The organism is Streptomyces sp. DH10 (genome assembly GCF_029813805.1).
Classification (GTDB): Bacteria; Actinomycetota; Actinomycetes; order Streptomycetales; family Streptomycetaceae; genus Streptomyces; species Streptomyces coeruleofuscus.
Map to the genome: position 1 here is coordinate 1 of NZ_JARVKU010000033.1, position 57,138 is coordinate 57,138.

The following is a 57,138-nucleotide window of genomic DNA, read 5'->3' on the forward strand; positions in this document are numbered from 1 at the left end:
ATCAAACTCTCCGTGAATGTTTACCGGTAATCCGGTCGACACCACGAGAGCGGAACAGTCAGGCGGAATAAGCCCGACCGTTCACAGCGTCCTCGCTGTGTTTTTTCAAAGGAACCTCGCCCCAGCTTATGCTGGAGACGGGGTATCAACATATCTGGCGTTGACTTTTGGCACGCTGTTGAGTTCTCAAGGAACGGTCGCTTCCTTTGTACTCACCCTCTCGGGCTTTCCTCCGGGCGCTTCCCTTCGTTGTCCCCAACTCTACCAGGGTTTTTCCGTCTCCCTGACCACCGTCCTGCAGGCATGCAGAAAGTGACCCCGAGATAGGATCTGACAAGTTGGGTGCCGCCAGGCGAGGACACGAGGTTGCGTCGCTCAGCCCCAGGCAGGAGTACGACTGTACACGCGGCCGCGGAACGGGTGCAAATCGATTTACGGTATGGTCTAGACCACTCTGCAGTGCTCACGCGGAACCGGCACTTCAGGTGACATACCCTGCTGAGCAGTGTGCCGTCCCGGTACCGACAGGGACGGCCCATATCGATCTCCACCCCTGGGAGGCTTCCCATGACCACCGTGACGTCCCCACTCGCAGGACGCGCCATCGGACTGGCAGCCGTGCCGGATCCGGTCTTCTCCGGGGCCATGGTCGGCCCGGGCACAGCGATCGACCCCGTACGTGAGCCTTCCGAGGCCGTCTCGCCCGTGGACGGCGTCATCGTCTCCCTGCACCCGCACGCGTTCGTCGTCGTCGACGAGAACGGACACGGCGTGCTCACCCACCTCGGCATCGACACCGTGCAGCTCAATGGCGAGGGTTTCGAGCTGCTCGTGAACAAGGGTGACACCGTCAGGCGCGGTCAGGGCATCGTGCGCTGGAACCCGGCTGCCGTGGAGGCCGCCGGCAAGTCCGCGGTCTGCCCGGTCGTGGCGCTGGAGGCCACGGCCGAAGCGCTCTCCGATCTTCGTGACGACGGCGATGTGAAGGCCGGTGACAGTCTCTTCCTCTGGAAGTGACGTCAGGGCCGTCGTACGGCGGCCAGCAGGAGAACCAACACGGCGGCTGGATCCGCCGCACTATCGGAGACGGGTGAGATGGACACAACGCTGCGAGGCGTCGGCGTGAGCCACGGTGTGGCTATCGGCGAGGTTCGGCACATGGGAACGGCGGTGCTGGAGCCGCCTGCGAAGCAGATCCCTGCGGAGGAGGCGGAGCGTGAACAGGGGCGCGCCCGCAAGGCCGTGGAGGCTGTGGCGGCCGACCTGATGGCACGGGGCAACCTGGCGGGAGGTGAAGCCCAGGCGGTGCTCGAGGCGCAGGCCATGATGGCCCAGGACCCCGAGCTGATAGCAGATGTGGAGCGGCGGATCGCTGTCGGCAGCACGGCCGAACGCGGGGTGTACGACGCGTTCGCCGCGTACCGCGAGCTGCTCGCGGGTGCCGGTGAGTACCTCGCCGGTCGCGTGGCCGACCTCGACGACGTGCGGAACCGTATCGTCGCCCGTCTGCTGGGGGTGCCGATGCCGGGTGTGCCCGACAGCGACGAGCCCTATGTTCTGGTCGCCCGTGACCTCGCGCCTGCCGACACCGCGCTGCTGGACCCGACTCTGGTGCTCGGCTTCGTCACCGAGGAGGGCGGCCCGACCAGCCACAGCGCGATCCTGGCACGGGCGCTCGGGGTGCCGGCCGTGGTCGCGCTGCCGGGTGCCGGTGAGCTCGCCGAAGGCACGATGATCGCCGTCGACGGCAGCACCGGCGAGATCTTCGTGGACCCGAGCGATGAGAAGAAGGCTCAGCTCGAGGCCGCGGCCGCCGAGCGCAGGGCGGCGCTGGCGGCCTCGACGGGTCCGGGTGCCACCGCGGACGGTCACAAGGTGCCGCTGCTCGCGAACGTAGGCGGCCCTGCGGATGTGGCGGCAGCGGTCGAGGCCGGTGCCGAGGGTGTCGGTCTCTTCCGTACGGAGTTCCTCTTCCTGGACGACAGCAAGCAGGCCCCGTCCGAGGAGAAGCAGGTCGCGGCGTACCGGCAGGTGCTTGAGGCGTTCCCCGAGGGACGCGTCGTGGTGCGGGTGCTGGACGCCGGCGCGGACAAGCCGCTCGACTTCCTGACGCCGGCCGACGAGCCGAACCCGGCGCTCGGCGTGCGCGGTCTGCGGACGCTGCTGGATCACCCGGAGGTCTTGCGCACCCAGCTGACGGCGCTGGCCAAGGCCGCGGAAGGGCTGCCGGTCTACCTCGAGGTCATGGCCCCGATGGTCGCGGACCGCACCGACGCCCGGGCCTTCGCGGACGCGTGCCGGGAAGCCGGGCTGCGGGCGAAGTTCGGTGCGATGGTCGAGATCCCGTCGGCGGCGCTGCGGGCGCGCTCGATTCTCCAGGAGGTCGAGTTCCTGTCGCTGGGGACGAACGACCTGGCTCAGTACACCTTCGCCGCCGACCGGCAGGTGGGTGCGGTCTCCCGTCTGCAGGACCCGTGGCAGCCCGCGCTGCTCGACCTGGTGGCGCTGTCCGCCGAGGCGGCGAAGGCCGAGGGCAAGAGCTGTGGCGTCTGTGGTGAGGCCGCGTCCGACCCGCTGCTGGCGTGTGTGCTGGCTGGTCTGGGCGTCACCTCTCTTTCGATGGGCGCGGCGTCGATCCCCTATGTCCGGGCCGCGCTGGCGAAGTACACGCTGGCGCAGTGTGAGCGGGCCGCTGCGGCGGCTCGGGCCTCGGACACCGCCGAGGACGCGCGCAGTGCGGCGCAGGCGGTGTTGTCGGGCGAGTGAGCCGGGCATGGCCTGCCGATGGCTGCCCGGGCGGGGCGCTCCACTGACGTGGGGCGCCCCGCCCGCTTTTCAGTGGTGGTGTCCCTGTGCGGGATTTTCGTCTCCCAGATCGGGCGGCTCGCAGTAATCGACGTTGGATTCGGGGGAGATCAGGTCGCCGGACTCGACGTCGGTGCAGTAGGCGTCGAAGACCTCGCCCGCGGTGAGGGGGTCGAGTCCGTAGGCGCGCAGGCGCCAGCCGTAGACGCGGTCGGGGCTGCCCGGGGCGCTGGCGCGGATGACGAGTCCTCCGGGGCTTTCGGTGGCCAGGCCGAGGGCCAGGACTGTGGTGAACTCGAGGGCTTCGGCCTCGTCCAGTTCGACGGGGCCGCCGGTGTCGGCGACGTGGAAGGCGGCGACGAGGGTCTCGGGTGGTCCGGTGACGCTGCATACGAGATGCCGGTTGCCGGACGGAGCCGTGTCGAGGATGCGGACGAGAAGGTCCGAGGCCCGGGCGAAGGCGGCGCGACCGATGTCCTCGCCGCATGAGGTGCAGGCGCCCAGACGAGCGAGCAGTGTGGCCGCGTACTCCCAGGTGGCCTGTCGCACGGCCTCGTCGACGAGGGCCGGGAGGAGGTCGGCCAGAGGCTGGCCCTCGTACGGAAGGGTCGGGCCTGTGACCGCGAGTCGTGCCGTGAAGCGTGTGCGGCTCGACGGGTTGTCGGGGTCGAGGCCCTTTTGTGTGCAGAACTCGGCGTACTCCTCGGGATCGAAGAGGGCCACCGTGGTGTGGCTGCCTTGTAGCGCCCGCGTCCTGAGGAGGCCTTCCACGTGCTTGAGGTAGGCCGCGTGGTCGTCGAAGGTGAAGCTGCGGTAGCGCCGCATGGCCCGGAAGTCGTGCTCGTCGGTGAGCAGGCCGAAGGTGCCGGCGATTTCGCGGTGAAGGACCCGTCGCATGGTCCGGCTGTCGGTGTGCGTCATTGTTCCCCCTGTGCACGGTCGATCAATGCTCACTCACAGTAATCGGCGGCACTGACAACGGGGGCTGGGCAGGGGGTTCGCACCCTCGGACTCACCGTCGTCTCCGGTGAGTCCGAGGGTGGTGCCGGTCAGGCGCGTTTGCGGGCCAGGTCCTCGTAGAAGCTCAGCAGGTCGAGGTTGTCGATGGAGCCCGGGTTGACCGCCTTCTCCAGCGGGGTGCCCTGGAGGAGGCGTTTCACCGGGACCTCGATGCGTTTGCCGGTCAGGGTGTGGGGGACGCCGGGTACTTCGATGATCTCGTCGGGGACGTGGCGCGGTGACAGCTGTTCGCGGATGGTCTGCTTGATGCGGTTCAGCAGGGTCTCGTCGAGGACGGCCCCGGGGGCCAGGTGCACGAAGAGGGGCATCCAGTAGCCGCCGTCGGGCTGTTCGATGCCGATGACGAGGGATTCCCTGATCTCGGGGAGGCGTTCCACGGCCTCGTAGATGTCGGCGGATCCCATGCGCACGCCCTGGCGGTTGAGCGTGGAGTCGGAGCGGCCGTGGATGACGACGGATCCACGGGAGGTGACGGTGATCCAGTCGCCGTGCCGCCATACGCCGGGGTACGTGTCGAAATAGCTGTCGTGGTAGCGGCTGCCGTCGGGGTCGTTCCAGAAGTGGATGGGCATCGACGGCATGGGGTTGGTGACCACGAGCTCGCCGACCTCGTCGACCAGGGGGGTGCCGTCCGGGTCCCAGGACTGGAGGTCGGTGCCGAGGCAGGGGGCCTGGAGTTCGCCGACGTGGACCGGGAGGGTCGGTACGGCCCCGGCGAAGCAGGAGCACACGTCCGTGCCGCCGCTGACGGAGGCGATCCACAGGTTGTCGCGCACCTCGTCGTGGAGCCAGCGGAAGCCGTCGGGGGGCAGGGGCGAGCCCGTGGTGGCGACGCACTGGACGGAGGAGAGGTCGAAGTCGCGGGACGGGTGTACGCCCGCCTTGCGGCAGGCCATGACGTAGGCGGCCGACGTTCCGTAGAGGGTGGCCGCGGTGCGTTCGGCGATGCGCCACTGTGCGCCGGTGTCCGGGTAGCCGGGGCTGCCGTCGTAGAGGACGATCGTGGTGCCGGTGAGCAGGCCGGAGACGAGGAAGTTCCACATCATCCAGCCGGTCGACGTGTACCAGAAGAAGCGGTCCTCGGGGCCCAGGTCGCAGTGCAGGCCGAGTTGCTTGAGGTGCTCGACCAGGATGCCGCCCTGGGACTGGACGATGGCCTTGGGCAGGCCGGTCGTGCCGGAGGAGTAGAGCACCCACAGGGGGTGGTCGAAGGGCACCTGCTCGAAGACGGGGTCCGTGTCGGCGGCGGTGAGGGCCGACCAGTCCAGGGCGCCCTCGGGTGCCTCGGTGCCGAGGAGGGGGATGTGGACGACGGCGCGCAGGGTGGGCAGTTCGCGCCGTAGTTCGGCGACGACCTCGCGCCGGTCGTGCTCCTTGCCGCCGTAGCGGTAGCCGTCGACCGTGAACAGCAGGACGGGTTCGACCTGCTGGAAGCGGTCGAGGACGCTGCGGGCGCCGAAATCGGGCGCGCAGGACGTCCAGACGGCGCCCACGGCGGCTGTGGCGAGGAGGGCGATTACGGCCTGCGGGACGTTGGGGAGATAGCCGCTGACTCGGTCTCCGGGGCGGACGCCGAGGGCGCGCAGTTCGGCCGCCAGGGAGCCGACCTGGCGGCGTAGCTCGGCCCAGGTGACGGGGCTCGGTTCGTGCGTCTCGTCGACGTACAGGAGGGCCGGTTCGTCAGCGCGGGTGCCGGCCGCGCGGAGGGCGTGTTCGGCGTAGTTGAGGGTCGCCCCGGGGAACCACTGGGCGCCCGGCATCGAACGGTCGCCGAGCACGCGCGCGTAGGGCGTCGAGAAGCGGACGTCGAACCACTCCGTGACGGCTTTCCAGAAGGTGTCCAGCTCGTCGACGGACCAGCGCTGGAGGGCCGCGTAACCGCCCTCGGCGGGGGCGCCGTGGTGCTCGGCTGCCCAGGCCTGGAACCTCGTGATCCGTGCCCGGGCGATGCGCTCGGGGTCTGGCTGCCATAGCGGCTGAGGACTAGCGGTCGACATGGTCGGCTCCCGGACTGTGCGCGTCGTGTGCGTCCTCCGCGCACGGGCTGGGGTGTGCGCGTGACGCGGCTGGCACGGACAATGCCATGTGATCGACTTCGACACCAGGGTGCGCCCCACATAGTCCGTGTCGTGAAGATGTGGTCGTGGCACGGGTGAACGGCAGTTGAACGACACGCCCGTTTGGGGCGGTCAATGGCAGGGTGAGCAGCATGAACGGTCGTGACCTGGTGCGTTCGGTGAAAGCGGTGGGTTCGGTGGGCGCGGCGCAGGGTGTGCGTACCGTACGAGCAGCGTGGCGCAGGCGACGGGCCGACGCCACCGGGCTGCCGGCCCGAGGGGCGGAGCGTGCGCGGGTGCCCGGGGCCGTGCAGGAGGTGGAGCCGGGGCCGGGGGGCGGTGTCGTCCGGTTCAGCCGGTCGGAGCTACGCATTCTGGTCGCCGTGAACGGAGCCGTCTTCTGGGGCTGGGACGGGGCGGAGCCCGAGCCGTCGTACGCGCTGGCGGGCCGGTGTCCGGAAGCCGATCCCCGGGCGGTGCTGGAGCCGGACAAGGACGGCGGCTGGCGGGTGGTGGCCGAGCGGGTGACGGTCGTCGTGTCGCGGCATGGCGCGGTGGAGGTGCGCACCCCCGGTGGCGTGACTCTGCGCCGTGATCTGCCGCCGCGGTGGTGGGAGCCGGTCGGCGGCGGCCCGGCGCGGTGGATGCAGCGGTCGGAGGTGGCCGCCGACGCGCGGTTCTTCGGGCTCGGTGGTCGTGCTTCGGGTCCTCGGTTGCCGGATGGGAGGTACCGCCTGTGGAACACCGACCCCGGTTACGCCTTCGCGCCCGGTGACGACCCGCTGTACATCACGATGCCGGTGCAGATGGTGGTGTCCGACGGCGGTACGCATCTGGTGTTCCACGACAGTTCGTGGGACGGCACGGTGACGCTCCTGGAGGGCGAGGAGGGTGAGGGTTCCGGGCACGACCGGGCCGGGACGAGCGAGTTGCGGATGGACGGCGGTCCCCTGCGGTGCTGGGTGATGGTGGGCACCCCCGCGCGCGTGCTGCTCGCCTGGGCTTCGCTCACCGGCGCGCCCGCCCTGCCGCCCGCGTGGGCGCTCGGGCATCACCACGCGCGGTGGGGGTTCGGCAGCGAGCAGGAGGTGCGGCGGATCGTCGCGGGTTACCTGGAGCACGGTCTGCCGCTCGACGCCGTGCACCTGGACATCGACCATCTCGACGAGCATCAGGTGTTCACCGTCGACCAGGACCGCTTCCCGAAGCTGCCCGTTCTGGCCGAGGAACTCCGGCGGGACGGCATCCGGCTGGTGTCGATCGTCGATCCGGGCGTGAAGGCCCTGCCCGGCAATGCCGTGTACGACGGTGGGACGGCCGGGGACGCCTTCGTGAGGGACGCCTCGGGGCAGGTCGTGCAGGGTGTCGTGTGGCCCGGGGAGGCGGTGTTTCCCGATTTCACGCACGCGCACGTGCGTGACTGGTGGGGCGGCCTCTATGAGGAGCGGCTCGCGCAGGGGTTCTCGGGGTTCTGGCACGACATGAACGAGCCCACGTCATTCGCCGCCTTCGGGGAGTCGACGCTGCCGCGTTCGGCGCGGCACTCCTTGGAGGGGCGGGGCGGTGACCACCGTGAGGCGCACAACGTGTACGCGCTGTGCATGGCCAGGGCGGGCTTCGAGGGGTTGCGGAGACTCGCGCCCGAGGAGAGGCCGTTCCTGTTCTCCCGCTCCGGGTGGGCCGGCATGCAGCGCTACGGCGGGACCTGGTCGGGGGACGTCGCCACCGGCTGGCCGGGACTGCGGGCTTCCCTGGCACTGGTGATGGGGCTCGGGCTGTGCGGCGTTCCGTACTCGGGGCCGGACATCGGAGGCTTCGACGGGGATCCCTCCCCCGAGCTGTATCTGCGGTGGTTCCAGCTGGGCGCGTACCTGCCGCTGTTCCGTACGCACGCGAGTCTGCGGGCGGGGCGCAGGGAGCCGTGGGAGTTCGGTGCCGAGGTGCTGGAGCACGCGCGCGTGGCGCTCGTCGAACGCCGTCGGCTGCTGCCGTACTTCGTGACGCTGGCGCATCTGGCGCGGCGTACGGGAGCGCCCTATGTGCGGCCTCTGTGGTGGGCGGCGCCGGAGGAGCGGGCGCTGCGTGACTGCGGGGACGCCTTTCTGCTGGGCGACAGCCTGCTGGTGGCGCCGGTGCTCGACCCGGGCGCCGACCGGCGGGCCGTGCAGCTGCCGCGTGGGCGCTGGTACGACACGGTGACGGAGCAGGCGTACGAGGGGCCGGCGCAGGTGCTCGTCGACGCGCCTGTGTCGCGGATCCCGGTGTTCGCACGCGCGGGTGCGGTGCTCCCCGTGCGCGGGGAGGACGGCGGGCTGGAGCTGGAGGTGTGGGCGCCCGCCCGGGGACGGACCGGGGGCGGACTGGTCGTGCCGGACGGGGGCGAGGGGTGGGACGAGCCGGAGATCGAGCGCTACACCGCTCGGTGGATGGGCTCGCGTGTGGTCGTCGAGCGGGAGGGTGAGGACGGCGGGGGCGAGCCGTCCCACCCGGTGCGCGTCCGCGGGGCCGGGGAGCGCTGAGCTCAGATGTAGCGGCCCTCGAACCAGGCCCGTACGGCCACGGTGTGCAGGGGGAAGGCGAGTTCCTCCGCCCTGCGCAGGAGGTGCCAGCCCTCCGTCTCGTCCGTGGTGGCGGAGGGCGGCAGGCCCTCGACAGGGCGTTCCGGGAGGAGACCGAACAGCAGCAGGTGTCCGTCGGGCGAGCTCATGGCGTCGACGAGACGTACGTCGCGGCCGGCCGCGTCGATGCCGGTTTCCTCCTTGAGTTCGCGTACGACGGCGTGCCGCCAGTCCTCCCGGTCGTCGATGTAGCCGCCGGGCAGGGCCGTGCCCCCGCGCGCGGGAGCGACGGTTCGGGTGATGACGACCAGGGCGGTGCCCTTGGTGTCGTACACGGGCTGGAGGGCCACCGCGACCGGGAGCGGATTGCGGTAGGCCACGCTGCCGCACGCCGGGCAGGTGCGGGGCCAGCCGGAGACGCCCTCTCCGTAGGGCGCGCCGCAGCTCGAACAGTGGGAGTTCGGCGCGGGGTTGGAACTGGAGTGCTGAGTTTCGGACACGCGGCGGACTGTAGCCGATCACGGAGAGGGCGTCTCGGCCGGGTGAGACGCAGATCGGCTGTGCGCAGCCGTCGATGCGTTCGCCGACGAAGTTGTAGGTCCCACCGGGGAGGGATGCCCAAATCCGGAGGGCCGTGGCAGACTTCTGACGTTCCGTCAGATCCGGTCTGCGGGGAGGCAGTGTGTCGCGTACACGAACGCCTGTGGTGGCGGGGTGGTTCGCCGGGGAGGGGGACGGTTTCCGGCTGCTCGGCACGCGTTGCGCGGCGTGCGCCGCGGTCTTCTTCCCCCGTGAGGACCATCACTGCCGCAACCCGGTTTGCGGGGGCGGGGAGTTGGCGGAGATCCCGCTGTCGCGGCGTGGCCGCGTCTGGTCGTACACGGACAGCCGGTATCGGCCGCCGTCACCCTATGTGAGCGATCCGGAACTCTCGTGGGAGCCGTACGCGTTGATCGCTGTGGAGCTGGAGGCCGAGCGGATCGTGGTGCTGGGACAAGCGGCTCCCGGGGTCACCGTCGAGGATCTGACGGTGGGCATGGAGGTGGAGGTCGTGCCCGGCGTGCTCCATGAGGACGCGGAAACGACCTGGACGACGTGGCACTGGCGGCCGACGGGGGTGAAGGCGTGATGGGCGAGGTGGCGGTGCTGGGCGTGGGCATGCACCCCTGGGGCAAGTGGGGTCGGAACTTCGTCGAGTACGGCGTCGCGGCCGCCCGCGCGGCGCTCACCGACGCCGGGCTGGACTGGCGGGACATCGGCTCGGTCGTCGGCGCGGACACGGTCCGTGGCGGCTATCCCGGATATGTCGCCGGAGCGACGTTCGCGAAAGCACTGGGATGGCAAGGGGCCCGGGTCACGAGCGTGTACGCGGCGTGCGCGTCCGGGGCCCAGGCCGTGGACGCCGCGCGGGCCCAGATCCTCTCCGGGCTCGCCGATGTGGTGCTCGTGGTGGGAGCCGACGCCGCTCCCAAGGGATTCTTCCGTCCTGCGGGCGGGGACCGGGCCGGCGATCCCGACTGGCTGCGGTTCCGGGTCCTCGGGGCGACCAACCCCGTGTACTTCGGGCTCTACGCCCGCAGGCGCATGGCCGTGCACGGCGACACCCCGGACGACTTCGCACGGGTGAAGGTGAAGAACGCGGCGATGGGAGCGCTGAACCCCAACGCGCGCTACCGGAAGCGGGTCACCGCCGAGGAGGTCGCCGCCTCCGCCGTCGTCGCCGATCCGCTGCGGCTGCTGGACATCTGCGCGACCTCCGACGGCGGCGCGGCGCTGGTGCTCTCCAGTCTGGAGTTCGCGCGGCGGCACGGGCATGCGGATCCGGTGCGGATCCGGGCCGTGTCGACGGTGACGCCGCGATACCCGAACACGGTTCTGGACCTGCCGGACATCGCCACGGACTCCGCGGTGGCGGTCGATCCGCCCGCTGAGACGTTCCGGGTGTCCATCGCCCGAGCGGCCTACGAGGAGGCGGGAGCCGGGCCGGAGGACCTGTCGCTGGCCGAGGTCTACGACCTGTCCACGGCGCTCGAGTTGCAGTGGTACGAGGACCTGGGGCTGTGCGGTGAGGGCGAGGGCGTGAAGCTGCTGCGGGACGGGGCTACGGCCCTGGGCGGGCGAATACCGGTGAACGCCAGTGGTGGGCTGGCCTCCTTCGGCGAGGCGGTTCCCGCGCAGGCGATAGCCCAGGTGTGTGAGCTGGCCTGGCAGCTGCGGGGCGAGGCAGGTGACCGGCAGGTCGCGGAAGCCCGCGTGGGCATCAGTGCGAACCAGGGGTTGTTCGGGCATGGGTCGGCTGTGATCGCGGTGCGCTGAGCCGAGGTGTCGGACGCGGCAGGGAGCCGTGCCGGACATGGCACGAGACGGTGCCAGGACAGGTACGGATCCGTGGCGGCGCGGGCGCGGTCGGCCTCTGCATACGCTGTGTGACCGCTTAGGAATCCTGCGTGAACGTCTCATGAACTGCGCTTGGGCATGCGCCCGCGGAGTTCATCATGCTCCCGTGCACTCCTGGACGGACACTCTCCGCTTCGCCTTCCAACCGGTGGTCAATCTTACGACCGGCACGGTCGCTGGACTGGAGATACTCGCCCGCCCGGAGACCGGCGACATCCTGGCGGAGGCCCGCCGGGACCCCGAGCTCGACAGCCGGCTGGCGGTGTCGGCGGTCCGGGCGGCGGTGCGCAAGGAGACCCTGCTGCCGCTGTTCGTCAACGTGTTCGCCGGCACCCTCGCCGACCTCGGCGGGCTGCCTTCGCTGCACGACGCCGTGCGCGAGGCGGGGCGGCTTCCGTGGGAGGTGACGATCGACGTCTGCCCGCCGTACACACACGTGCCGCAGCGGGCCCTGCTGGAGGCGGTGTCCAGGCTGCGCGGGCAGGGCTTCCGGATCTGCGCGGACGGTGTCGGGGACGGGGACGTGCCCTTGCGGCTCCTCTCGGACGTCACGCCAGACCTGGTGAAGCTGGACGCGTCGCTGCTGGCGCGGCCGGCGGTGGTGCGGTCGATGCGGACGCTGTGCGACGAGTTGGGGGCCCTCCTGGCCGTCGAGGGCGTGGAAACCGAGGGGCAGTGCGCGGCGGCGGTGGCGGCCGGGGCACAGCTGGCGCAGGGCGAACTGTTCGCCCCGCCCGCCCGGCTGCCCGCCGCGGACGTCTACGTGCCGCCCCGCTCCCCCGGTGATGTGGCCGTGCCGCGGTCCGGGCCGTCGGTACGGGAGTTCGTGCGACCCGCCGCGCTGCTGCCCGCCACGGCGTCCGCGGGGCAGGTGCGGGCGCTGCTGACCGGGTCACCGGACGTGTCCGGGGTGCTGCTCGTGGACACCGCCGGAGTGCCGGTCCGGTCGGTGCACCGGTCCCGCTTCCTGCTGTCGATGTCGGGGCGCTACGGGCACGCCCTGTACGCCGACCGGCCCGCGGCCAAGCTCGGTGACCCACCGCGGACGGTGGGCGTCGACGCCACCGCCTGGGAGGTGCTGGACGTCGTGGCGGTCGGCGGACGGGACCGTACGTCGGACGATGTCGCCGTCGTGGACGAGTACGGGCGGTGCGTGGGCGTCGTACGGCTCGCGGATCTCGTGCGCGCACTGGCCGAGACGCGGGTGGAGGAGGCGGCGGGACTCAATCCGCTGACGCGTCTGCCCGGCTCGGACGCGATCACCGTTGAGGTTGACCGGCGGATCGCGTCCGGGCGGGTGTTCGCCCTGAGCTGGCTGGACGTCGACCACTTCAAGCAGGTCAACGACGGGGCCGGGTTCGCGGCGGGCGACGAGCTGATCCGGGCGGTGGGGCGTGCGTTGCAGCAGGCCGCGACGGACGGCACCCGCGTCGGCCATATCGGGGGCGACGACTTCCTGGTGCTCGCCGAACCGGAGGGCCTCGATCCGCTGGCCGCCTCCGTGCTGGACGCCCCGTGGTCGGCGGGCGGTCGGCCGGTCACCCTGTCGCTCGCCACGGTGGTATGCGCGCCGGGCAGCGTGAGCGACCACCGGCAGGCGGCGGCCTTCCTGGCGCCACTCAAGAAGGCGGCGAAGGCGTTGCACGGAGCCAGTTGGGTGCTGGGCCGAGCGGGCATGCCCGGGCACGAGACCCGCCGCGGGGCCGAGGCGACGCCGGCCCCGGCGCCGTGTGGGGTGGTGGCGGAGCCGGGTGGGGGATGAGAGCGACGTACAGGGCTCCTGGGGCGGGCTGAGACCGTCCGGGGGGTGGGCGGGCAGGGGCAGCGTCCATACGGGCGCCGACGGGGCTTGTGGCGCTGTCGGAGGCGGGCGCCCGGGCACCGCTGCAGGCCGGCCCGGCAGGCCCTGTACGGGGCCAGGACCGGGGCGCCACCCGTCCGGTTGAGAGACCGCCAGGTCAGGTGGATGCTGGTGGCTAACAAGCGAGGAGTCAGATGCGCTGGGCGCTCGCCCACGGCGGAGTCCAGCGGAGGCCGGACGACACCACCAGCAAGGCTCGCGCGGCTCACCGAGGCCCGCGCAGGCCCCGACCAGATCTGAACAACGACCCGACCGGGCGCCGCCAGGGCCGTGCAACCGGCCACCCGGCCCGGCAGACCCGGCCGACGTCACATGGCCGTCAACCGTTGCGGTCGGCGACCTTGACGCCCCCTGGGTGCCGGTGAACACTTCCGGTGTCAGTCGACATCGCCGTACATACTCGGCGTATCCGGCACTGCGGCGCGCGGGCGCGCCTGCGCCAAGGTCCTTTCCCTCACGGGCGATTCGGCTGCGACGGCACGCTCGTCACGGATGCCGGGCGGGGCGCGGGATCTCCTGCCTCCGGCTGAAGTAGCCATGGGAAACGCACCCTGCACGTGAGGACCGGGGCGGATCGTCCCCGGGCCTGGCCTAGGAGCCGCCATGAGCAACGTAGACATCTTCTTCGGCGAGATGATCGGTACGGCGATCCTGATCCTGTTCGGCGCCGGTGTGTGCGCCGCCGTCACCCTCAGGTTCTCCAAAGCCCGGGCCGCCGGGTGGGTGGTGATCGCGTTCGGCTGGGGCTTCGGCGTGCTGGCCGGCGCGTACACCGCCGCTCCCCTCTCCGGAGGGCACCTGAACCCGGCCGTCACCTTCGGCATCGCCGTCGACACCGGCGTGTGGGACAAGGTCTGGATCTACGTGCTGGGGCAGATGGCAGGCGCCATGATCGGTGCCGTCCTGGCCTACCTCGTGTACTTCGCCCAGTTCCAGGCCAACGTGCGGCAGACGGGCACCACGGAGGGCACGCTGGACGAACCGGTTCCGACGCTGGGCATCTTCTCCACGATCCCCGAGATCCGGAACCCGGTGGCCAACCTGGTCACGGAGATCCTCGCCACCATCGCCCTCGTGCTGCCCCTCCTCGCCCTGGTCGGTAACAACAGGCACGTCGAGGGCATCGGCATCGGGCTGGTCCCAGGCGCCGAGGGCATCTACGGGTCCGGCATCGCGATCCTCCTGGTGGCGCTCCTGGTCGTCGGCATCGGCCTGTCCCTGGGTGGCCCCACGGGCTATGCCATCAACCCGGCGCGTGACCTCGGCCCGCGCATCATCCACTCCGTCCTGCCGATTCCGAACAAGGGAGCGTCCGACTGGGGCTACTCGTGGATCCCGGTCGTCGGACCGCTGATCGGCGGAGTGCTGGGTGGCCTCATCTACAACGCAGCCTTCTGAACCAGCCCAAGGGGTAGCCATGACGGACAACTCCGAGAAGTACGTCGCCGCAATCGACCAGGGCACCACCTCCAGCCGCTGCATCGTCTTCAACCAGGACGGCGCCATCGTCGCCGTGGACCAGCGCGAGCACCGTCAGATCTTCCCGAAGCCCGGGTGGGTGGAGCACGACGCCACCGAGATCTGGTCCAAGGTGCAGGCCGTGGTCGCCGGGGCACTCGCCAAGGCCGGACTACGCGCCGACCAGCTGAGCGCGATGGGAATCACCAACCAGCGCGAGACGACCCTCCTGTGGGATCGCGCGACGGGGAAGCCGGTGCACAACGCCATCGTGTGGCAGGACACGCGGACGGCGGCGCTGTGCAACCAGCTGGGCGGCTCGGAAGGGCAGGACCGTTTCCGCGAGCAGACGGGTCTGCCGCTGGCCACCTACTTCTCCGGACCGAAGGCGGCCTGGCTGCTCGACAACGTGCCCGATCTCCGGGCCAGGGCCGAACGCGGTGAGATCGCCTTCGGCACGATGGACTCCTGGCTGATCTGGAATCTCACCGGCGGCACGGACGGCGGGCAGCACGTCACCGACGTGACCAACGCCGGGCGCACCATGCTGATGAACCTGGAGACCCTCCAGTGGGACTCCTCGATCCTCTCAGCGATGAACATCCCCGAGGCGATGCTGCCCGAGATCAAGTCCTCCGCCGAGGTGTACGGCACCGCCCTCGGCCAGCTCGCCGGCGTACCCGTCGCCTCCGCGCTGGGCGACCAGCAGGCGGCCGTGTTCGGCCAGGCCTGCTACGACGTCGGCACGGCGAAGAACACGTACGGCACGGGAAGCTTCCTGCTGCTCAACACCGGCAACCGCCCGGTGTCGTCGAAGAGCGGTCTGCTGACGACCATGGGGTACAAGATCGGGACCGAGGCGCCGGTCTACTGCCTGGAGGGGTCGATAGCCATAACGGGCGCGCTGGTCCAGTGGTTCCGCGACCAGCTCGGCATCATCCGTACCGCCGACGAGATCGAGCCACTGGCCGCGAGCGTGGAGGACAACGGCGGGGCGTACATCGTGCCGGCGTTCTCGGGCCTGTTCGCGCCGTACTGGCGCTCCGACGCGCGTGGCGTGGTCACCGGGCTGACCCGGTACGTCACGAAGGCGCACCTCGCGCGCGCGGTGCTGGAGGCGACGAGCTGGCAGACGCGCGAGGTCGTGGACGCCATGTACCAGGACTCCGGGGTGCACATCACCACCCTGAAGGTCGACGGCGGCATGACGAAGAACAACCTGCTCATGCAGCACCAGGCGGACGTGCTCGACGTGCCGGTGGTACGGCCCAAGGTCTCCGAGACGACCTGTCTGGGCGCGGCGTACGCGGCCGGTCTGGCCACCGGTGTGTGGAACGACCTGGACGAGCTCAAGGCGCACTGGCAGAAGGACGTCGAGTGGACGCCGTCCATGGAGGCATCGGTGCGGGACCGCGAGCACCACAACTGGCGCAAGGCCGTGGAGAAGAGCTTCGGCTGGGAGGAGGACGACGACAGCTAGCCACGCGCGCGTGGGGCGTCATCCGCGCCCACGCGTGCGTGGGCGCGGCGTTTCCGGACTGCGGACCGTACCCCTGTCGGCGGGGGTACGGTCCGCGCCCTGAGGCTCGGCCGAGCGTCAGGTGGTCACCGTCTGGCGGCGGTCGGCCGCGTACGCCATGGCGTGCTGGACGACGCCGATGAGTGCTTCCTTGACCGACTCGCGGTCGCGGGCGTCGCACATCATGAGCGGTACGCCGTCGTCGAGGTCGAGGGCCTGGCGGACGTCCTCGACCGGGTAACGCGGGGCGCCCTCGAAGCAGTTGACGCCGACGAGGAACGGTATCGAGCGCCGTTCGAAGTAGTCGACGGCGGCGAAGGAGTCCTCCAGGCGGCGGGTGTCGGCCAGCACGACGGCACCCAGCGCGCCCTCCGAGAGCTCGTCCCACATGAACCAGAACCGCTCCTGGCCGGGCGTGCCGAAGAGGTACAGCACCAGGTCCTCGCGGAGCGTGATGCGGCCGAAGTCCATGGCCACGGTCGTGGTGTGCTTGCCTTCCACACCGCTGGTGTCGTCGACCGGGCGCCCGGCCTCGGTGAGCAGTTCCTCGGTGCGCAGCGGCCGGATCTCGCTGACCGCGCCGACGAGCGTGGTCTTGCCCACGCCGAAGCCGCCGGCCACCAGGATCTTGAGCGTGACGGGCTCGACCGGAGGCTTGCCGCGCTCAGAACGCCCGAAGATCATCGATCTCTTCTCCTGCTTGATGGGGGTCGGGCGACGGCGGGCCGTAGCCTCCGCCGCCTGGGGTTTCGATGACGAGTACGTCACCCAGCAGGGTGCGGACGCCCTCGACGGCCGCGTCGGCGTGGCGGGCCGGGCTGTCCGACAGCAGCTTGTGCGTGAGCAGCCGGGCGTCCGGGCGACGCGCGACGACGTCGGTGAAGGTGCCGCCTCGGTCGACCCGGAACTGCCGGCCAGTCACGTCAGTACCCCGCTTCCGCGCTGTTCACAGCGCCCGCAGGCCGTTGATCACGTCGCGCAGAATACTCTCGTCCGGCAGTTCGGCAGGGGGTACGGGCCGGTTCACGTGGACGAACTCCGCGTCCACGAGATCTCCGACGAGGACCCGTACCACCCCGATCGGCAGGTCGAGTTCCGCTGCGAGTTCGGCGACCGACTGCGGGGCGTCACGACACAGTTCGACGATGTCCACATGCTCCGGGGCGAGCATGTGGTCCGCTTCCGGGTCGTCCGCGTGCGGTTCCGTGACCACGACCGCGATCAGGTCCAGGCGGTGCTGGCCCTGGCTGCTCGTGCGGCCGCGCGTCATGGCGTACGGACGGACGACCGGTCCGGCCTCGTCGTCGAACCAGTGCCTTCTTCCCTGACCGTCAGCGCTCATGTCATCCCACTACCCGCCTGCGGGCAGAACGGTGCGCGGAGCGGCGCCGAGATGCACACCCACTCGCTTCACCAGGAGCGTCATCTCGTAGGCGACCTGGCCGACGTCCGAGTCGGCGTCCGAGAGGACGGCGAGGCAGCTGCCGTCGCCAGCGGCCGTCACGAACAGGAAGGCGTCGTCGAGCTCGACGACCGTCTGGCGGACGCTGCCGGCCTCGAAGTGGCGTCCCACGCCCTTGGCGAGGCTGTGGAACCCGGAGGCGACGGCCGCCAGATGCTCGCTGTCCTCCCTGGTCAGGTCCCTGGACACCCCGGTCGGCAAGCCGTCGCCGGAGAGCACGAGGGCCTTGCGGATGCTCGCGACGCGGTCCACCAGGTCGTCGAGGAGCCAGTTCAGCTCCCCCTTGTTGGCTGCGGTGTGGCCGGTGGCCTTCGGTGCGGTCATCGACCGTCCCCCTCTGTCGTTCCTTGTCGTGCTGTGCCGCTGTGGGCGGCATCGCCCGTTGCGTTCTCCTCGCGGCCGCGCTGCCAGCCGCGCTGGAGCGAGGCCATACGGCTGCGTACCTCGTCGGCGTCGCGTTCGACCGACTCGGCTCTGTCCTCGGTACGCGGCTCTGACCCCCGCTTCAGCTGCGGTGCCAGATTGGCCTGGCGGACGCGCCGGGGCAGCGGCGCGGTGCCGGAGCGGGGTTCGTGCGGTCCGGAGCCAGGGCCCTGTCCCCGTCCTGGGGAGGCGGAAGCCGAGCCGGTCCCCTGGGGCGGGGCGGCGGAGCCGGTCACCCGGCGCCCGGGACCACCGGTGGTCTCCGGCAGGGTGCCGGAGCGACGGTCGGGACCGTCCGGGCCGCTCGCTGCGATCTCCGCGCGGCGGGTCCGCGTGGGCAGACCGGGCGGCTCCGCCCCGGCGCCGGACGAAGCCGGTGATGCGGTGTGCTCGTCGCTCCGGCCGGCCGCGCCGATGCCCCGGCGACCGGACTCCGCCCCCCGACGGCGGGCCGGCAGGGGCGGCGGTGCGTCCGGCTGGGCTTCGCCTCGCCGGCCGTCGTTCGAGGAGCCTTCGCCGCGGCGGCGGGCCGGAAGCGCGGGCTCCGGCCCGGACCGGCCCGCGGCGCCGCCGGTCACGGAGTCGTCGCCCCGGCGACGCGACGGGAGCGGGGACGCGCCGCCCCCCGACTCGGGTCGGCCGGTGCCCGTGCTGGTCTCCTCATCCGTCTTCCCGCGCCGAGGGCGCTGCTCGGTGACCGGGCGCCCGTGCGAGCTGACCAGCTTCGGGGTGTGGCGGCGCGGCAGCTGGACCGGGGCGCCCGGCTCGTCGTCGGTGTCGGTCCGGTCGGGTGCGCTGTGGGAGTCGGCGGCCTGGTGCGGACCGGGGCGGCGACCGGCTGCCTCGTCCGCGGCGCGGGTGCGGGAGGGGCGGGGACGGAACAGGCCGCCGTGTCCGCTGTCCTCGTCCTCGAGAGCGCCGGGGAAGTCGCCGACGGCGTCCAGGTCGACGGGAGCCTCCAGCTCCACCGGCCCGTCCAGGAGCGAGGCCGGCAGGCCGGGCCGTTGCGCGGACCCGAGGGACAGCGCGGCGCGGCGGCTGTCCTGCGGCTCGCTCTCCTTGGCCAGCTGGGGGCGGTCGAGCCGGAACCCGATGCCGTTCGTGTCCGGGACGTCGTCCGTCAGCAGGGCGTCCGGGATGAAGACGACGGCGGTCGTGCCGCCGTACGGGGAGGGCTGCAAGGAGACGCGGACGTTCTGCCGCTGGGCGAGACGGCTGACCACGAACAGGCCGAGCCGGTCGGTGTCGGACAGCTCGAACTCGGGAGTCTCGGCGAGCCGGAGGTTGGCGTCCAGCAGCGCTTCGGCCGCCATGCCGAGGCCCCGGTCGTGGATCTCGAGGGTGAAGCCGTTGGCGACCCGCTCGCCCAGGACCTGGACGGCCGTGTGCGGCGGGGAGAACACCGTGGCGTTCTCCAGGAGTTCCGCCACGAGGTGCGTGATGTCGGCGACGGCCGGGCCGGTGACGGCGATCCGCGGAAGACGGCGGACCTCGATGCGCTCGTAGTCCTCGACCTCGGCGACGGCGGCGCGTACGACGTCCATGAGCTGGACGGGCTTGCGCCACTGACGGGACGGCGCGGCGCCGGAGAGGATCACGAGGCCCTCGGCGTGCCGGCGCATGCGGGTGGTCAGGTGGTCGAGACGGAACAGGTCGGCGAGTTCCTCGGTGTCCTCGGTCCGGCGCTCCATGGCGTCGAGCAGGGTGAGCTGCTTGTGGAGCAGCACCTGGCTGCGGCGCGCGAGGTTGACGAAGACCTCGGAGACGCCGGCTCGCAACTCGGCCTGCTTGACGGCGGCTTCGACGGCGGCGCGCTGGAGGGTGTTGAGGGCCTGGCCGACCTCGCCCATCTCGTTCTTGTCGTACTCCAGGCGCGGGACCTCGGTCTCCACGTCGACCTGCTCGCCCGCCGACAGCCTGCGCATCACGCTGGGCAGCCGCACTCCGGACGCCTCGTGGGCCTCCAGACGCAGCTGCCGCAGATCGCGGATGAGGGTGCGGCCGACGCGCACGGACAGGAAGAGGGAGACCAGGAGAGCGAGCAGACCGAGTACGCCGGCGATGACCGCCTTGGCGATGACGCCCATGGCTACCGGTTCGACGCGGTTCTGGTAGCGGTCGTTTGCCTGGTCGTTGAGGGTGCCGAGTTCGTCGAGCACGTTGCCGGCGGCGCTGTCCCAGCTCTTGGCGGTGACGCCGCGCGGTGTGCCTCCGGTGGAGGAGACGGCCGCTTCCTCGGCCACGCGCAGCGGAGCGGTGGAGGCGTTCTTCCAGAAGCTCTCGTAGCGGTCGCGTTCCGAGACGGGCAGCAGCGGGAGGCTGGTGTCGTACATCAGGGTGCGCTGGGCCACGAGGTCGGAGATGTCGCGCTCTTCGGAGTGGGAGATCCTGCCGACGATCAGGGCGGAGCCGAGCAGGGCGTCCTCGCGGGCGAGCAGTTCGCGGGCGCGGGCGAGGTTGACCAGGGCGCGGTACTGCTTGTCCAGTTCCACGTTGTCGACGACGTGGAGGTTGGCGAGCAGGACGTAACACGGGTCGACCAGCCGGTTGTAGAGGTCGAGGGCCTGGGAGCGGTTGACGGTGCCGTCCTCGACGCTGCGGCGCAGCGACTCGATGCCGTCGAAGGCGTCCAGGACCGCGGTCAGCCGCTCGTCGGTGTCGGCACCCATCGCGTCGCGCACGTCCGGGTTCCGGGCGTTGTCGCGGATGCCGCCGACGGCCTCGTCGGTGGCCGTCCGGCTGCGCCGGAGCGCGGCGAGCCCGTCGGAGGCACGGGGGTCGGCGAGGTAGACGAGGGTCTGGCGGCGTTCCTCCTGGAGGACACGGACGGTGTCCTCGATGGGGTAGCCGATCTTCTCCACCACGGACGACACGTTGAACAGGTCGCCCGCCTCACGTCCCGTGAGCACCGTGGCGAAGGCCCAGATCGCGGTCAGGGACACCAGCGGCACGAGAAGCAGCGCCACGATCTTCCGGCGGATGGACTTCCCGCGAAAGCGCATGGCCTCCCCCAGCTCGGGCCCCCGGCTACCGGGGGTACACATGTGCGTCAACAAACGGCGCGAGCCTACTACCGACGCCCAGGGAACTCGAAGGCCGGTCCGGAAGGTGAACTTCCGCGCCAGCCGCGAGGCATGGGGAGTTGTCCGGGCATTACCGGAGTTGTCTCCCCGAAACCGATGGTGGCCGCGCGGGTCAAAGCCCGCGGACCGCCCGGGCGGTTGGCTGAAATTTTTCGGTTTCTGGGAATCTTCGTGGCGGGTTGTTCGTCCTTCTCTACGGGAAATGGGGACGGAATCGGCCACAGGAGCCGCATCTCGCATCCGGGCGGCGTAAAACAGCGCAAGCCGGGCAGCCGCTGGGAAGCACGGGGCTTCGGATGCGAGCGAGCAGTCTGCTGGCGGTGGGGAGTGACACGGTGACGAGCACGGCGGAGCGGCGCGGAGCGCCCAGGGCGGGTGGGGTGCAAGTGACGGCGCGTCAAGAGGCCGAAGCGACTGATCGCGACAGTCCGGCTGGCGAGGCGGAGATCACGGCTCGAGAGGCGAGGGTTCCGGCTCAACAGCGGAGCCGTGAGGTGCGCGAACAGCGGCACTACCAGCCCCTGTGGGTCGAGGAGCCGGCGCGACGGCGCCGGTTGCCGGATCCGGTACGGACGGCCGCCGTGCGGGCGGTACTCCTCATCGCTCTGACGCTGATTCAGGCCATGGTGGCCTTCCTGTGCACGATGGCCGGGTCCTGGCTGGCGTTCCCCATGGTGATCAGCAGCGTGGTCAGCACGATCGTGGCGACCTGGGGAGCGCTCGACGTGTGGGTGACGCGTCAGGTCTGGAACCAGCGCAACGGCGTGGTGTCCGCGCCGAGCAGCACGGCACGGGCATTGCGGCGCGAGCGGCGCCGCGCCCGACGGCAGGCGCGCGCCGCCGAGCGTGCGCAGGAGCGAATACGCCGACGGGGCGGGGCCGGGCAGTTGTCCCACTCGTAAGGAGTGACGGCAGGGCGTCGGCGGGGCGACCGATCCGGGCGCCAGTGTGCATGGCCGGCACCCGCGGTGGTACGGCCGTCCGCTTCGCACCGTCGGCCGACAGCGCCTGACCGCGGGCGGCTGCGGGACCGGCGTGGCCGGTCGCGCAGTTCCCGCGCTCCTAAGGCGTCGTGGACGCGGGGCGTTTGTACATCCTGGTGGCCGTGATCTCGCTGTGTACCGCCTCCCCCGCCTGGGGCTGCTGCGGCAGACCCGGGCGGAGGTGTTCCTCCACACTGATGTACTTGAGGCCCGCCCTCAGGTCGGCGTCGTTACGCATGCGGATGACCAAAGGGAACTCGGCCAGCGCGGTGGTGTCGAACAGGCCGGTGGTGTAGAGGAGCTGGACGCCCAGGGCGTCCGACACCGCCCGCTGGAGTTCCAGCAGATACGTGGCGTTGGCGCGGCCGATGGGGTTGTCGAGGAACAGCGTGCCGGCGTGCCGGTGTTTGTCCCGGCCCCGGTCGTTCGAACGCAGCGCGGCCATCGTGCAGTACAGGGCGATGGCGGCGGTGAGGAGCTGGCCGCCGGAGAAGACGTCGCCCATCTGCCCGACGGGGACGCGCTCGGCGCGCAGCACCGCGTCGGGCTTGAGGATCTCGACGGCGACACCCTTGGGCTGGAGGGCCGCGGCGACGCCCCGCAGCAGCAGGGACATGCCGTCCCGCCGCAGGTCCGAGTTCTTCTTGACGGCGGCACGGGTCGCCTCGTCGATGACCTCGCCGAGTCGTTCGGTGAGCGTGGCCTGGTCGGGCTCCTCGAAGCGGATGCGGAGGAACTCCTGTCCCGACCACTCGCCGAGGCCCTCCGGGAGGCGGGAGAGGCGCTGTGCGGAGCGCAGGGTGGCCAGGGCCGACTCGACCAGACCGCGCAGCCGGTCGACGATCGAGTCGCGGTTGCGCTCCAGTTGCTCCAGCTCGTCGGTCAGGACCCGGAGCCGGGGCGCGAAGGCGTCGGCCCACTTCTGGGCGTGTTCGGGCAGTGCCGAGGCGGGCAGTTCGCGGATCTGCTGCCGTGCCGGGGTGCGGACCTGTTCGTAGCGCGTGGAGTTGGCGTGCCGGACGAGGATGTCGCTGGCCTCGCGGACGGCCGCCTCGGCGGCGGACAGGTCGGCGGCGCAGCCGCGCAGGGAGCGGCGGGCTTCGGCGGCGGACTGCCGGGCCTCCTCCGGGCTGCCGGGGTACGGCTCGGTCTCCTCCTGTTCCTCCTCCGTGGCGTGCTCGCGCAGCAGGTCGCGGAGCATGGCGGCGATCTCGTCGAAGCCGCTCGCCGCGTCCTCGGCGGCGCGGTGGGCGTCGAGGAGCTCGGCGTGCGCCTCGCGTGCCTGGTTCAGGGCCTCGGTGTGGGAGGCGAGTTCGGCCGTGGCGGTGCGCAGCAAGGTCTGCGCGTGCTCGGCGTCGCGCGGCCGGCGCTCCTCGGGGAGGTCGGTGTGGGCCTCGCCGTCCTCGGGCGCGAGCCGTTCGGCCTCGCCGCGCAGCCGCCCGAGCTGCTCGCTCGCGCTCGACATGCGGGTCTCCAGGAGCTGCACCAGCTCCTCGGCACGGGCGGCGGCGGCCTGGCGGCTGGGTCCGTCGGAGCCGTCGGGGGATTCGAGGAGCTGTTCGGCGCGCGTGCGGACCTTGTTGCTCAGCCGGTCCAGCTCCGCGCGGGCCGCGCTCTCGTCGCTCTCGGCGCGGGCCTGCTCGGCCCGCAGGTCGGCGCCGACGCCGACCTTCTCGTACAGCTGTGACGCCGCCCGGTAGGCCTCGCGGAGGGCGGGCAGGGAGGCCTTCGGGGCCTGGGCGTCGTCCTCGGGTACGTCGTCGGGGGCGCCGGCGATCTCGGAGCGCTCGGCGCGCAGGGCGCGGGCGGTGCGGCGGGCGTCGTCGGCGGCGCGCTGGGCGGCCCGCCGGTCCTCGTCGGCGGCCCGGGCCCGCTCCAGGCAGGCCTGGGCGCTCGCCTCGGACTCGGCCGCCTCGTCGGCCAGTTCGCGCAGCTTGACCTGCCAGCCGGCCCGCTCGCGCAGCCGGAAGGCGAGCCCGGCGAGGGCGTCGGCGGAGCGGCGGGCCTTCTGGGCGGCCTCCTGCCGCTCGTCCCGGACGCGCGCGGCCTCGGCTGCGGCCTCGTCGGCCTCCGCCCGCACCGTGCGCGCCTCGGCCAGTTCGGCCTCCGCCTCTTCGGCGAACGTGCGGGTGTCGTGGGCCGCCTGGGCCAGTTCGGCGAGTCGGCCGGCCGGGCAGCCGGTGCGCCAGGAGGCGAGCCGGGCGGCCAGCTCGCGGTCCTTGCCGAGCCGTGCGGCGAGCGTGCGGATCTCCTCGTCCCGCTCGGTCGCCCGGGCGCGCAGCGCCTGCCGCTCCTCGTCGGCGGCGTGCTCGTCGTGCATGGCCGGGTTCGGCGGCACGAGGAACACGTCACCGCTGTCGGTGTCCGGGGCGGGGGTCGGGGCGAGCAGGGCGGCGGCGGTGCCGACCGCCACGGCGGAACGCGGCAGCAGCGCCGCGTCGCCCAGCGCTTCCCGGGCGCGTGCGTGGGAGTCCGGGTCGGTGATGATCACGCCGTCGACCAGTTCGGGCCGGGCGGCCAGCACGCGCGCGTGGTCGGCCGGGTCGACGGCCTGGGCGAGGTAGCGCCAGCCGGGCAGCGCGGGGATGCCGTGCTCGCCGAGGAACTCGACCGTGGCCAGCACGTCCGGGCCGGGCGGCAGCAGCCCGCCGTCACCGAGCGCACCGAGGATCCGGGAGTCGTCGGCGGCGGCCGTACGCAGGTCGAACAGCTGCCGCTCGGCGGAGCTGACGGCGTCGTCGAGCAGGTCGCGCAGGTCGTCGGCGAAGCGGTCGAGCTCCTCGGGACTGAGTCCCTGCTCGCCTGCGGCGGGCCGGGCAGTCGGCTCGCTGTCCGTGCCGTGGCGGGGCTGCGGGATGCCCGGGCGGGTCTCGGGGGTCAGGCTGAGCAGTTCCGCCAGCCGCTCCTCCCCCGCCAGCGCCTCGGCGGTGCGGCGCTCGGCCTCGTACGACCGCTCGGCCGCCGTCGCCGCGTCCGCCGCGCGGGCCGCGGTCAGTTCGGCGCGGGTTTCGGTGGCGGCGGCTTCGCGCGCGTGCTCGGTGGCCCGGCGGGATGCCTCGCGGGCCGAGTCCCAGGCCGCGACGGCGGTCTTCTCGGCGTCGCTGGCCGCGAGGGCCGCACGGGCCGGGTCGGCGTCGGGCGCGCTGTCGTCGAGCCAGCCGGCCCGGACCGCCTCGGCGGTCTCCTGCTCGACCTCGGAGAGGCGCTGCTTGAGGTGCCCGACCTCGCTGCGGGCCCGCTGCGCCTGTGTGGCGGCGGCGGTGGAGTCCCGGTAGGCCGCGTCGCTGACCTCCTGGAGGGCGGCGGAGCGCTCCTCCTCCTCGTTGGCGTGGTTCTCCGCCTTCTCCGCGGCCGCGTGCAGGGCCCGTACGAGGTCCACGGCGGCCTTGGAGCGGGCGGCCAGCGCCGGGGCTGCGTCGCGCTCCGCCTCCTGGATCGCGGCGGACACGCGGGCGACGCGGTCGGAGGCCGCGCGGTGGCGCAGTACGGCCTCGGCGGCCTGCCACGCCGAGTACAGCGTGCGGGCGTCGGCGAGCTCGCGCTTCTGCGCGGCGGCGGACTTCTCGGCCGCGGCGAGCGCCAGCGAGGCGTGCCGGTAGGCGAGTTCGGCGGAGATCAGCGCGCTGCGCTCGCGGGCCGCCTCGGCGTGCGTGACGGCGTAGGCGGCGGCGGTGACGCGCTGGGCCAGGTCGGCGGCCCGGACCCGCTCCTGCACGCCGCGCGCGGACAGCCTGCGCGCCAGGGTCCGTGTCCGTCGCTCGGCGCCGGCGTGGACGTCACGCGCGCGGGAGCGGGCCTCGGCGGCCTCGACGATCCGTCCGAGCAGGTCGGCGGATCCGGCGGTGAAGTCGCGTTCGGCGATCAGCTCGGCCCGCCGGCCCAGCTTGTTGCCGAAGCCGCTGACCAGGTCGGCGAGCCCGTCGGTGTCCCGCGTGTCGGTGACGGCGCGCAGCAGCAGGTCGGTGAAGTCGGCGTCCTTCTTGACCGCGAAGAGACCGGCGGCCTCGCCCTCGTCGGCGTTCATCTCCCGCTGGTAGCGGAAGAGTTCGGGGTCGAGTCCGAGGTCGCCGAGGTGCTCGATCCAGCGGTCGTGGATCTCCTCCCAGTGCACCTCCAGGTGCGGGTACGTCTTGCCCGCCTCCATGAGGGCGTCGCGGAAGCCCTTCATGGTGCGGCGCCGGCCGCGCGCGCCCGACTGGCCCTCGACCGGGGCCCGTACGGCGGTGGACTCGGCGACGGGGAGATTGTCGAGGCTCAGTCCGGGCCCGGGGCGGAAGGAGTACCAGGCCTCGGCGAACTTCCGCGGGTCGTTGGAGACCTGCCGCCCTCGCCACTCGCTGACCTTGCCCACGACGACGCACTCGCCGGTCAGCACGTGCTGCCACTCCAGCGCGACGTGTCCGCAGTCGTCGGCGAGCAGGAACTTGCGCAGCACGCCGGAGCTGGCGCCGCCGAGCGTGTTCCGGTGGCCCGGCAGCATCACCGAGAAGATCAGCTTGAGCAGCACCGACTTGCCGCCGCCGTTCTCCAGGAAGAGCACGCCCGCGGGCGCGGGCCGGCGCGGCGGGCCGACGGGCTCCTCCTCGAAGAACTCCGCCTGCGTGGGCGCGGGGTCGGGCACGGGCTCGCCCACACCGCGCAGGTCGAGCACGGTGTCGGCGTAGCGCGCACCGGCCGGCCCGATGGAGTAGAGGCGGACCCGGGACAGCTCGTACATGGCGGACTCTCGTAAGTCTTCGTGAGATGGGGAGTTCAGGAGGAGTGGAACGGCAGCCCGGCGTCGGCGACCAGCTCCAGGTCGTCGCTCTCCTCGGGGGGCAGCAGTGTCGGCGTGCCGTCGGTGACCGGGACGAGGCCCAGCTCCAGCAGTTCGGCCATGGCGGCGCTGCCGGCCATGTCGCGGACCTGGAGCTGGTAGCGGGCGGTCGTGCGGTACGTGCCGCCGTTGTCGTCGCCGGTGCGCTGGAGGAATCCGGAGTCGGTGAGGAACGCGACGGCCTTGGCGACGATGCCGGTGGTCGAACCGGCGAGCCGGCGCGCGTCCTTGGTGGCACCGGTCGAGCTGCGGCGTACCCAGATCCGCCAGGCGGCCTCCAGGCCGGGCGCGTCGGTCGCCGGGTCGGTGTTCTCGCCCTGTTCGGCGGCGCGCTCCTCCAGCCGGCGACAGGCCTGGCGGACGAAGGCGTCGACGCCGTTGACCGTGACGCGGCCGATGTAGCCGTCGTCGGCGAGGTCCTCGGGGCGGGGGAACGCCATGGCGGCGACGGCGAGATGGGCCAGCCCGTGCAGGAACCGGTCGCCGCCGTCGGCGGACGTACGACGCGCGTAGTCGCCCATGCGGACGGCGAACACCGAGTCCTCGGCGGCGGTCACGGCCATGCCCGCGCGCGGGGACACCTCCAGCACGATCAGCCCCAGTCCGGTCGCCACGGCGTCGGCGAGCCGCGCGAAGGGCGGGTCCTCGCGGTAGCGCCGCAGCAGGTCCGCGTACTCCTGGTCGCGGGCGGGCTGAAGCTTGGGCTGCAACCCGAAGGAAACGAGCCGCGCCGCGTCGGCGGCGTCGGCGGGGGTGACGGCGGCGGTGGTGGCCGCGGGGGCCGTCCCCTCCGGCTCACTCCATTCGACGTGCTCGCTCACGGTCGGGACTCCTTGTGCCACTTGTACGTACTCATGCCGCTTCCGTCCGATCCGCCGCCATCCCGGCCGCGTCCAGCAGCGCGGTGCCGACGATCAGATCCGCCCCGCCGAACTCCGGATCATCGAGCTCGGTCCCGTCGTCCACGGCGAACAGCAACTTCTGCTCGCCCTGGCGATAGGCCGTACCGACCGGCGGACTCGCCGCATGCACCGCCAGCAAGGCCACCAGATACGGCAGCTCGGGATCCAGCCGCCGAGCCTCGGCCAGCAACCCGGACAACCGGCGCGGCGCGTCCGCCGGCAGGTCGAGCAGTTCCTGCGCGGCCGCCATCTGCTCCTCGCTGAACCGGCTGTCGTCGGGCGTGGCGATGACATCCGGCTCGGGCATCTCCGCGCCCAGATGCTCCCGCTCCACCGGCGGCGTCAGCAGTATGTCGACGAGGTCCCCGAAGCGGACGGACACCGGCGTACGCAACCCGGTGCCGCGCCCGAAGAAGGCGTCCGTGACCCGTACGGCCTGCTCCAGCGGCAGCGGCAGGACGGGCGAGACGAGCTGCCCGTACAGGTCGATCCCCGACGTCGTCATCGGCGTGGCGAAGGCCTGCCGGTCCTGCTCGGCGCGGAACAGCGGTCCGGCCTCCAGCAGCCGGGACTGCAACTGCGTGTGCCGCCGGATGCAGTCCTTGACGATGTCGACGAGCTCGGCGGCGCGGCGCTTGTGCTCGGGGTCCTCGGACTCGTCGCGGGCCTTGCGGATGTTGGTGAGGATCGCGTTCTCGTGGCGGTAGCGGTCGGCCACGTGCTCCAGGGCCTCGGCGATCATGTCGGGCACGGTCGTGAGCCAGTCCACCGCGCGCACGTTGCGCCGGGTCGCGTCCAGGGCGCGGCGCAGGGTCTCCGAGTACTGCACGGTGCGGTAGCGGGCCTGTTCGGCCGCGAGCTGGGCGTCGGCGAGCCGGCCGCGGCTGATCAGCACCTCCAGCTTGACCTCGGCGGCGATCTGCGCGCTGGTGACATCCGTGTCGAGGGCTCCGACGAGGACGTTGACCGCCTCGTCCGTCGTCCGCAGGTAGACCGTGCCGCCCGGCCCCGGGACCTCCTCGATCAGCTTGAAGTCGTAGTCGCGGCGCACATACGTGCCGTCCGCCCCGAACGTGCCGTACACCGCGCGGAAGCCGCGGTCGACGCTGCCGACGTTGATCAGGTTCTCCAGGACCCAGCGGGCCACCCGCTCGTGCTCGGCGGCGGGGCGCTGCGGGGCCTGGGCGGCGATGCGCGGGATGAGGCGGGCGACGATCTGGTCGTGGTCCGCGCCCGTGTCGAAGTCCATGTTCAGGGTGACGAGGTCGATGGCCGCGAGGGCGACCTCCGCCATGCCGTACACCGAGTACTCGCCGGCGAGGTTGGCCTTGCGCGCGTCGAGGTCGTGCAGCGGCGCGGTGCAGGCGAGCGCGCGCAGGCGCCGCGCCAGGCCCTCGTCGGCGGCCGGCCCCAGGGCAGGGCGCGGCCCCGCGCTGAGCTGGGGCGGAACGCTGTCCGTCGATGCAGGCGAAGTCACGGTGCACAGACTAGGTCCTGGGTCTGACAACGACCCAAACGACGCGGATACGCCCCGGCGGCAGGGGGTCTCCGACGCCGCTCGGTCCCCTCAGCCGTCCTCGCCGACCCGCCGCCGGTACACCTCGACGACCCGCTTCAGCGAGTCGTCGAGGTACCCGGCGAGCAGTTCCTCGGCCTTCCCGCGGTCCCCCGCCTGAAGAGCCTCGAGGATTGCGATGTTTCGCGCGATATACGGTTCGTGCAGCCGCTGCGGCTCGTCCACCACGTGGAAGGCCAGGCGCAGTTCGGCGAAGACGCTCCGCATCAGTTCGTCGGTCCGCTCGCTCGCGGCGAGAGCGACGAGTTCCCGGTGGAAGTGGATGTTGGCCGTGCCCACGCCCTTCCAGTCGCCTTCCCGAGCCGCCCGCCGCCCTGCCTCCACGGCGCCGGCGAGCCCGTCTAGGCCGTACGGCGGCTTGCCGAGACCACGCACGACGGCGCACTCGACGAGCCGCCGGGTGCGGTAGATGTCCTCCACGTCCTCGACGGTCAGGACCCGCACGAAGACGCCCCGGTTCAGCTCGTGGACGAGCAGGCGTTCGTGCGTGAGCAGCCGGAACGACTCGCGCAGGGTGTTGCGGGAGACGCCGAGCGCGCCGCCGATGCTGTCCTCCGAGAGCCGGGTGCCGGGCGGGAAGTAGCCCTCGGCGATCCGGCTTCTGAGGATGTCCGAGACGCGTTCGGCGGTGCTGGTGCGCCCCAGGAGTGCCCGGTCGTCGGAGAGATCCCTCAGCTGCTCTGTCATGTCGGAATTCAATCGCAGATTACAAGAACGAAACAACATGGGTATTGAGGGATCGTTGAACAATACTCTACGGTGCTACGCACGGCGTCGCTTCAGCAGGGCGGCGCCGACCGCTCCCGCACGGCACGGCTCACTCCGAAGCACCCTCCGTCCCTCCTTCTGCGAGGTGCCCATGAGCACGACCCCTCCACCGCAAGCCCTGACCGACGGCACCCACCCGGCGACCGCTGAACAGACCTCCGATGACGGGGCGTTGGGCTGGCTGCGCGCCCTGGGCCCACGCGGCCGCCGCGCGTTCGCCGGTGCCTTCGGCGGCTATGCCCTGGACTCGTACGACTACTTCACGCTGCCGCTGAGCATGGTCGCGCTGTCCGCGTACTTCGGCCTGAACAGCGGCCAGACCGGGCTCTTCACGACGGTCACCCTGGTGGTCTCCGCGGTCGGCGGAGCCCTCGCGGGCGTGCTCGCCGACCGCGTCGGGCGGGTGAAGGCGCTGATGGTCACGGTGATCACCTACGCCGTCTTCACCGTGGCCTGCGGCTTCGCACCCAACTACGAGACGCTGCTGGTCTTCCGCGCCCTCCAGGGCCTCGGTTTCGGCGGCGAGTGGGCGGTCGGCGCGATCCTGGTCGCCGAGTACGCGAGCGCCAAGCACCGGGGCCGCACGCTCGGCGCGATCCAGAGCTCCTGGGCCGTGGGCTGGGGCATGGCCGTGATCGCCTACACCCTCATCTTCTCGGTGGCCGGCGACGATCTGGCCTGGCGCATCATGTTCTGGACCGGGGCGCTGCCCGCGCTGCTCGTCATCTGGGTCCGGCGCAGTGTGCACGACGCCCCCGAGGCGGCCGCCGCTCGTGAACAGAGCGCGGAGAAGGGCTCGTTCACGGCGATCTTCAAGCCCGGCATGCTGCGGACGACGGTCTTCGCGGTGCTGCTCTCGACCGGTGTCCAGGGCGGCTACTACACGCTGGCCACCTGGGTACCGACCTACCTCAAGTCCGAGCGGAACCTGTCGGTCGTCGGCACCGGCGGCTACTTGACGTTCCTGATATCGGGCGCCTTCATCGGCTACCTGACGGGTGGTTACCTCACCGACAAGCTGGGCCGGCGGCGCAACATCTGGCTCTTCGCCCTGCTCTCGGCGATCTGCATCCTGGCGTACGCGAACATCCCGAGCGGCGCCAACACCCTGATCCTGTTCCTCGGATTCCCGCTCGGGTTCTGCATGTCGGCGATCTTCAGCGGCTTCGGCTCGTACCTGAGCGAGCTGTACCCGACGGCGGTGCGCGGCACCGGGCAGGGCTTCACGTACAACACCGGGCGGGCGGTGGGTGCCGTCTTCCCGACGACGGTCGGTTTCCTGGCCGACAGCTGGGGCGTGGGCGGCGCGCTGGTCTTCGGGGCGATCGGTTACGGCATCGCGGCCCTGGCGCTGCTGGGGCTGCCGGAGACGCGCGGGAAGGAACTCGCATGAACCGCACGAGTACCGCGGCCGGGGACCGTCCTGTCGTCCTCGTCGACGAGCACGCGCGCGCGTGGAGCCCGAAAACGGCCCGCGCCCGCTTCCGGGAGGGTCTGACGGGCCCCACGGCCGGGGCCGCGGCGGGCCACACCCAGGCCAACCTGATCTCGGTGCCCGCCGACTGGGCCTACGACATGCTGCTGTTCTGCCAGCGCAACCCGAAGCCCTGCCCGGTCCTCGACGTCACGGACGCGGGGTCCTGGACCACCGTGCTCGCGGAGGGCGCGGACCTGCGTACCGACCTGCCGCGCTACCGGGTGTGGCGGGACGGCGAGCTGGTGGACGAGCCGACGGACGTGCGCGCGTACTGGCGGGACGACCTGGTGTCGTTCCTGATCGGGTGCAGCTTCACCTTCGAGTGGGCGCTGGGCGAGGCGGGCGTTCCGCTCCGCCACGTCGAACAGGGCCGCAACGTCCCGATGTACGTCACCGGCCGGCAGTGCCGGCCGGCGGGGCGGCTGCACGGACCGATGGTGGTGTCCATGCGACCGGTGCCGCCGAAGCACCTGGCGGCGGCGATCCGGGAGAGCAGTCTGCTGCCGGCGGTGCACGGCAGCCCCGTACACTGCGGCGATCCCTCGGGGCTCGGCATCGACGACCTCGGCCGCCCCGACTTCGGCGACCCGGTGGACACCGAACCGGACGACATCCCGGTGTTCTGGGCCTGCGGTGTGACCCCGCAGGCCGCCGTGATGGCGTCGCGTCCGCCGTTCGCCCTCACGCACGCCCCGGGGCAGATGTTCCTCACCGACGCCCGCGACGAGCAGTACCGCGTGGCCTGACAGGAGACACTGGATTCATGGCCTGCATCGACCTGAACGCCGACCTCGGCGAGGGCTTCGGCCGCTGGCGGCTCACCGATGACGAACGGCTGCTGTCGGTCGTCACCAGCGCCAACGTGGCCTGCGGCTTCCACGCGGGGGACGCGGCCACCATGCGCCGGGTGTGCGAGCTGGCGGCCGAGCGCGGCGTCCGGATCGGCGCCCAGGTGTCCTACCGGGACCTGGCCGGGTTCGGGCGGCGCGCGATGGACGTGCCGTCCGCCGAGCTGGCGGCCGAGGTGGCCTACCAGATCGGCGCCCTGGAGGTCTTCGCCCGTGCGGCGGGCGCCGGCGTGGCCTACGTGAAACCGCACGGCGCGCTCTACAACCGGGTCGTGCACGACGAGGAACAGGCCGCCGCGGTCGTTGACGGCGTGCTCCTCGCGGACGCCTCCCTGCCGGTGCTGGGCCTGCCCGGCTCACGCCTGCTGGAGCTCGCCGGGAAGGCCGGGCTGCCGGTCGTCACGGAGGCGTTCGCGGACCGGGCGTACACCGACGCGGGCACGCTCGTGCCGCGCTCCGTCGAGGGCGCCGTGATCACCGACCCCGACACCGTCGTGGAGCGGTCGCTGGGCCTGGCCCGCTCCGGCGGGGTCGTCTCCCACTCGGGGACACGGATCGAGGTACGCGCGCGTTCCCTGTGCCTGCACGGCGACACGCCCGGGGCGGTGGAGCTGGCACGCCGCGTCCGGGAGCGGCTGGAGGCGTCCGGGGTCCGGGTGGAGGCCTTCGCATGAGAGTCCTTCCGGTCGGCGACGACGCCCTGCTCGTCGAGGTCTCCTCGGGCGACGAGGCCCAGGCCCTCCACGCCGAGCTGCTGCGACGCCGCGCGGAGGGCTCACTGTCCGTCCGCGAGATCGTGCCAGCGGCCCGCACGGTCCTGCTCGACGGCCTCGACGTCCCTGCCCGGGTGGCCGCCGAACTCACGGCCGCCGAACTGCCGCCCGCTCCCCCACGCGCGCGTGAGGCGGTCGAGATCCCGGTGCGCTACGACGGCCCGGACCTGGCCGACGTCGCCGCGCACTGGGGCGTGCCGGAGCCGGAGGTCGCCCGCATTCACGCGCGGACGGAGTTCCGGGTCGCCTTCTGCGGCTTCGCTCCCGGCTTCGGCTACCTCACCGGCCTGCCGCCGCGCTACGACGTCCCGCGCCGGTCCACCCCCCGCACGGCCGTCCCCGCGGGGTCGGTGGCGCTGGCAGGCCCGTACACGGGCGTGTACCCGCGTTCGTCGCCGGGCGGCTGGCAGCTGATCGGCACGACGGACGCCGTTCTGTGGGACCACACGCGCGTGCCGGCCGCGCTGCTGTCCCCGGGCACGCGGGTGCGGTTCGTCCCCGTCGAGCCGGTGGGGCAGTCGTGACCGACCGCGCGCTCGCCATCGTCCGGGCCGGTGCCCTGACCACCGTGCAGGACATGGGACGCCCCGGGCACGCCCACCTCGGGGTGCCCCGCTCCGGGGCGCTGGACCGGCCCGCCGCGGACCTCGTCAACCGGCTGGCCGGCAATCCTCCCGCGGCGGCCGTGCTGGAGACGACCCTCAGCGGATGTGCCGTACGCCCCCGTTCGAGCGTCACCGCGGCCGTGGCGGGCGCGCCCTGCCGGGTCACGGTGGACGGACGGCCCGCCGCCTGGGGCGCGCCGGTGCACGTTCCCGCCGGGGCGCTGCTGGACATCGGACCCGCCGTGTCGGGCGTACGCAGCTACGTGGGCGTCTCCGGGGGCATCGCGGTCGAGCCGGTGCTCGGCAGCCGCTCGACGGACCTGCTGTCGGGGCTCGGCCCGCCCCCTCTCGCGGACGGCACGGTGCTGCCCCTGGGCCGGCCGACGGGCGTCCACGCGCGCGTGGACGTCGCCCCGCAGCCGGCGCCACCGGCCGAGCTGGTCCTGCGGGTGACACTCGGTCCGCGCGACGGCTGGTTCACGCCGGAGGCCGTACGCTCCTTCGTCTCGCGTCCCTACCAGGTGTCCCCCGCGAGCAACCGCATCGGGCTGCGCACGGAGGGACCCGCCCTGGAGCGGGCCCGGCCCGGGGAACTCCCCAGCGAGGGCATGGTGCTGGGCGCGGTCCAGGTCCCGCCCGATGGCAGGCCCGTGGTGTTCCTCGCCGACCACCCGACCACCGGGGGCTACCCGGTGATCGCGGTGGTCCGCGCCGCCGACCTGCCGGCGGTCGCCCAGGCGGTTCCGGGCACCCCGGTCCGCTTCGTGGCCGTACGGCGCCGCTGAACCGGCCGGACCACACCGGTCACCGCACCTCGACGCAGCCGCCGAGGGCGACGACCGCGCCCCGCCTGCGGGCCGCGCCGCCCTGTCAGGCCGCGTCCGGCTGCTCGGCCACCGACAGGGCGGCGAGCGCGGCGGACACGGCCGCGGAGGTCCGCAGATCGAGCCGGGCACTCGTGCCCCGGGCCCGGTGCCGGAGCTCGTCGGCGGCGAGGGTCAGGAGCTGGGGCAGCAGGTCGGTGCACCGGCGGGCCACCCAGCCGGTCCCTGCCGTGGCCAGCCACCGCAGGCTCGCCGACCTGGTCGGGGCGGGGAACTCCGGCTCGGGCGAGGGCGCGGGCCCCGTCGCGAGGCCGTGTTCCGCGAGCAGCGCGTGGAAGCGCAGGGCCAGCTGCCGGTGCCCGCGCTCTCCGGGGTGCAGCCGGTCCGCGCTCCACATGGCGCGGTCCGTGATCCAGTCGCCCTCGCACGCGTGCAGATGCAGAGCTCCGTACCGGTCGGACAGGGCATGGACGACCGTGTTCACGGCCCGCTGCCGCCGCGCCAGCGGGTGGGCCAGTGCCCCCGGCAGCCCGAGCATCGTGCCCGGGTCGGGCAGGCAGGCGGTGAGCAGGACGGCGCCCTGCTCGGTGAGGGCCGCGTAGACCTGGTCGAGCCGGGCCGCCACGGCCTGGATGTCGAAGGTGCAGCGCAGGGTGTCGTTGACGCCGACGACGACGGACACGAGGCCGGGCCGCAGCTCCAGCGCGGCAGGCAACTGCCGCTCCAGCACGTCCCGGGTCTGCGACCCGCTCACCGCGAGGTTGGTGAACCGGGCGGGTCCCTCACCGAGCCCGGCGGCCAGCAGTGCGGCCCAGCCGCGCCACGCCCCGTCGCCGACGGGATCACCCACCCCCTCGGTCAGCGAGTCACCGAGGGCCACGAAATCCGGGGCCCCGTCGAACCGGGAAGACCCCCCGAACCGCCCGGGTCTCATGCCACGCCTCCGGGCACGAACGGGCGTACGGGGACGGCCGCGTCGTGCGCGGCCAGGAACGCGTCGACCGCCGCGTCCCACCCGAAGCACTCCGCACGCCCGCGTGCCCCCTCGCGCCGGTCCGCCTCCAGGCGTTCCAGCAGCAGGTCCACGGCGTCCGCGAAGGCCTCCCCGTGGTCCGCCGCGACGGCCCCGGCGGCGCCGATCACCTCCGGCAGCGCGGACGACGCGCTCGCCACCACGGGCGTGCCGCACGCCATGGCCTCCAGCGCGGCGAGCCCGAACGTCTCGGCGGGCCCCGGCGCCAGGGCCACATCCGCAGACGCCTGGAGGGCGCCGAGCAGCCCGCGGTCGGAGACGTGCCCGAGGAAGGTGACCGGCAGGGCGCTCTCGCGCGCCCGCTGTTCGAGCCGGGCGCGCAGCGGCCCGTCCCCGGCCACCACCAGCACCGCCCGGCGTCCGCGCCGCCGCAGCGCCTCCAGCGCGTCCAGCGCCGTGCCGGGCCGCTTCTCCACTGACAGCCGCGAGCACATCACCAGCAGCGTCTCGTCCACGCGCGCGTGCCGCTCCCGCACCTCCGGGTCGTGCAGCGCGGGGTGCCGCTGCACCAGGTCGACACCCAGCGGGGCGCGGACGACGTTGCGTGCCCCGATCCGCACGAACTCCCGCTCGGCGAACTCGGTGGTGCACACCACGCGCGCGTACGTGTGGGCCGTACGGACGTTGAGGGCGTCGGCGGCACGCCTCGCGGCCCCCTCGGGCAGGCCCCAGGTGCGCAGCACACCGTCGGCGGTCTCGTGGGAGACCATCACGGCCGGGATCCGGGCGCGCCGCGCCCACTTGCCGGTCCACCTGAGGGTCGTACGGTCGGACACCTCCAGCCGGTCCGGCGCGAGCTCCTCCAGGAGCCGGGCCACCCGCCGCTTGTCGGCGAGCACGCGGTAGCCCCCGGTGCCGGGCAGCAGCGGCCCTGGGAGGGTGATCACACGCCCCTGTTCGGTCTCCCGGTCGCTCATCCGCTCGCCGGGGATCACGAGGACGGGCTCGTGACCGGCCGCCTTGAAGCCCTTGCCGAGTTCCCGCAGGGCGGTGCGCAGACCGCCGGACGCGGGCGCGACGAAGTTGGCGAGCCGCACGATGCGCAGCGACTGGCGGCTGCTGTCGCCCGAACGCGAGTCGCTCATGCCGCCACCGCCGTCCTGCGCGCGGCGAGCACGTTCGCGTAGTGCCCGATCAACTGGTCCCCGACGGCCGCCCAGGTGCGGCCCTCGACGGTGGCCCGCCCGGCCGCGCCGAAGGCGGCCCGCAGCGCGGGGTCGGCCGCCAGGGCACGCACCGCGTCCCGGACGGCGGCCGTGTCGCGCGGCGGCACCAGCAGGCCGGTGCGCCCGTGGGCGACCAGGTCCAGCGGCCCGCCCGCGGCGGGCGCCACGACGGGCAGGCCGCTGGCCATGGCCTCCTGCACCGTCTGGCAGAAGGTCTCGAAGGGACCCGTGTGGGCGAAAACGTCGAACGAGGCGAAGACCCGGGCGAGGTCGTCGCCGGTACGGCGGCCGAGGAAGACCGCGCCGGGCAGCGCCTGCTCCAGGCCGGGCCGGCTCGGACCGTCGCCGACGACCACGACCCGGACGCCCTCCAGGCCGCAGACACCGGCGAGGAGTTCGATCTGCTTCTCGGGGGCGAGCCGGCCGACGTAGCCGACGATCAGCTCACCGTTCGGGGCGAGTTCGCGACGCAGGGCCTCGTCGCGGCGGTCGGGCCGGAAACGCTCGGTGTCGACGCCGCGCGGCCACAGCCCGACCCGGGGCACACCGTGCGTCTCCAGGTCGCGCAGGGCCGCGCTGGACGGGGCGAGAGTGAGGTCGGCGGCTCCGTGCACGGAGCGGATCCGCCGCCAGGCGGCGGCCTCTCCGGCGCCCATGTAGGTGCGGGCGTATCCGGCCAGGTCGGTCTGGTAGACGGCGACGGCGGGGGTGCCGAGACGGGCGGCGGCGGCCATGCCGCGCACGCCGAGGACGAAGGGGCTGGCGAGGTGGACGACATCGGCACGGTGCTCGATGAGGGTGGCGGCCAGGCGGCGGCTGGGGAGGGCGACGCGGACCTGGGGGTAGCCGGGGAGCGGGAGGGAGGGGACGTGGACGACGGTGCACGGCACGTCGGCGTCTGGCTTGTTCCCGGGTGCGGGGGCCGGGGCGACGACGACGGGGGCGTGACCGCGATCGACGAGGTGCCGGGCGGTCTGGAGCGCGCAGTGGGCCACGCCGTTCACATCGGGGGGAAAGGATTCGGTCACGATGACGACACGCATACCCGTGTTGTCGCCGTGCCGGACGTGGCCGCGTCAACGTGGATCTTTCCGGCCGAGGAACGTCCCATGAGCGTTCTGAGGTGCACCCGCGCAGGTCAGGCCGCGTCCATACGCCCCTGACCCGCGAGTCACCCCTCGTTCACCCGGGCGGCCTGATTCCGCCCCGGCGTCCTTGCGCAAGGGGAGTCACACGCTCGTACGGAGCGGGGTCACACAGCGGTCTCCTCGGGACCGATCCGGCTGCGTACGGCCGTCTGGACCTCGGCCTCCTCGGCCGGGTCGGCGGCGAGCCGGCGCAGTCGCTCGACGACACGGGTGTCTCCGGTCTCGGCGTGCCGGGCCGCGATCTCGCGGGTGGTCTCCTCGCAGTCCCACAGGCACTCGACGGCGAAGCCGGTGGCGAAGGACGGGTCGGTGGCGGCGAGGGCACGGGCGGCCCGGCCGCGCAGATGGGAGGAGGCGGTCTCGCGGTAGATGTGGCGGAGCACGGGCGCGGCGCAGGCGATGCCGAGCCGTCCGGTGCCGTCGACCAGGGTCCACAAGGTCGGTGCGTCGGGGCCTTCACCGCGTACGGCTTCGCGGAGGGCCGCGAGGACCAGGTCGCGGTCCTGCGCCCCGCCCCGGCAGGCGAGGACGCGTCCGGCGGCGGCGCCCAGCGCGTCCGGCCGCCGGGCCCAGCCGCGCGCCCGGTCGATGGCGGCGAGCGAGCGCATGCGTTCGAAGGCGTCGACGGCGGCGTCCACGACGACCGTCGATCCGGTGGCCACGGCGCCCTCGATCAGGACGAGGGCGTCGGGATCGTTGCCGTCGGCGAGGTAGCGCAGGGCGGTGCACCGGGCACCGTCGCCGCCGTCCTTCGCCGCCTGGACGATCTCGGCCCGGTCCTCGGGGCCCGCCACGGCGGTGAGACACCGGGCGGCCGGGACATGGAGGGCGGCGCCTCGTTCGAGGCCTTGCTGGGCCCATTCGAAGACGGCCTGCACACTCCACCCGGGGCGGGGCCCGGTCGGCCGCATCTGTCGCTGCCAGCGGTCGAAACAGCCCGTCTCGTGGGCGGCACGCACGCGTGTGGCGATGGATTCGCGCGGATCTTCGGCCCACAGCCGCCACGGCCGGGGTTCGAAGGCGTCCCGGACGGTCGCGGCCAGTTCGGCGTCGCCCTCCGGATCGGCCGGGAAGCGCGCGAGGACGGGTGCGGCGAGGGCGCGCAGGCCCGCGTCGTCGTCCCTGAGGGCCAGTTCGTCGAGGGCCCAGGCCCAGTTGGAGCCGTGGGCGGCATATCTGCGCAGCAGTTCGAGCGCGTCCCGCCTGCCGTAGGAGGCGAGGTGCCCGAGGACGGCGAGGGCGAGCCCGGTGCGCGACTCGTCGGTGTCGAGGACGTCCTCGGCGCCGAAGAGGTGGGCCTCGATCTCGTCCAGCTCGCCGTTCAGGTCGAGGTAGAGGCGGGCGTAGTAGAGGGAGCGGTTCTCCACCTGCCAGTCGTGGCGGGGATCGCGCAGCACGCAGTGGTTCAACGCCGCGAGCGCCTCGGGGCGCGGGGCGGTGAGCGCGTGCAGCGTGCCGTCGCCGCGGCCCCGCTGGAGCAGGCCGAGCAGCGTACCGCTGGGCGCTATGACCGGTTCGAACATGGGAAACAGCCTCACATCAAGCGTCGACGCAACCGGGGACGTGTACTACCTGGCCGCGCGACAACACGTCGGAGTGCCCGCCGTTTCCTGCTTGCTGTAGACCATCTTCCTCTGCCTCTCGTCGGTGGCCCTTGCGGACCGCGTCACGGCCCGCGCGGTGCGGCAACACCTGCCCGTCCATCACGTCCGTGAACCACGTCGTCATGATGACCCGGCACTTCCGTCTGCCGCGACCGAAATTTCGGCGGCCCCGTCCCGCCTCCCCCGTTTTCGTTGTCGTTCCAGGTCAGACTGGTCGGCTCAGCGCTCGCCGAACAGTTCGAGCAATTCCGTCCGACCGAACATCCGGGCGGTGTCGACCGCCGAGGGGGTGCCGGCGGACGGATCGGCCCCGTTCTCCAGGAGGGCCTTGATGACGTCGGTCTCCCCCTTGAAGGCCGCTCCCGCGAGCGGGGTCTGACCCCGGTCGTTCACCCGGTCGGCCTCGGCTCCGCGGGCGAGCAGCGCTCGCACCGCCTCCGAGTGGCCGTGGTAGGCGGCGAGCATCACCAGCGAATCGCCGCGGTCGTTGGTGAGGTTGGCCGGAACGCCCGCGTCGACGTACGCCACGAGCGCCTCGGTCCGGCCCCGCCGGGCCAGATCGAAGATCTTGGTCGCCAGCTCCACGACCTCGGGGTCGGGGGCTTCGGTCATCGTCCGGACCGCCTCTCACGTCACACATCACGTCGGGTGCGTACGCCTGCGAGCGGTGCAGCCGTACGAGTGAATCGCCAGGGTACTGGCTCACGCGGCACATGACCCGATGCGCCCGAGGTAAAGATCACCACAGACCTCGCCGAGCGCAAGAGCCCAGCGCGACCGTGCAAGGGACCACTCCGCCAGCCGGGGGAAATGGTCCGAATTTCACCCAGTTGCACCTTTTATCGTATGGATACATCCTGTGAGCCTGGAAGTACTCATGGTGACTGTCCCCGCGAACCAGGAGAACTCAAATGATCCTCTCGATCTCAGGCGTGGTCCTGCTCGGCATCGTCGTCTTCATCTTCCTCCGCAAGGACGGCCTGAAAGCGTCGCACGCGGTGGTCGCGATGCTGTTCGGCTTCTATCTGGCGAGCACGGCCATCGCCCCGAGCATCAAGGCGGGCGGCGAGAGCCTGGCGAGCCTCCTCGGCGGAATCAAGTTCTGACACTCCCACTCCCCGTACGCATCCCGCCCGTACGCACTCCCTGGAGGCAGCAGTGGCCCGGCGCCCCCTCCCCCGCATTCTGAGCAACGGCAGCGCGCAGCTCGCCCGGAGCCGGGAGCTGGCCCGGACGGCGGCCGACAGCGCCACCGACGTCCTCCACCCGCTGATCACGATCACGCGCGGCCTGCGCCGACTGGCAGCGGCCGGGCGGCGCAGAGTGGCCGAGACCCCCAAGGAGAAACGGGGGGCGCTGCTGTTCCTGGTGTCCTCCGTCCTCCTGGTCGTGGCGCTGCTGCCGTACGGACCGCTGCTCGCCGCCGTCACACTGATGGCGGCCGCGGCCTGGAAAGGCCGGGACCGCCCCTCGTCGGCACCCGACGGCCCCGACGAGTCACAGACGGAACGCCTCAAGGCGCTCTACGAGGCCCTCGTCCCGTACTTCTCCACCGCCGAGGACCCCGAGCCGCTCTACGCCCACGGCGGTGCGTGGGACAAGGCCTTCCCCACCTACGCCTTCGACGGCGGCAGCCGGATCTCGCACCTGGTGGTCCGCTACCCGGCGTACTTCACCGACGGCGAGGCCGAGGCCCGCGCGCGGATCGAGCACCTACTCGCGGCCAAGTCGGGCCGCGGCCGCGAGTACCACTTCACGTGGGACGAGGAGGACAACCAGTTGACGGTCAGCGTGCTCCAGCCGCTGCCCGTCGACATCGCCGCCCAGCGTTTCGTCACCACTCCCGGCGAGACGGTCCTCGGCTTCACCGACCCCACGCAGGTCCGGCGCACGCTCCCCCTCACCTACGGCGACCAGCGGCGGGACGTGCCCCCGGTCGTGTGGCGCACGGGCCTGCGCTCGACCGAGCCCCATCTGCTCGCCCTCGGCCAGCCGGGCAGCGGCACCTCGACCCTGCTGCGCTCCATCGCCGTCCAGGCCCTCCAGCACGGCGACGTGGTGATCGTCGACGGCGGCGGCACCGGCGAGTACGCCTGCCTGACCGGCCGGGACGGCGTCCTGGCCGTCGAGTGCGGGCTCACCGGGGCGCTGGCCAGCCTGGAGTGGGCCGCGACCGAGACCGAGCGCCGCCTCATCGCCGCCAACCGCGCCCATCAGGCGGGCCACCCGCCGCCCGACGACACCAAGCGTCCCCTGTGGATCCTGCTGGACCGCCCGACGGCCTTCACCCACCTGGCCGCAGCGGACGACCGCAAGGACCCGCAGTCCCTCCTCCAGGTGCCCCTGCGGCACGGCCGCCCGGCGAACGTGACGGTGGTGGTGGCCGACCAGCTCGACAGCGCCGACGCCCTCACCGACGCCGTACGGCAGCACACCCGCGCGCGCGTGGTCCTCGGCCCGGCGACGGCCGCCCAGGTCGAGTCCGTCCTGGGCGCACCCCCGCACACCACCCCGGTCGACCAGGTCCCACCCGGCCGCGGCTACGCCCGCCTGGGCACGGGCCCGGTCCACCGCCTCCAGGTCCCGGCCACACCCAACCCCTACGACGACGCCACGTCCGACGCCCACCGCCAGGCGGTCCTGGACCTCCTCCCGCCCCGCACGACACCGGCGGACGGGGAGACGGTGCCCGATCCGGACCCGAGGCAGGGGGAACCGGAGCCGGTCGAACCCGGGACGGAGCCGGCGCCGGAGCCCCAGCCCGAGCCGGTGAAGCCGGAGCCGGTACCGGTCCTGACGGAACCGGAACCGGAACCGGAGCCGGTACCCGTGCTGACGGAACCGACGGAACGAAAGCCGGTGCCCGTCCTGACGAAGTCCACCAAGACGTCCTAGCCGCGGCCGGTCAGGCCGACCGCGGCAGCCGCGGACTACGCCACGAACGTACGCGGCGACTCGCCCGCTCCCACGCCGCCGTCCTCCACGATCCGCGCCGCGGCGGCCAGCCGCGCAGCCGCCTCCTCAGCCACCGCACCCCCCACGGTGAACGGCAACCGCACATACCCCTCGAACGCCCCGTCCACCCCGAACCGCGGCCCGGACGGCACTCGCACGCCCACCCGCTCCCCGGCCTCCGCGAGCCGCGACCCGGACAGACCGCCCGTGCGCACCCACAGCGTCAGACCGCCCCGGGGCACCTCGAATTCCCAGTCGGGCAACTCCCGCCGCACGGCCGCCACGATCTCGTCCCGGTTCTGCCGCGCCTGCTCACGCCGCACCTCCACGGCCTGTTCCCAGCCGTCCGTGCCGAACAGCCAGTTGACGGCCAGTTGCTCCAGCACCGGCGTACCGAGATCCGCGTACGCCCGCGCCGCGACCAGGCTGCGGATCACGTCCGGCGCGGCCCGCACCCAGCCGATGCGCATCCCGGCCCAGAAGGCCTTGCTCGCCGATCCCACGGTGATCACCGTCGACCCCGCCGGGTCGAAGGCACACACCGGCCGCGGCATCCGCACGTCCGGGTCGAGCCACAGCTCGGTCATCGTCTCGTCGGCTATCAGCACGGTCCCCGCGGACCTGGCCGAGTCGACCAGCCGCCGCCGCTGGTCCTCGTCGGCGAGCGCACCGGTCGGGTTGTGGAAGTCGGCGACGACGTACGCGATCCGGGGCGCGGCGTCCCGCAGGACCTGCCGCCAGCGGTCCATGTCCCACCCGGCGAGCCCATCGGCCATCGCGACGGGCACGAGCCGGGCCCCCGCCTCCCGCATCAGCTGGAGGATGTTGGCGTACGAGGGCGACTCGACGGCGATGCGCTCGCCCCGCCCGGCGAACAGGTGGCAGATCGCGTCGATCGCGCCCATCGCCCCCGTCGTCACCATGATCTGCTCGGGCATGGTCGGGATCCCGCGCGCGGTGTAGCGCTCGGCGATCATCGACCGCAGCGCGGGCAGCCCGGCGGGGTAGTCACCGTGCGTGTGCGCGTACGGCGGCAGTTCCTCCAGTGCGCCCTGCACGGCCCGGGTGAGCCACGGCTCGGGGGCCGGAAGCGCCGCACAGCCCAGGTCGATCATCGAGCCGAGCGCCTCGGGCGGCAGTGGTTCCAGGCCGCGCGCGGGCAGCGGGTTCCCGGCCGGTACGGCGGTCCAGCTGCCCGCCCCGCGCCGGGACTCCAGGAAGCCCTCGCTGCGCAGCGCCTCGTAGGCGGCGGCGACCGTCGTACGGCTGACGGACAGGGAGAGGGCGAGTTCCCGCTCGGCGGGCAGCCGGGCGGCCACCGGGACCCGCCCTTCAAGCACCAGCAGACGGATGCCGTCGGCGAGCGCGCGGTAGGCGGGAGGCCGGCGCGTGCCGGGCCCCGCCGGGCGGTCCTGCTGGGAGTTGAGCAGCCGTGCGAGCTGCGTCGCACCCACGGCCGAGGTCCACTGCGCCATGAGAATCAGTCCACCTTCCCCGGATTGGCCATGGATGGCCTTTCCGTCCAAGCCACAGGGTGTCATGCAGCAGTCCACTACCACCACAGGGGGACACATCATGGCCACGCACGGGCGTCTGGTCCGACGACTGACACAGCTCTACGCCGGTCTCGCTCTGTACGGGGCGAGTTCGGCACTGCTCGTCAGGTCGGGGCTCGGGCTGGAGCCGTGGAACGTGCTGCACCAGGGCCTCGCCGAGCGGACCGGTCTGTCGATCGGCGTCGTGCTGACCGTCTTGGGCGCCGCGGTGCTGCTCGCGTGGATCCCGCTGCGCCAGCGGCCGGGCCTGGGCACGATCTCCAACGTGCTGGTCATCGGCATGGCGATGGACGCGACACTGGCCCTGGTGCCCGACGCTCGCGGCTGGACGCTCCGCGTCGGCATGATGGTGGCGGGGATCGTCCTGAACGGCGCGGCGACCGGCCTGTACATCGCGGCGCGTTTCGGCCCGGGCCCGCGCGACGGCCTGATGACGGGACTGCACCAGCGCACGGGCGTCTCGATCCGCCTGGTGCGCACGGTCATCGAGTTCACGGTCGTGGCGACCGGCTTCGCCCTGGGCGGCACCGTCGGCATCGGCACCCTCCTGTACGCGGTGGCGATCGGCCCGCTCGCCCAGCTCTTCCTGCGCGTGTTCGCCGTCCCTTCGGCAACCGGCGGCAGCACGGTCGTTGCCACAGGTCAACCCCGAGGAGCGATACTGCGTCCGTGACCCCGCGGATACGCCATCCCTACCTCGACCATCCCGGCCCGATCGCCTTCGCGCACCGGGGCGGGGCCGCGGACGGCCTGGAGAACACGGCGCGGCAGTTCCGGTGCGCCGTCGAGGCGGGTTACCGGTACATCGAGACCGACGTCCACGCCACCCGGGACGGCAAACTCGTGGCCTTCCACGACGCGACCCTGGACCGGGTGACGGACGGCGCGGGCCGGATCGCCGACCTTCCGTGGCAGGAGGTGCGCCACGCGCGCGTGGCGGGCGAGGAACCGGTGCCGCTCTTCGAGGAACTCCTGGCGACGTTCCCCGACGTCCGCTGGAACGTCGACGTCAAGGCGGAGGCCGCCCTGCTGCCCTTCCTGGACCTGGTCGGCCGGACGAACGCCTGGGACCGGATCTGCCTCGGCTCGTTCTCCGAGGCCCGCGTGGTGCGCGCCCAGCGGCTGGCCGGCCCGCGCCTGGCCACCTCGTACGGCACCCGGGGCGTGCTCAATCTGCGGCTGCGCTCCTGGGGGCTGCCGGCGGCGGTGCGCCGCTCGGCGGTCGCCGCCCAGGTCCCCGAGATCCAGTCGGGCATCCAGGTCGTGGACCACAGCTTCCTCCGCGCCGCCCACGCGCGCGGCCTCCAGGTTCACGTGTGGACCGTCAACGACCCCGAGAGCATGCACCGGCTTCTGGACCTCGGCGTGGATGGCATCATGACCGATCACATCGACACGTTGCGCAAGGTCATGGAGGACCGCGGCGTCTGGATCTGAGACCCCGGCCCGGCGCCCCTGCGCGTTCACGGGGAAGCGAGGGCACGGGTGGGTACCGACACCGTGCGGACACCGCCGGCCGACGGGGCAGCGGATCTCAAGAGCGAGCAGCGTGGCTGGTACTTCTACGACTGGGCGTGCTCCGTCTACTCGACGAGCGTGCTCACCGTGTTCCTCGGCCCGTATCTGACGTCGGTCGCCGAGTCCGCGGCCGACGCCGACGGGTACGTCCACCCCCTCGGGATCCCGGTGCGCGCCGGGTCCTTCTTCGCGTACTCGGTGTCCCTGTCGGTGATCGTGGCCGTACTGGTGATGCCGCTGGTGGGCGCCGCCGCCGACCGCACCGGCCGCAAGAAGCCCCTGCTCGCGGCCGCCGCGTATCTGGGGGCCACGGCCACCGCGGCCATGTTCTTCCTGGACGGCGACCGCTACCTGCTCGGCGGGGCACTCCTGATCGTCGCCAACGCCGCGCAGTCCGTGGCGATGATGCTCTACAACTCCTACCTGCCGCAGATCGCCCCGCCCGAGCAACGGGACGCGGTCTCCTCCCGCGGCTGGGCCTTCGGCTACGCGGCGGGCTCGCTGGTCCTCGTCGCCAACCTGATCCTTTACACGGGGCACGACAGCTTCGGCGTCTCCGAGAGCACCGCGGTCCGCATCTGCCTGGCGTCGGCCGGCCTGTGGTGGGGTGCGTTCGCCCTCATCCCGCTCCGGAGGCTGCGCGATCGCAGGTCCGCCACGCGGGAAGCGGCCCTGCCCGGCTTCCGGCAGCTCGCGGCGACCGTCCGCGACATGCGCCGCCACCCGCTGACCCTGGCCTTCCTGCTCGCGTACCTCGTCTACAACGACGGCATCCAGACGGTGATCTCCCAGGCCTCGGTCTACGGCTCCGAGGAACTCGGCCTCGGGCAGTCCACCCTGATCGGCGCCATCCTGCTCGTGCAGGTGCTGGCGGTGGCGGGCGCCCTGACGATGGGCCGGCTGGCCCGGACCTACGGGGCCAAACGCACGATCCTCGGCTCACTGATCGCGTGGACGCTGACACTGGCGGCCGGGTACTTCCTGCCGGCCGGGGCGCCGGTGTGGTTCTTCGTCCTGGCCGCGGGCATCGGTCTGGTCCTCGGCGGCAGCCAGGCGCTGTCCCGGTCCCTGTTCTCCCATCTCGTCCCGCCCGGCAAGGAGGCCGAATACTTCTCCGCGTACGAGATGAGCGACCGCGGAATGAGCTGGCTCGGGCCACTGCTGTTCGGGCTCATCTACCAGCTGACCGGGAGCTATCGGGCCGCGATCATCTCGCTGGTGGGCTTCTTCGTCATCGGGTTCGCGCTGCTCGCGCGGGTTCCGGTGCGGCGTGCGATCGAAGAAGCGGGGAACCCGGTTCCTGACAGGATTTAGCACTCGACGCGAAAGGGCTGTAGTGTACGCGTTTGGCCTGCCAGGCGTACCGTTACTGCGCGTCAAAGATGCCGAAACGCTGGGTCACATCTGCTAGCAGATGTGACAAACCGGGCGCTGGTGGGTACAACAAGGGCGGCTACGACGGCGACGCATGACCCGGAACGGGACTCGGAACGGGAATCTTTACCGCCGACCGGACGTTGACCGGATGACGACGACAGCGACACCTGTCCTGTGGGCGACAAGCCCGGGAGGCACGATTCATGAGTGAGCGAGCTCTTCGCGGCACGCGCCTCGTGGTGACCAGCTACGAGACGGACCGCGGCATCGACCTGGCCCCGCGCCAGGCCGTGGAGTACGCATGCGAGAAGGGGCACCGGTTTGAGATGCCCTTCTCGGTCGAGGCGGAGATCCCGCCGGAGTGGGAGTGCAAGGTCTGCGGGGCCCAGGCACTCCTCGTGGACGGTGACGGCCCTGAAGAGAAGAAGGCCAAGCCCGCGCGTACGCATTGGGACATGCTGATGGAGCGGCGCACCCGTGAGGAGCTCGAAGAGGTCCTCGAGGAGCGCCTGGCGGTTCTGCGCTCCGGTGCGATGAACATCGCGATTCATCCCCGAGACAGCCGCAAGTCGGCATAAGTCCCTCCGGGGTCTGGCCGAAGTTACAGCGCGTCAAGGACCGCGGACGCCGTACGTGAAGTACGGCGCCCGCGGTTTTTGTCGTGCTCGCGCTCTTGCGGCTCCTGCCGCATGCGCCCGGACGCCGGGACGCTCAGTGCGTCAGCGGCGGGCGCGGCTCCTGCGGTGCGCCGCCCGGCTCGTCCCTGACGACTTCGCCCTGGACGACCTTGCCGTCGGGGTGGTGCATACGGGCCTGCTGGAAGGCGCCGCCCAGGGTGCCCGGGTCGGCCTCGCGGAGCTTGCGCTCGAAGGTGCGTTCGGCGGAGCGGCTCACGGCCTTCTGGACCGGGGGCAGCAGCAGGAGCAGGCCCACCGCGTCCGACATCAGGCCGGGGATCATCAGCAGCAGTCCGCCCAGCATCATCAGGCCGTTGCCCTCGCTGTTCGGCCGGGCCGCCGCGGGCATCACGCCGCTCTGCTGCTGTTGCAGCGCCTCCGAGAGCTTGCGGAAGGCCCGCCGGCCGGCCCGCTTGATGACGACCGAGCCGAGGATGAAGCCCGCCACCAGGACGAGGAGGACCACCAGCCCGCTCGACGCCCCCGCGACCAGTGTCAGCAGCCAGATCTCCAGCACGAGCCACGCGGCGATACCCAACGGCAGGAACGTGCGCAGCCGGGAGCGCCGGGGCCGGGCGGGATACCTGGGAGTCTGAGCGCCAGTCGTCATGCTCCCAGTGTGCCTGGCCCCGGCTCAGCACGGGATAAGGCCACGATCAGCTGTTCCTGTGAGCGGCCGTTCCGAAAGAGGCTCGGCCGACGGCTACGGCTTCGAGGGCTTGCCGCCGCGGCCCGTGACCTTGCCGACCCGCTCCCCCACGCCCCACGCCGTGACCCGCCACAGCGCCTCGACGAGGATGTCGCGGCTCATCTTGGAGTCGCCGTGCTCGCGCTCGACGAAGGTGATGGGCACCTCCACGACGTGGTAGCCGGCCCTGACCGCGCGGCGGGCGAGGTCGACCTGGAAGCAGTAACCCTGGGAGGCGACCTCGTCGAGGCCGAGGCCCTCCAGCGTCTCGCGGCGGAAGGCGCGGTAGCCGCCCGTGATGTCACGCAGCGGCAGATCGAGCGCCAGCCGGGAGTAGAGGCTGCCTCCGCGGGAGATCACCTCGCGGGACTTCGGCCAGTTCACCACCCGGCCGCCGGGCACCCAGCGCGAGCCGAGCACCAGGTCGGCGCCCTTCAGAGCGGTGAGCAGACGGGGCAGTTCCTCGGGCTGGTGGGAGCCGTCGGCGTCCATCTCGACCAGCACGCCGTAGCCGCGCTCCAGGCCCCAGCGGAAGCCCGCGAGGTAGGCGGCGCCCAGGCCCTCCTTGCCCTTGCGGTGCAGCACGTGGACGTGGTCGTCGTCGACGGTCAGCTCGTCGGCCAGCTTGCCCGTGCCGTCGGGGCTGTTGTCGTCGGCCACGAGTACGTGCGCCTCGGGGACGGCCTCGCGCACCCGGCCGACGATGCTCTTGATGTTCTCCGCCTCGTTGTAGGTCGGGATGATCACCAAGGCCATGCCGAGCGGGCCGAACTTCCTCCCCTGGGCTCCTGCCGCGAGGGTTCCGTCGCCGTCGTTCACTGATGCCCCTTCATGTCCGTACGCAGGGATCCACCATAGTGGGCCCGGCCTGCGATGACGTGACAGGACGTTCGAATGGTGGTGTCGAATCCGCAAGACGCGGGTAAGAATGCGCCTCCGGGTGCGAGCGTACGGCGGATGGGGGCCCGGTGCCCTTCGGGCCGACCTGGGATCCGCTGGCTGCGGATCGACCGAAAGCCGTTGTCTACTGAGCTCCCGGGCCCCACCCGGGTCACACCTCCCCGACCGGCCGGAACGCTGCCTCGGCGCCGTGCCGGCCTGAGCCTGGCTCCCAGTGGCGGTGCCCCGGTGCGGCACACCGTCCCTGACCCGGCGGCGCTGCGGCGAGTGCGCGGACGTTCCCCGGTCGGGCGTCCGGTGGTGGACTCGGCCGAACCTACCGGCCTCCTGCGGCCGCCTGTCAACAGCCGTTTGACCTGCGCATATCCCGGCAACGCCCTGGTCAGCGCGGAGGATGCGCAGGTCGCACGACGGGGGCGCGGCGCACGATCGTCCGCGCGCCACCCCCGTAGATCACTCGCCCGGCCGTACGAAGACCGTGCGTCCGCCCACCACGGTGCGCAGACAGACGGGCAGGTCATGGCCAGGGGTCAGATCAGGCAGGCCCGGGGTGCCGGAGCGGGGGTCCGTCGACCAGCGGGCGACCCGGTCGTCCGGGGCCTGGACCACGAGTTCGCCGGTGCGCCACACCGCGTAGTCGGCGGGCGCTCCCGGCGCCAGGACGCCCGCGTCGTCGCGTCCGACGGCCCGCCAGCCGCCGCGCGTGTGCGCCGTGAACGCGGCGCGCACCGAGACGCGGTGCTCCGGCGTGCGGTGGAATGCGGCGGCTCGCACCGTGCCCCAGGGGTCGAGGGGGGTGACGGGGCTGTCGGAGCCGAAGGCGAGCGGCACACCGGCGCGCAGCAGCGCCGCGTAGGGGTTCAGCGCACGCGCCCGCTCGATCCCCAGCCGCTGCGCGTACATGCCGTCCTCGCCACCCCACAGGGCGTCGAAGGCGGGCTGGACGGAGGCGGTGAGACCGAGTTCGGCGAAGGCCGCGACGGCCTCGGGCGTGAGCATCTCGGCGTGCTCGACCCGGTGGCGGGCGGCCCGGACACGGGCGAGACCGACCTTCTCGGCGGCGGCCCGCACACCGTCGACCACGGAGTCCACCGCCGCGTCGCCGATGGCGTGGAAGCCGGCCTGGAGCCCTGCATCGGTACAGGCCACGACGTGGGCGGCGACGGCGGCGGTGTCCAGGTAGGCCCGGCCGGTGTGGCCGGCGTCGGCGTACGGCTGGTGCAGGCGGGCCGTGTGCGAGCCGAGGGAGCCGTCGACGAACAGGTCGCCCGCGGCGCCGGCCGCGCCCAGCTCCCGGGCCTTGGTGACGTCCTCCTCGGCCCAGTAGCCGACGACGCGCGGGCCGGGCTCCTCGGCGGCGAGGCGCAGCAGGCCGGTGAAGTCGTCCTCGGAGGAGATCTCCGGGCCGCCGCACTCGTGGATCGTGCCGATGCCGAGCGAGACGGCGTGCGCGAGGGCGGCGCGCTGGGCGTCGGCGCGCTGCCGGGGCGTCACGGCCGCGAACGCCGCGGCGCGGACGACGTGGTGGGCGTCGGCGGTGAGCGGTCCGTCCTCGCGGGGGGCGTCGGGGACCAGGTCGAGCAGGGCCGTCGTGACGACCGCCGAGTGGACGTCGATCCGGCTGAGGTAGAGGGGCCGGTGGCCGGTGGCCTCGTCGAGTTCGGCTCGCGTCGGGGGGCGGCCGCCGGGCCAGCGGGCGGTGTCCCAGCCGTGCCCGAGCAGCACACGGTCGTCCGGCCGGGCGGCGGCGAAGTCCCGTACGAGGGTGAGGGCGGCCTCCAGGGAGGGCGCGCCGGACAGGTCCAGGCCGGTGAGGGCGAGCCCGGTGGCGGTGGTGTGCACGTGCGCGTCCGTGAACGCGGGGGTGACCAGCGCTCCGTCGAGATCGACCACCTCGTCGACCCCGTCCGCGAAGGCGTCGGCGGCACCCTCGGAACCGACCCAGGCGACCTGCCCTCGCTCGACGACCATGGCGGTGGCGAACGGATCAGCAGGGCTGTGGACCTCTCCCCGACGGAGAAGAACGGTCTGGGGCGGCGTACTGGACTCACTCATGGAGCACAGTTTCACAGGCCTCGCTTCCACGCCCCGCGAAGGGGTGGACCACAGGTCAGATCCTGGGCGGCCGCGCCTCGTACGGCGTGGACAGCACCACCGTCGTCCGCGTGGAGACACCCGCCAGCGACCGCACCCGCGCGAGCAGTTCCTCCAGCTCGTGCGGCGTCGCGACCCGCACCTTGAGGATGTAGTTCTCGTCGCCCGCGACACTGTGGCACGCCTCGATCTCGGGCACGTCCGCGAGGCGGTCCGCGATGTCGTCGGGCGCGCTGGGGTCGAAGGGCTTGACCGAGATGAACGCGGTCATGGGCAGACCGACGGCCTCCGGGTCGACGACCGCGGCATAGCCGCGGATGACGCCACGCTGTTCCAGCCGGCGCACCCGCTGGTGCACGGCCGACGTGGACAGGCCCGTGGCCTTGCCCAGGTCGGTGTAGCTCATCCGCCCGTCCTTGACGAGCAGCTGCACGATCTGTCGGTCCAGCTCCTCCATGGCGCAAGAACCTACAGTGCGGTTGATCTCCTCCGATACCTGAGCGGCCCGGGCCACCACCGGTTCGTGATCTGGCCGGCGGCGACTGTCAGCCGTCCGGGGGACAAACCCACCGCAGTGGGCACCTGCGCGCGGCATGTGACGAACGCCACAGGGCTCGAACAGTCTCCGTAATGTTCTCGTGATTACCGCCCAGGGGGGACGGGAAGTGCTTGCTGTGGTCGAGGCCGCAGTGCCTGATACGGCCCAGCCCGAGGGGGAGAACCCAATGCAGAGTCTTAAGCGCCCAGGTCGCACCGCACCCAAGCGGCAGCAGCTCGTCGTCGAGCCCGAGCCGGAGGGCGTCGAACCCGACTCCTTCGACGACGAACTCGACGCCTACGACACCTTCGAGATGTTCCGGGTCGTCTGCCCGGACTGCGCACAGCCAATCGCCCTTCTGGCGGACGAGGAGGTTCTGCCGGAGCACGCGCTGTGCGCCTCGCCGTGGAACCCGTTCGGACTCACGGTCTGTGCCGGAACCGGCCGCAGGGCCACGGACGCCCGCCCCGCGGACGAGTCCGTCGAACCCCAGGAGCAGGACACCGCCCTGCTGTTGACGCTCCCTCAGGGACTCGACTGGCGGACGCAGCCCTTCTCGCACGTCGGCGGCCCGGGCTCACGTCCCATCAGGGTCCCCGTCATGCGCCGCGAAGCGGCCTGAGCGCGGGCCTTCTCCGCCCGCTCGCTCCATCCCAGTGACTGCCCCGCACCACGGCTCGCGGTCCGCCGTGGTGCGGGATCAGTGCGTCCGGGTCCAGGTCGCCGCCGGACGCGGCCCCCTCGCCGGCCCACAAGGCCGTCGGCGCGCCGGGCACCACAACACCCCTGAACGCACGCCCGATTCCGCCTGCGGGTGACCTGTCCGGCCTCTTCCGCGTTGCCCTGGTATGACCCCCATCTCCTCAGCGACCGGGCGTCAACGCCTCCTGTTCGTCCCGCCGCCCGCGGAATCGGTTCGGCCGACCGCGCCGCGCTACCAGGACCCGCCGATCTACCGCGACCTCATGCGGGCCTGGGCCGAGCGCGGCCGCACTCTTCCGGGCCGGCACGACCCGGAGTGGATGCGGCTCGCGGCGCCCTGGCGGGGCCTCGACCAGTTCAGCGTCCCTCTGGACCCACGAGATGGCGGGCGATGACCATCCGCTGGATCTGGTTGGTGCCCTCGACGATCTGGAGCACCTTCGCCTCGCGCATGTAGCGCTCCGCCGGGAAGTCCGCGGTGTAGCCGTAGCCGCCGAGGATCTGCACGGCGTCGGTGGTGACCCGCATCGCCGTGTCGGTGCAGTGCAGCTTGGCCATGGCCGCCTGCATGGCGAACGGCCGGCCCGCGTCCCGCAGTCGCGCCGCCGCCAGGTAGAGCGCCCGGCCCGCCTCGATCTGCGTCGCCATGTCGGCGAGCATGAAGCGCAGCCCCTGGAAGTCGGCGATCGGTTTGCCGAACTGGCGCCTCTCGGTGGCGTACGCCAGCGCCTCGCCGAGGGCCGCCTGCGCCACGCCGATCGCGCACGCGGCGATGCCGAGCCGCCCCGAGTCGAGCGCGGACAGGGCGATCGCGAGGCCCTGCCCCTCCTCGCCGACACGCCGGTCGTCACCGACGCGTACGCCGTCGAAGTGGACCTGGGCGGTGGGCGAGCCCTTCATGCCCATCTTCTTCTCGGGGGGCGCGGCGCTGAGTCCCGGCGCGTCGCCGGGCACCAGGAACGCGGTGATCCCGCGCGGGCCCTCCTCGCCGGTGCGCGCCATGACCGTGTAGAAGTCGGCGATCCCGCCGTGCGTGATCCAGGCCTTGGTGCCGGTGATCACCCAGGCGTCGCCGTCGCGCACCGCCTTGGTGCGCAGGGCGGCCGCGTCCGAGCCGGAGTGCGGCTCGGAGAGGCAGTAGGCACCGAGCATGCCGCCGCCGAGCATCGCGGGCAGGTGCTCGACCTGCTGCTCCTTGGTGCCGTAGGCGGCGAGCGCGTAGGAGGCCAGGGAGTGCACGCTGACGCCGAGGCCGACGGTGAGGCGGGCCGCGGCGAGCTCTTCGAGGACCTGGAGGTAGACCTCGTAGGGCTGGTCGCCGCCGCCGTACTCGGAGTCGTACGGCAGGCCGAGCAGGCCGGAGCGCGAGAGGAGGGTGAACAGCTCGCGCGGGAAGCGGCCGGCGTCCTCCTCCTCGGCCGCCTTCGGGACGATCTCCTGCTGCGCGATGTCGCGGACGAGCGAGATCAGGTCCCGGGCCTCCTCCGTGGGCAGTTGCCGGTCCACCGGCTGCGGGGCGCGGTCGGGCATGGCGACGCTCTCCTCCCTGTCGGGCACTGGCGGACGGGCCCGTGGGTGGGGGCGGCGCCGCCTGGTCGTTCTGGTGCCTGGCCGATGCTTGCAGTCCCGGGTCTCGGAAGCTGCTGACCAGCGGCTCTGCGCTGTGAGTATGCCCGATCGGAGGCATCCCGTCACCAGTTAACGACCGCTTACTTCAAGAAATACCCGAGGGTGCCCCGACGGGCGAAATTGGTCCGAACCATTGACCGGACTGGTCTAGTCCTCCTACTGTTTCGCACCACCGATTCACCGCGTTCATGCCAATCGGCGCGCGCTCCCCTCTCCCCCGAGGAGACACCGGATGCACAACCCCCAACGCTCCCGATTCCGGGCCGTCGTGTCGGCGGCCTGTTGTGCCGTCCTCGGCGCCGGCCTGCTCGCCGGCGCGGGCACCTCGACGGCGACGGCGGCGGCCTCGGCTCAGAAGGCCGCCGCCGGCACGAAGGCCGCTCCCCAGGCCAAGGCCGCCGGCTCCAAGGTCATCGGGTACTTCACCGAATGGGGCACCTACGACCGCAAGTACTACGTCAAGAACATCGAGACGTCCGGCTCCGCGGCCAGGCTCACGCACATCAACTACGCCTTCGGCAACGTCACCGGCGGCAAGTGCGCGATGGGCGACGCCTACGCCGCGACCGACCGCACCTACACCGCCGCGGAGTCCGTCGACGGCAAGGCCGACACCTGGGACCAGCCGCTGCGCGGCAACTTCAACCAGCTGCGCGAGCTGAAGCGGAAGCACCCGAACCTCAAGGTCCTGTGGTCCTTCGGCGGCTGGACCTGGTCGGCCGGCTTCGGCGAGGCCGCGAAGAACCCGGCCGCCTTCGCCCAGTCCTGCTACGACCTGGTCGAGAACTCCAAGTGGGCCGATGTCTTCGACGGCATCGACATCGACTGGGAGTACCCGAACGCCTGCGGCGCCACCTGCGACACCAGCGGCAAGGCGGCCTTCAAGAACCTGATGCAGGCGCTGCGCGCCAAGTTCGGCCCGAAGAACCTGGTCACCGCGGCGATCACCGCCGACGCCACCCCGGGCGGCAAGATCGACGCGGCGGACTACGCGGGCGCCGCCCCGTACGTCGACTGGTACAACCCGATGACGTACGACTTCTTCGGCGCCTGGGACGCGACCGGCCCGACGGCCCCGCACTCGCCGCTGACCTCGTACGCCGGCATACCGAAGGCGGACAACCACAGCTCGGCGACCATCGCGAAGCTCAAGGGCCTCGGCATCCCCGCCTCGAAGCTGCTGCTCGGCATCGGCTTCTACGGCCGCGGCTGGACCGGCGTCACCCAGTCGGCGCCCGGCGGCACGGCGACCGGCCCGGCGGCGGGCACGTACGAGCAGGGCATCGAGGACTACAAGGTGCTCAGGACCAAGTGCCCGGCGACGGGGACGGTGGCCGGCACGGCGTACGCCAAGTGCGGCGGCGACTGGTGGAGTTACGACACCCCGGCGACCATCGCAACAAAGATGAACTACAAGAACCAGCAGGGGCTGGGCGGCACGTTCTTCTGGGAGCTGAGCGGCGACACGGCGAGCGGTGAGCTGATCAAGGCCATCAAGTAAGCCTGGACGACCGGGGGCGGAGGGACCGTCACGGTCCCTCCGCCCCCGGCTCACGCGCCCTGGCGGGCGGCCTGTGGAGCCGGGTAGGCGGGGTCCAGGTCCTCGATCGCGCGCAGGGCGCCGCCGAGCCCCTTCACCAGCAGCTCGCACATGGTCCGGCGGGGCAGTTCGGGGCGGTCGATCCATTCGAGGGTGGTGCCCTCGACGCCGCACACCCAGGCGAGCAGTCCCATGCGCGCCAGCGGGGTGATGTCGACGCGGCCGTACGCCCCCTCGGCGATGGTGGCGACGATGGCCGCGCGCACGCCGTCACGGATGGCGTGCACCTCGGTGTCGAAGCCGACACCGCCGCTGACGATGGTGCGGTACGCGGCCTGGTTGCGCTCGGCGTAGCACAGATAGCTGTCGATGGTGCGCTGGACCCGGTCGACCGGGGGCAGTTCGTGTCCGCTCGCCGCCAGGGTGACCAGGTCGGTGACCGAGTCCTGGATGATGGCCAGGTAGTAGCCGCGCTTGGACTGGAAGTAGTAGTAGATCAGCCCTTTGGCGACGTGCGCCTGCCGGGCGATGTCGTCCATCGACAGGGCGTCGTAGGACGTGTCGGCGAACAACCTCCGCCCGATCGCGATGAGTTCGGCACGGCGCGCCAGCGAGCGCTCGGTGCCGCGGGCTCTCGGACGCGCGGCAGGCTGTTGACTGATATTCAATTTCGACCCTGGTTCCAACGGGCGGCGGCGGGACATCCGCAGTATGGCAGGCCGGAGGACCGGGTCGTGGGTCAGGTCACAGCACGCCGCGTCCGGTCACAGCAGCCCGAGCTGGGTCACGAGCATCGCGAGGACCACGACGAGGGTCCAGCCCGCGACGTGCTCGACGATCTTCGGGCCGTCGTCCTGAGGGCCGCCGGTGCGGACGCGGGCTGCGGTGACAGAGTGCGCGGTCATGGCTTCTCGCTGATTCGATGGTGTGGACGGACTTCCCCGGAGGGCCTGTCTACTTTGCCACCGGAAGCGGCTTGTGCGGCCGAGAGGTTGGTCACACGCGCACGCCCACGGCTGTCAGCGCCTCGCGTTGGGCCGCGTTCGGGCGTGCCGGGAAGTACAGGTAGCAGACGCCGCCCGTGCCGGAGACGACCTTGCCGGAGGCGTTGTACCGCTTCGTCCGCAGCCAGATGTTTTCCCACTCGCGCCGCCGGTAGACGCGCCGCACGGCCTCGTTGCTCTCCGAGGCCGGGTCGTTGGCGATCACGTCGCCGTCGCCGGTGAAGCCGATGACGGTCATCAGGTGCCCGGCGGTGCCGTACCCGGCGCCGGTCAGCTCCTCCTTCAGGAAGGACTGGGAGGTGATGGCCGGGATGCCCGCCGCGATCAGCCTCTCCAGATCGGTGAGCGAGCCGAGCCGGGTGACCACGGCCTGGAGGTCCTTGAACGTGGCCGCGTAGGCGGCGTTGAACGGCCAGTTGCCGCAGCCGGCGTACTGGTGGTCGTAGGTGAAGCGGGCCGCGTGGCACACCTGCGGATCGGCGTACGACGGATCCACCCAGGCCAGTTGCTCCGGAGTGAGCCGACCGCCCCAGTACTCGATGATCATCTGGGAGGACGTCGGGCTGCACCAGGCCTCGCCGCCGTTGTCGTACTCGGGGTACTGGCCCTTGTGGATCTCCTGGGAGTACCGCGGGACGATCAGTTCCCTCGCAGGGCCGGGCACGGACGCCGGGACGGTGAACCGGTCGGGTACGTCGGAGCCCATCGCGCCGAGCCGCCACACGGTGGGCGTGGCCTTGGTGCCGGGCTTGCGGTAGAGGGTCAGGCGCAGCCGGTACGAGGCGAGACGCAGG

49 protein-coding genes (1 of these 49 only partly in view) are annotated in these 57,138 nt (G+C 72.3%); 23 read left to right on the forward strand and 26 right to left on the reverse strand.

What is annotated here, in order from left to right; genetic code table 11:
- Positions 1-567 precede the first annotated feature (567 nt).
- Positions 568-1,017: a PTS sugar transporter subunit IIA gene (locus QC385_RS40200; RefSeq protein ID WP_086850436.1), complete on the forward strand. Its 450-nt coding sequence runs from the start codon at positions 568-570 to the stop codon at positions 1,015-1,017.
- 78 nt (positions 1,018-1,095) lie between these two features.
- A complete protein-coding gene (gene ptsP / locus QC385_RS40205; protein ID WP_279546367.1) occupies positions 1,096-2,766 on the forward strand; it encodes a phosphoenolpyruvate--protein phosphotransferase in 1,671 nt (556 codons plus the stop codon).
- A 69-nt stretch (positions 2,767-2,835) separates the two neighbouring features.
- On the opposite strand, the gene QC385_RS40210 is transcribed toward ptsP, so the two are convergent.
- Entirely contained in the window at positions 2,836-3,726 is an 891-nt protein-coding gene (locus QC385_RS40210) for a hypothetical protein (RefSeq protein ID WP_279546368.1), read from the reverse strand.
- A gap of 128 nt (positions 3,727-3,854) precedes the next feature.
- Complete coding sequence (locus QC385_RS40215; RefSeq protein ID WP_279546369.1) at positions 3,855-5,822, reverse strand: acetoacetate--CoA ligase; 1,968 nt, start codon at positions 5,820-5,822, stop codon at positions 3,855-3,857.
- 212 nt (positions 5,823-6,034) lie between these two features.
- Between QC385_RS40215 and QC385_RS40220 the strand changes: the two genes are divergently transcribed.
- Positions 6,035-8,401 (forward strand): glycoside hydrolase family 31 protein, encoded by a 2,367-nt coding sequence (locus QC385_RS40220; RefSeq protein WP_279546371.1) that lies wholly within the window; start codon positions 6,035-6,037, stop codon positions 8,399-8,401.
- A gap of 2 nt (positions 8,402-8,403) precedes the next feature.
- Here the strand turns inward: QC385_RS40220 and QC385_RS40225 are convergent, their stop codons facing one another.
- Positions 8,404-8,940: an NUDIX domain-containing protein gene (locus QC385_RS40225; protein ID WP_150479695.1), complete on the reverse strand. Its 537-nt coding sequence runs from the start codon at positions 8,938-8,940 to the stop codon at positions 8,404-8,406.
- A 203-nt stretch (positions 8,941-9,143) separates the two neighbouring features.
- On the opposite strand from QC385_RS40225, the gene QC385_RS40230 reads away from it, so the two are divergent.
- The 5 genes from QC385_RS40230 (at position 9,144) to glpK (ending at position 15,636) form a co-directional block, all read left to right on the forward strand.
- Complete coding sequence (locus QC385_RS40230; protein WP_279546420.1) at positions 9,144-9,569, forward strand: Zn-ribbon domain-containing OB-fold protein; 426 nt, start codon at positions 9,144-9,146, stop codon at positions 9,567-9,569.
- Positions 9,566-10,756 (forward strand): lipid-transfer protein, encoded by a 1,191-nt coding sequence (locus tag QC385_RS40235; RefSeq protein ID WP_279546421.1) that lies wholly within the window; start codon positions 9,566-9,568, stop codon positions 10,754-10,756. Before QC385_RS40230 ends, QC385_RS40235 begins: the two co-directional genes overlap by 4 nt.
- A 187-nt stretch (positions 10,757-10,943) precedes the next feature.
- Positions 10,944-12,599, forward strand: a complete 1,656-nt coding sequence (locus tag QC385_RS40240) for a GGDEF domain-containing protein (RefSeq protein WP_279546372.1) — start codon at positions 10,944-10,946, stop codon at positions 12,597-12,599.
- Positions 12,600-13,301: 702 nt separating this feature from the next.
- The gene (locus tag QC385_RS40245) at positions 13,302-14,096 is read left to right on the forward strand and encodes an MIP/aquaporin family protein (protein ID WP_279546373.1); all 795 of its coding nucleotides are present in this window, start codon (positions 13,302-13,304) and stop codon (positions 14,094-14,096) included.
- A 19-nt stretch (positions 14,097-14,115) separates the two neighbouring features.
- Positions 14,116-15,636 (forward strand): glycerol kinase GlpK, encoded by a 1,521-nt coding sequence (gene glpK, locus QC385_RS40250; protein WP_279546374.1) that lies wholly within the window; start codon positions 14,116-14,118, stop codon positions 15,634-15,636.
- Positions 15,637-15,753: 117 nt separating this feature from the next.
- On the opposite strand, the gene QC385_RS40255 is transcribed toward glpK, so the two are convergent.
- From QC385_RS40255 to QC385_RS40275, 5 genes are read right to left on the reverse strand one after another with little or no spacing between them, the layout of a single operon-like run.
- On the reverse strand, positions 15,754-16,359 hold the full coding sequence (locus tag QC385_RS40255) for a GTP-binding protein (protein WP_086561343.1): 606 nt from the start codon (positions 16,357-16,359) through the stop codon (positions 15,754-15,756).
- Complete coding sequence (locus QC385_RS44415) at positions 16,340-16,597, reverse strand: hydantoinase/oxoprolinase N-terminal domain-containing protein (RefSeq protein WP_443033107.1); 258 nt, start codon at positions 16,595-16,597, stop codon at positions 16,340-16,342. Before QC385_RS44415 ends, QC385_RS40255 begins: the two co-directional genes overlap by 20 nt.
- A gap of 24 nt (positions 16,598-16,621) precedes the next feature.
- On the reverse strand, positions 16,622-17,017 hold the full coding sequence (locus QC385_RS40265) for a DUF742 domain-containing protein (protein WP_086847997.1): 396 nt from the start codon (positions 17,015-17,017) through the stop codon (positions 16,622-16,624).
- A 9-nt stretch (positions 17,018-17,026) separates the two neighbouring features.
- Positions 17,027-17,461 (reverse strand): roadblock/LC7 domain-containing protein, encoded by a 435-nt coding sequence (locus tag QC385_RS40270; protein ID WP_279546375.1) that lies wholly within the window; start codon positions 17,459-17,461, stop codon positions 17,027-17,029.
- Positions 17,458-20,562 (reverse strand): sensor histidine kinase, encoded by a 3,105-nt coding sequence (locus tag QC385_RS40275; RefSeq protein WP_279546376.1) that lies wholly within the window; start codon positions 20,560-20,562, stop codon positions 17,458-17,460. The genes QC385_RS40270 and QC385_RS40275 overlap by 4 nt, the downstream gene beginning before the upstream one ends.
- 401 nt (positions 20,563-20,963) lie before the next feature.
- On the opposite strand from QC385_RS40275, the gene QC385_RS40280 reads away from it, so the two are divergent.
- Entirely contained in the window at positions 20,964-21,545 is a 582-nt protein-coding gene (locus QC385_RS40280; RefSeq protein ID WP_443033108.1) for a hypothetical protein, read from the forward strand.
- A gap of 160 nt (positions 21,546-21,705) precedes the next feature.
- Here the strand turns inward: QC385_RS40280 and QC385_RS40285 are convergent, their stop codons facing one another.
- The 4 genes from QC385_RS40285 to QC385_RS40300 form a co-directional block, all read right to left on the reverse strand.
- Positions 21,706-26,343: a hypothetical protein gene (locus tag QC385_RS40285; RefSeq protein WP_279546378.1), complete on the reverse strand. Its 4,638-nt coding sequence runs from the start codon at positions 26,341-26,343 to the stop codon at positions 21,706-21,708.
- 35 nt (positions 26,344-26,378) lie between these two features.
- Entirely contained in the window at positions 26,379-27,263 is an 885-nt protein-coding gene (locus QC385_RS40290) for a hypothetical protein (protein WP_279546379.1), read from the reverse strand.
- Positions 27,264-27,294: 31 nt separating this feature from the next.
- The gene (locus tag QC385_RS40295) at positions 27,295-28,821 is read right to left on the reverse strand and encodes a hypothetical protein (protein WP_279546380.1); all 1,527 of its coding nucleotides are present in this window, start codon (positions 28,819-28,821) and stop codon (positions 27,295-27,297) included.
- Between the two features lie 90 nt (positions 28,822-28,911).
- Positions 28,912-29,607: a GntR family transcriptional regulator gene (locus QC385_RS40300; RefSeq protein ID WP_279546381.1), complete on the reverse strand. Its 696-nt coding sequence runs from the start codon at positions 29,605-29,607 to the stop codon at positions 28,912-28,914.
- Between the two features lie 172 nt (positions 29,608-29,779).
- On the opposite strand from QC385_RS40300, the gene QC385_RS40305 reads away from it, so the two are divergent.
- From QC385_RS40305 to QC385_RS40325, 5 genes are read left to right on the forward strand one after another with little or no spacing between them, the layout of a single operon-like run.
- Positions 29,780-31,081, forward strand: coding sequence for an MFS transporter (locus QC385_RS40305; protein ID WP_279546382.1), 1,302 nt, complete (start codon positions 29,780-29,782; stop codon positions 31,079-31,081).
- Positions 31,078-31,911 (forward strand): putative hydro-lyase, encoded by an 834-nt coding sequence (locus QC385_RS40310; protein WP_279546383.1) that lies wholly within the window; start codon positions 31,078-31,080, stop codon positions 31,909-31,911. Before QC385_RS40305 ends, QC385_RS40310 begins: the two co-directional genes overlap by 4 nt.
- A 17-nt stretch (positions 31,912-31,928) precedes the next feature.
- Positions 31,929-32,687, forward strand: coding sequence for a LamB/YcsF family protein (locus QC385_RS40315; RefSeq protein ID WP_279546384.1), 759 nt, complete (start codon positions 31,929-31,931; stop codon positions 32,685-32,687).
- Positions 32,684-33,310 carry a 5-oxoprolinase subunit B family protein gene (locus QC385_RS40320; RefSeq protein WP_279546385.1) on the forward strand — a complete coding sequence of 209 codons (627 nt, stop codon included), beginning with the start codon at positions 32,684-32,686 and terminating at the stop codon, positions 33,308-33,310. Before QC385_RS40315 ends, QC385_RS40320 begins: the two co-directional genes overlap by 4 nt.
- On the forward strand, positions 33,307-34,176 hold the full coding sequence (locus QC385_RS40325; protein ID WP_279546386.1) for a biotin-dependent carboxyltransferase family protein: 870 nt from the start codon (positions 33,307-33,309) through the stop codon (positions 34,174-34,176). The genes QC385_RS40320 and QC385_RS40325 overlap by 4 nt, the downstream gene beginning before the upstream one ends.
- Before the next feature lie 85 nt (positions 34,177-34,261).
- Here QC385_RS40325 and QC385_RS40330 read toward each other — a convergent pair whose 3' ends face one another.
- The 5 genes from QC385_RS40330 to QC385_RS40350 form a co-directional block, all read right to left on the reverse strand.
- On the reverse strand, positions 34,262-35,149 hold the full coding sequence (locus QC385_RS40330) for an SGNH/GDSL hydrolase family protein (RefSeq protein ID WP_279546387.1): 888 nt from the start codon (positions 35,147-35,149) through the stop codon (positions 34,262-34,264).
- Complete coding sequence (locus QC385_RS40335) at positions 35,146-36,333, reverse strand: glycosyltransferase (protein WP_279546388.1); 1,188 nt, start codon at positions 36,331-36,333, stop codon at positions 35,146-35,148. Before QC385_RS40335 ends, QC385_RS40330 begins: the two co-directional genes overlap by 4 nt.
- Entirely contained in the window at positions 36,330-37,457 is a 1,128-nt protein-coding gene (locus QC385_RS40340) for a glycosyltransferase family 4 protein (RefSeq protein WP_279546389.1), read from the reverse strand. Before QC385_RS40340 ends, QC385_RS40335 begins: the two co-directional genes overlap by 4 nt.
- A 209-nt stretch (positions 37,458-37,666) precedes the next feature.
- Positions 37,667-39,085, reverse strand: a complete 1,419-nt coding sequence (locus QC385_RS40345) for a HEAT repeat domain-containing protein (RefSeq protein WP_279546390.1) — start codon at positions 39,083-39,085, stop codon at positions 37,667-37,669.
- Positions 39,086-39,385: 300 nt separating this feature from the next.
- A complete protein-coding gene (locus QC385_RS40350; RefSeq protein ID WP_279546391.1) occupies positions 39,386-39,778 on the reverse strand; it encodes an ankyrin repeat domain-containing protein in 393 nt (130 codons plus the stop codon).
- Between the two features lie 299 nt (positions 39,779-40,077).
- Here QC385_RS40350 and QC385_RS40355 point away from each other — a divergent pair, with 299 nt between their 5' ends.
- Positions 40,078-40,272, forward strand: coding sequence for a hypothetical protein (locus tag QC385_RS40355; RefSeq protein WP_059416083.1), 195 nt, complete (start codon positions 40,078-40,080; stop codon positions 40,270-40,272).
- 52 nt (positions 40,273-40,324) lie between these two features.
- Positions 40,325-42,061 carry a hypothetical protein gene (locus tag QC385_RS40360; RefSeq protein WP_279546392.1) on the forward strand — a complete coding sequence of 579 codons (1,737 nt, stop codon included), beginning with the start codon at positions 40,325-40,327 and terminating at the stop codon, positions 42,059-42,061.
- A 35-nt stretch (positions 42,062-42,096) separates the two neighbouring features.
- Here the strand turns inward: QC385_RS40360 and QC385_RS40365 are convergent, their stop codons facing one another.
- Positions 42,097-43,596, reverse strand: a complete 1,500-nt coding sequence (locus QC385_RS40365) for an SCO1417 family MocR-like transcription factor (RefSeq protein WP_279546393.1) — start codon at positions 43,594-43,596, stop codon at positions 42,097-42,099.
- Between the two features lie 100 nt (positions 43,597-43,696).
- On the opposite strand from QC385_RS40365, the gene yczE reads away from it, so the two are divergent.
- The 4 genes from yczE to QC385_RS40385 all read left to right on the forward strand — a co-directional run bounded on the left by yczE (position 43,697) and on the right by QC385_RS40385 (position 47,150).
- The gene (gene yczE / locus QC385_RS40370) at positions 43,697-44,350 is read left to right on the forward strand and encodes a membrane protein YczE (RefSeq protein ID WP_279546394.1); all 654 of its coding nucleotides are present in this window, start codon (positions 43,697-43,699) and stop codon (positions 44,348-44,350) included.
- A complete protein-coding gene (locus QC385_RS40375; RefSeq protein WP_279546395.1) occupies positions 44,347-45,114 on the forward strand; it encodes a glycerophosphodiester phosphodiesterase in 768 nt (255 codons plus the stop codon). Before yczE ends, QC385_RS40375 begins: the two co-directional genes overlap by 4 nt.
- Positions 45,115-45,162: 48 nt before the next feature.
- Entirely contained in the window at positions 45,163-46,509 is a 1,347-nt protein-coding gene (locus QC385_RS40380) for an MFS transporter (protein WP_279546396.1), read from the forward strand.
- Between the two features lie 266 nt (positions 46,510-46,775).
- Positions 46,776-47,150, forward strand: a complete 375-nt coding sequence (locus tag QC385_RS40385) for an RNA polymerase-binding protein RbpA (RefSeq protein WP_010046329.1) — start codon at positions 46,776-46,778, stop codon at positions 47,148-47,150.
- A gap of 133 nt (positions 47,151-47,283) precedes the next feature.
- Here the strand turns inward: QC385_RS40385 and fxsA are convergent, their stop codons facing one another.
- The 4 genes from fxsA to QC385_RS40405 form a co-directional block, all read right to left on the reverse strand.
- Positions 47,284-47,859: an FxsA family membrane protein gene (gene fxsA, locus QC385_RS40390; protein ID WP_279546397.1), complete on the reverse strand. Its 576-nt coding sequence runs from the start codon at positions 47,857-47,859 to the stop codon at positions 47,284-47,286.
- A 93-nt stretch (positions 47,860-47,952) separates the two neighbouring features.
- Positions 47,953-48,756 (reverse strand): polyprenol monophosphomannose synthase, encoded by an 804-nt coding sequence (locus QC385_RS40395; RefSeq protein ID WP_279546398.1) that lies wholly within the window; start codon positions 48,754-48,756, stop codon positions 47,953-47,955.
- A gap of 534 nt (positions 48,757-49,290) precedes the next feature.
- Positions 49,291-50,892 (reverse strand): amidohydrolase, encoded by a 1,602-nt coding sequence (locus QC385_RS40400; protein WP_279546399.1) that lies wholly within the window; start codon positions 50,890-50,892, stop codon positions 49,291-49,293.
- 55 nt (positions 50,893-50,947) lie between these two features.
- A complete protein-coding gene (locus tag QC385_RS40405; RefSeq protein WP_010046337.1) occupies positions 50,948-51,388 on the reverse strand; it encodes an Lrp/AsnC family transcriptional regulator in 441 nt (146 codons plus the stop codon).
- 268 nt (positions 51,389-51,656) lie between these two features.
- Here QC385_RS40405 and QC385_RS40410 point away from each other — a divergent pair, with 268 nt between their 5' ends.
- Entirely contained in the window at positions 51,657-52,091 is a 435-nt protein-coding gene (locus QC385_RS40410; protein WP_279546401.1) for a hypothetical protein, read from the forward strand.
- A gap of 226 nt (positions 52,092-52,317) precedes the next feature.
- Entirely contained in the window at positions 52,318-52,566 is a 249-nt protein-coding gene (locus tag QC385_RS44420; RefSeq protein WP_086601218.1) for a hypothetical protein, read from the forward strand.
- On the opposite strand, the gene QC385_RS40415 is transcribed toward QC385_RS44420, so the two are convergent.
- Positions 52,529-53,701: an acyl-CoA dehydrogenase family protein gene (locus tag QC385_RS40415; RefSeq protein WP_279546402.1), complete on the reverse strand. Its 1,173-nt coding sequence runs from the start codon at positions 53,699-53,701 to the stop codon at positions 52,529-52,531. The two genes, QC385_RS44420 and QC385_RS40415, sit on opposite strands and share 38 nt — an antisense overlap.
- Positions 53,702-54,032: 331 nt before the next feature.
- Here QC385_RS40415 and QC385_RS40420 point away from each other — a divergent pair, with 331 nt between their 5' ends.
- Positions 54,033-55,301 (forward strand): glycoside hydrolase family 18 protein, encoded by a 1,269-nt coding sequence (locus QC385_RS40420; RefSeq protein ID WP_279546403.1) that lies wholly within the window; start codon positions 54,033-54,035, stop codon positions 55,299-55,301.
- A gap of 50 nt (positions 55,302-55,351) precedes the next feature.
- On the opposite strand, the gene QC385_RS40425 is transcribed toward QC385_RS40420, so the two are convergent.
- The 3 genes from QC385_RS40425 to QC385_RS40435 form a co-directional block, all read right to left on the reverse strand.
- Positions 55,352-56,008, reverse strand: coding sequence for a TetR/AcrR family transcriptional regulator (locus QC385_RS40425; RefSeq protein WP_279546404.1), 657 nt, complete (start codon positions 56,006-56,008; stop codon positions 55,352-55,354).
- A 96-nt stretch (positions 56,009-56,104) separates the two neighbouring features.
- Positions 56,105-56,245 carry an SCO1431 family membrane protein gene (locus QC385_RS40430; RefSeq protein WP_107500236.1) on the reverse strand — a complete coding sequence of 47 codons (141 nt, stop codon included), beginning with the start codon at positions 56,243-56,245 and terminating at the stop codon, positions 56,105-56,107.
- Between the two features lie 91 nt (positions 56,246-56,336).
- A protein-coding gene (locus QC385_RS40435) for a peptidase C39 family protein (protein ID WP_279546405.1) crosses the window boundary here: on the reverse strand, positions 56,337-57,138 show its 3' portion. 578 nt of this gene lie beyond the right edge of the window; 802 of the gene's 1,380 nt are visible here — the last part of the coding sequence; the start codon falls outside the window, past its right edge; it ends in the stop codon at positions 56,337-56,339.

Coding starts and splice junctions, on each gene's coding strand:
- QC385_RS40200 (WP_086850436.1), top strand. CDS start 568: ATGACCACCGTGACGTCCCCACTCGCAGGACGCGCCATCGGACTGGCA.
- ptsP (WP_279546367.1), top strand. CDS start 1,096: ATGGACACAACGCTGCGAGGCGTCGGCGTGAGCCACGGTGTGGCTATC.
- QC385_RS40210 (WP_279546368.1), bottom strand. CDS start 3,726: ATGACGCACACCGACAGCCGGACCATGCGACGGGTCCTTCACCGCGAA.
- QC385_RS40215 (WP_279546369.1), bottom strand. CDS start 5,822: ATGTCGACCGCTAGTCCTCAGCCGCTATGGCAGCCAGACCCCGAGCGC.
- QC385_RS40220 (WP_279546371.1), top strand. CDS start 6,035: ATGAACGGTCGTGACCTGGTGCGTTCGGTGAAAGCGGTGGGTTCGGTG.
- QC385_RS40245 (WP_279546373.1), top strand. CDS start 13,302: ATGAGCAACGTAGACATCTTCTTCGGCGAGATGATCGGTACGGCGATC.
- glpK (WP_279546374.1), top strand. CDS start 14,116: ATGACGGACAACTCCGAGAAGTACGTCGCCGCAATCGACCAGGGCACC.
- QC385_RS40255 (WP_086561343.1), bottom strand. CDS start 16,359: ATGATCTTCGGGCGTTCTGAGCGCGGCAAGCCTCCGGTCGAGCCCGTC.
- QC385_RS40265 (WP_086847997.1), bottom strand. CDS start 17,017: ATGAGCGCTGACGGTCAGGGAAGAAGGCACTGGTTCGACGACGAGGCC.
- QC385_RS40270 (WP_279546375.1), bottom strand. CDS start 17,461: ATGACCGCACCGAAGGCCACCGGCCACACCGCAGCCAACAAGGGGGAG.
- QC385_RS40275 (WP_279546376.1), bottom strand. CDS start 20,562: ATGCGCTTTCGCGGGAAGTCCATCCGCCGGAAGATCGTGGCGCTGCTT.
- QC385_RS40285 (WP_279546378.1), bottom strand. CDS start 26,343: ATGTACGAGCTGTCCCGGGTCCGCCTCTACTCCATCGGGCCGGCCGGT.
- QC385_RS40300 (WP_279546381.1), bottom strand. CDS start 29,607: ATGACAGAGCAGCTGAGGGATCTCTCCGACGACCGGGCACTCCTGGGG.
- QC385_RS40305 (WP_279546382.1), top strand. CDS start 29,780: ATGAGCACGACCCCTCCACCGCAAGCCCTGACCGACGGCACCCACCCG.
- QC385_RS40310 (WP_279546383.1), top strand. CDS start 31,078: ATGAACCGCACGAGTACCGCGGCCGGGGACCGTCCTGTCGTCCTCGTC.
- QC385_RS40315 (WP_279546384.1), top strand. CDS start 31,929: ATGGCCTGCATCGACCTGAACGCCGACCTCGGCGAGGGCTTCGGCCGC.
- QC385_RS40320 (WP_279546385.1), top strand. CDS start 32,684: ATGAGAGTCCTTCCGGTCGGCGACGACGCCCTGCTCGTCGAGGTCTCC.
- QC385_RS40330 (WP_279546387.1), bottom strand. CDS start 35,149: ATGAGACCCGGGCGGTTCGGGGGGTCTTCCCGGTTCGACGGGGCCCCG.
- QC385_RS40335 (WP_279546388.1), bottom strand. CDS start 36,333: ATGAGCGACTCGCGTTCGGGCGACAGCAGCCGCCAGTCGCTGCGCATC.
- QC385_RS40340 (WP_279546389.1), bottom strand. CDS start 37,457: ATGCGTGTCGTCATCGTGACCGAATCCTTTCCCCCCGATGTGAACGGC.
- QC385_RS40345 (WP_279546390.1), bottom strand. CDS start 39,085: ATGTTCGAACCGGTCATAGCGCCCAGCGGTACGCTGCTCGGCCTGCTC.
- QC385_RS40350 (WP_279546391.1), bottom strand. CDS start 39,778: ATGACCGAAGCCCCCGACCCCGAGGTCGTGGAGCTGGCGACCAAGATC.
- QC385_RS40355 (WP_059416083.1), top strand. CDS start 40,078: ATGATCCTCTCGATCTCAGGCGTGGTCCTGCTCGGCATCGTCGTCTTC.
- QC385_RS40365 (WP_279546393.1), bottom strand. CDS start 43,596: ATGGCGCAGTGGACCTCGGCCGTGGGTGCGACGCAGCTCGCACGGCTG.
- yczE (WP_279546394.1), top strand. CDS start 43,697: ATGGCCACGCACGGGCGTCTGGTCCGACGACTGACACAGCTCTACGCC.
- QC385_RS40385 (WP_010046329.1), top strand. CDS start 46,776: ATGAGTGAGCGAGCTCTTCGCGGCACGCGCCTCGTGGTGACCAGCTAC.
- fxsA (WP_279546397.1), bottom strand. CDS start 47,859: ATGACGACTGGCGCTCAGACTCCCAGGTATCCCGCCCGGCCCCGGCGC.
- QC385_RS40400 (WP_279546399.1), bottom strand. CDS start 50,892: ATGAGTGAGTCCAGTACGCCGCCCCAGACCGTTCTTCTCCGTCGGGGA.
- QC385_RS40405 (WP_010046337.1), bottom strand. CDS start 51,388: ATGGAGGAGCTGGACCGACAGATCGTGCAGCTGCTCGTCAAGGACGGG.
- QC385_RS40410 (WP_279546401.1), top strand. CDS start 51,657: ATGCAGAGTCTTAAGCGCCCAGGTCGCACCGCACCCAAGCGGCAGCAG.
- QC385_RS44420 (WP_086601218.1), top strand. CDS start 52,318: ATGACCCCCATCTCCTCAGCGACCGGGCGTCAACGCCTCCTGTTCGTC.
- QC385_RS40415 (WP_279546402.1), bottom strand. CDS start 53,701: ATGCCCGACCGCGCCCCGCAGCCGGTGGACCGGCAACTGCCCACGGAG.
- QC385_RS40420 (WP_279546403.1), top strand. CDS start 54,033: ATGCACAACCCCCAACGCTCCCGATTCCGGGCCGTCGTGTCGGCGGCC.
- QC385_RS40430 (WP_107500236.1), bottom strand. CDS start 56,245: ATGACCGCGCACTCTGTCACCGCAGCCCGCGTCCGCACCGGCGGCCCT.